Here is a 57,671-nt window from a genome sequence, read left to right as displayed (position 1 = left end):
CCTAAAACACCCCAATTTATGAAAATGTCCCAAAATTGCACAAATAAAAAATTTGTCCAAAGAAATTCTAAAAGCAAAGTTTTATAATAGTATTTAATAGAAGGTTTTTTAATTTGGAAGGGGGAGACAAAATGAGAGATAAAACTATTAAGGAAAACATGAAATCTTATGGTATAAAAATAGTATTGAACTATCTCGATAGTGATCCTGATAGTAATATTCCAAAGATAATAAATTGGGTTGAAAGATTTGATAAAGAAGGTAATATCAGTAGTCAATTCAATATTGTAAGAAAAGAACTGGACAATAAAGAAGGAAACTGGTATAAGCTAGCAGAGAGTCTTTGGACAGATATAGACGGAGAAGTGAGAAAAAAATTATTTGAAAATTTTATAATCAATACCAATATATTAGGAGCAAATAAAAAAGAAACCATTAGAAAAGAACATAATTGTAATGTACCATGGGCTATACTAATGGATCCTACCTCTGCTTGTAACTTACATTGTACTGGATGCTGGGCAGCAGAATATGGAAATAAGCTGAATATGAGTTATGAAACTTTGGATAATATTATCAATCAAGCTAAGGATATGGGAACATATATGTTCATATATTCTGGTGGAGAACCATTAGTCCGTAAAAAGGATATTATAAAGCTTTGTGAAAAACATGACGATTGTGTATTTCTTTCATTTACCAATGGGACACTAATAGATGAAGAATTTGCAGATGAAATGTTAAGAGTTAAGAATTTTGTTCCAGCCATAAGTATAGAAGGATTTGAAGAAGAAACAGATTATCGTAGAGGAAATGGAACTTATCAAAAAGTTGTTCAGGCAATGAAGATATTAAAAGATAAAAAACTTCCATTTGGAATATCATGTTGCTATACAAGGAAGAATGTAGATATCATAGGCAGTGAAGAATATTTTGATGCTATGATAGATAAGGGGGCAAAATTTGCTTGGTTCTTTACTTATATGCCAGTTGGAAAAGATGCAGTACCTGAATTAATGGCAACAGCTGAACAAAGGAAATATATGTACCACCAAATTAGAAACTTTAGAAATACAAAACCAATATTTACTATGGATTTTTGGAATGATGGAGAATATGTAGGAGGATGTATTGCTGGTGGAAGGAATTATCTGCATATAAATGCAAACGGAGATATTGAGCCATGTGCATTTATACATTATTCAGATTCTAGCATATATGAAAAAACATTGTTAGAAGCATATAAATCTCCTTTATTTATGCAATATCATGATAATCAGCCATTTAATAAAAATCACCTAAGACCATGTCCATTATTGGATAATCCAAATAAATTGTCTGAAATGGTAGACAGATCGGGAGCGATGTCAACAGACTTACAAAATCCAGAAAATGTTCATGATTTAAGTGCAAAATGTGAAGATGCAGCTAAAAATTGGGCATTAGTAGCAGATGAAATATGGAATAAATGAAAGGCGAGTTTTCTGTTCCAAATTTGGAACGGAAAACTCGTCCGTTTAAACTCTAAAAACTTGGGGGAGTCATTGCCCAAACAGATTCACATATTTCGTTACCAACATTGATATATCTATGAGGGATAGTGCTGTCGAAGTAAATACTATCACCCTCTTCTAATATATACTCTTCATTTTCCATTTTAACCATTAATTTACCCTTAATCACAAGGCCGCATTCCTCTCCTTCATGAGTAACAAAATTTTCAGAGGAATAATCTCCAACTTTAATAGTAATATATAAAAATTCAATTCTTCTATTAAGGTCAGCGGATAACAATTCATAAATGGCATTATTGTTGGAAGCTATTATACGTTTCCTATTATTTCTTTTTACAACAGGATTTGCATTCTTTTTAGCCTCTTCTTCAAAAAAATATCCTACAGAAACACCTAGAGATTGGGCAATTTTCCATATGGAAACTATAGAGGGAGTAACCATATTTCTCTCTATTTGACTAATTAGTCCAGGGCTTAATTCTGCATCATTAGCTAAATCGGATATATTCATTTTTCTTTTTTTTCTTAATTCCTTTATTTTTGTACCTATATCTATATTCAAAATCACGAACCTCCATTGTCAACATTATCTATATTTTAACATAAATACTGAATAAAAGACCATTAAAATAAATTCAATATATTAAATAAATATTTAATATATTGAATTTATTCAGAATATATTGTATTATATTTTTAAGGAAATAGTTCTAATATAAAATTAAAGGAGGAGTAATATGGGTACATTAATTAATGCAGACAACACTTGGGCTTTGTGGACAATATTAGTAAGTATAGCAGCAATTAGTATTTATCTTGAACAAACCTATAAGTGGGCATCAAAAGTAACAGGAGCAATTATTGGATTATTAATTGCAATGATATTAGCAAACTTCAAAGTAATTCCTACAGATGCACCAACCTATGATGCAGTATGGGGTTATGTAGTTCCCCTAGGAATACCTCTATTGTTATTTAATGCTAATATTAAAAAGATTTGGCGTGAAAGCGGAAGAATTATGATTATATATTTACTTAGTTCGGTTGGTACTCTTCTAGGAGCTTTTGTTTCTTTTATACTATTAAGAAATTATATACCAGATTTGTATAAGATGGCTGCCATGATGACAGGCTCTTATATTGGGGGTGGAGTAAATTTTGCTGCAATGGCTGAGTCCTTTGGAACGTCTGGAGATTGGATTTCTGCTTTGGTAGTAGCTGATAATTTATTAATGGCATTATATTTCTTTGTTTTATTAGCAATACCATCAATTAAATTTTTCCAGAAGAAATTCAAACATCCTCATATAGATGAGGTTGAAGGTAATGTAAATACTGGTGAAGGGGAAACATTGGCGGCTAAATATTGGGGAAGAAAAGAAATATCCTTAAAGGACATAGCTTTTGCTGTAGCTATTTCCTTTGCAATCGTATGGGTTTCTACTGAAATTGCAAATTTTTTAGGAAGTAAGATACCTACTGGTAACTTCTTCTATAATTTGCTTAATGGTTTATTAGGAAATAAATATCTGCTTATAACTACTATAACTATGTTCTTAGCTAGTTATTTCCCTAATTTCATGTCTAATATTCATGGAGCACAAGAAATAGGAACATTTTTAATATATATATTCTTAGTTGTTATAGGAGTGCCAGCATCATTACAGTTAATATTAACGAGATCACCCTTACTGCTTGTATTTACAGGAGTTATAGTTCTTGTAAATATGACAGTTACTTTATTGTTAGGGAAATTATTTAAATTCAATCTAGAAGAAATACTATTAGCATCTAATGCAAATATTGGTGGACCTACTACAGCAGTTGCTATGGCAATAGCTAAGGGTTGGAATAAATTAATAGGACCAATTATGCTAGTAGGAGTGTTTGGATATATTATTGGAAACTATTTAGGAATATTTATGGGCAATTTATTACAATATTTGTAAAGAAGTATAATAGATAGAGTTATACTAAATTAGGAGGTCGACTTATGCTATTTGACATACATGGAGATATATGGACAGATGTTACAGTAAAAAGGCAAATGGGTTTGAAAAATATTATTAGAGATTATCATTTAGAAAGATTTAAAAAGGGGAATATGGTTGGAGGTGTATTTGTCATATGGATTGATCCTCCCCATGATGAAAGACCAAAAGAAAGACTTATTGAAAGTATTAAGGCAATGAATACTGAAATATGGGAAAACCAGGATATATTGAAGATAATATATAATAGAAATGATTTTTATCAAGCTATTGAGGAGAATAAACTTGCTGTATTATTAGGCTTAGAAGGTTTAAGTGGTATTGGAGAAGATGTAGAAACGATTTACACCCTATATCAACTGGGATTTAGGCATGCAACTCTAACATGGAATGAACAAAATGCCTTAGCAACAGGAGTTAAAGGAGATGTAAATAGGGGATTAACAAACTTAGGCAGAGATGCAGTTAAGATTATGGAATCATTAGGAATGATTTTAGATGTATCACATGCCAATGATAAAACCTTTTGGGATATTTATAATATAGCTACAAAACCTTTTATTGCATCACATTCAAATTCAAGGGCATTATGTAATGTTCCTAGAAACCTTACTGATGAACAAATAAAAGCCATTGGTGAAAAAGGTGGGCTTGTAGGTATTAATGCATTTAATGAGTTTATAAATTTAGAACATGACAAAAGGACTATTGATTATTTAATAAATCATATAGAGCATATTGTAAATCTTATAGGAATAGACCACGTTGCCTTAGGTTTTGATTTCTTTGAATATATTGGAAATGATACGGCAGATACTTTCACTGAAGATCCTTATGTAGGTACTTTAGGAATAGAAGATATATCTAAAGGAAATAATCTAATACTAAAGCTTCAAGAGAAAGGTTTTTCAAAAGAAGATATAGAAAAGATAGGCTACAAAAATTTCTTAAATTTAATTTAGAGTGACAAGGGACATTCTCCTATGGAAAACTTTATTCTTTCTTGATAGTATTTTTTATAAATGATATAATTTGTTTAAGGATAAATGAAGAGGAGAATCCATATGGATGAAAAAGTTTTTGACTTATTAGAAAAGCTCTATGTGGAAGTGTTTAACTTAAAGACAGAACTAAAAGAAGAAATCCGAGGAGTAAGAACGGAACTTAAGGAAGAAATCCAAGGAGTAAGAATAGAACTTAAGGAAGAGATCCAAGGAGTAAGAACAGAACTTAAGGAAGAGATCCAAGAAGTAAGGGATACGATGGCAACAAAGTCAGATTTACAAGAAGTTAAAAATGACTTACAAGAAGTTAAAAATGATTTACAAGAAGTTAAAAATGACTTGCAAGAAGTTAAAGCCACTATGGCAACAAAAGAAGATCTTGAGTTATTGTCTGAAGAATTAAAAGTAGAAATACAGTCAGTATATGATGAAGTTAAGGAACTTCGTCAGGATTTGAATGCTATGGAAATAATTACAACTAAAAATGCACATGATATAGCTTTATTAAAAGCAGTAAGATAAAAATTCTAATCAAAGAATTAAAGCAATAGGTTTTCCCTTCTAACTAATGGAGTGGAGAGCCTATTACTATATTTAGGAGGCAGAAATGATTTCAATACTATTTATACTAAAAACTATACTATTTTTAAATATGACTGATGTCCAATTTAATAGGATTTTAATACTAATTATTACATCAATGATTACAATAGGCTTTATATCTTTGATTAAACAGACAAAATTAAAACATAAAAAGACAATATTGATGATATTCTATTCTATAATATCATTTACTATGTTTATAGATACGGTCTACTATTCTCAATTTCAAGCATTGCCTTCTGTTGCAATGCTGGGACAAGCCAAGCAGCTTACAGCCCTTGGAGATAATATAAAATCCTTAATAAATATGAAAAATATATTGTTAATATTAGATATACCGATATTAATTTTTTTATCATTAGATCTTTTCGATAGGTTTTTTACTCCCACCCCCTGTCGCAGCCATATTATACTTACAATAATGGCATTTGCAATAATTCATGTAAATACAATTGGACAGATACAGTCACTAACAGCACAGGAGCTATATTTTTATCATATATCAGATATAGCTAAAAATATAAATAAATCTAAAAAACAAAAAAACATTGATTTTACAATGGAAGACTTAGAAGATATAAAGAATAGAACAAATTTAAAAGATGGGAAATTAACAGGAATAGGGAAGGATAAAAACCTTATAGTATTGCAAGTAGAAGCATTACAAAGTTTTGTCATTAATTTAAACTATAATAATCAAGAAATCACACCAAACCTAAATAAACTCATAAAGGATAGTTCCTCTTTATACTACAATAGATACTATCAGTTAATAGGAAGAGGAAATACATCTGATGCAGAATTTGTAAGTCATAATTCTCTGCATCCATCCTTAGAAGAACCTACCTATAGTCAATATGAAGGTAATAGATTTTATGGTCTTCCTTGGATACTTAGGGATAAAGGATATACTGCTTGGGCGATGCATGGATATAAAAAGGAATTTTGGAATAGAGAAAAGGCATATGTAAACCAGGGTTTTCAAAGATTTATTTCTGAGGAAGACTATAATTTTGATGAAATAATTGGATTTGGAATAAGAGATGAGGACTTCCTAAAACAAAGCATAGGATATTTAAAGGAATTAGATAGTATAAATTCTAATCCATTTTATGCATTTATTGTAACTCTTACATCCCATTCGCCCTTTAACATTCCAGAAGAATATCGTATGCTGAAGATCAGACCAGAACACGAAGACACCATATTAGGCAATTATTTACAAGCAATACATTATGCAGATAAGGAAATAGGCAAGTTTATAGAAGACTTAAAAAGGGAGGGACTATATGATAATACTGTCATAGCATTATATGGGGATCATTTTGCAATACAGAATGGGGACGAAGAAATAGACAATATAATGACAGAACTTCTAGGGTGTAAATATGATTATGACTCCATGATGAATATACCCCTTATAATCCATGTGCCAGGAGAAGAAATTAATGAAACTATGTCTACCGTAGGGAGTCCAATAGACTTTTATCCTACTATATTAAATATAATGGGATATAAAAATGAAAAGGGATTAATGCTAGGCAGAGATTTAACAAATTATAAAGAAGAAAACTATGTATTTCCACAGACATATTTACTAAAAGGTTCATTCATAGGTAAAGATACCATGTTTGTAATGGCAAGGGATGGACTCTTTGACAATAGTAAAGCCTATGATTTAAACACAAGAGAAGAATTAGACAGGAATGAATTTCGTAAAATGTATGATGAAATAATTAAAGAAATCAATAAATCCGATTTTATTTTAAAAAAGGATTTACTAAAATATTATATAGATAATAATGGAGAAATAGATTTAAGCATTCTTACAGAACAAAATATATTAAAAAATAAAAAAATAGTCTCTTTTTATTATAATTCCCTAGAAGAGCTAAACAGTGCTTATGATAAAGGATATAGAGTATTGGCAGTAGATATAGAATTAACAGTAGATGATGGAATAATTCTTTTAAAGGATTGGTATTGGTATTATGACAATCTATTTGAAAACCCAAAAGATAGACGTTTAACCTTAGAAGAATTCAAAGAGTTGAAAATGAAAGAAAACAAAACTCAAATGACAATAGAAGACCTTATAGAATGGATGGATAAACATAAAGATGCATATATAATTCTTCGTCATGGAGAAGTAGATAATAAAGTTTTTGTAAATACATTTAAAAATTATCCAGTCTTAATAGACAGATGTATAGTGGAAATAAAAAACTTTCGTCAATATTTAACGGTAACTTATAGGGGATTTAACAAGGTAATTCTAAATCCAATACAAGAAAATTATACAGATGAAGAGATCTTAGACTTCGTCACAATGCACCCCCATGTAGGAGTAATACTAGACAAAGAAAGAGCAAAAACAGATTTATCCAAGAAACTAAAGAAAAAAGGATTATCCGTTTATGCAGATACAGGTAAAAATATATTTAAAAAGCAATAAGTACCAAAACGTTGTACTGTTTTGGTACTTATTGTATTATCCTAAAGATTTTGGATTAATTTGCCGATAAATATACTTAGAATTATATTTTGGGAGGGATTTTATTTCATGAAAAAAAAGATGTTTTATATGATTTTAGCAATAAATTTAATACTTATCATATTCCCTAAATGGTCTTTATATGCAGATGGAGAAGATGAGAAAATAATAAAAAAAGTATATACAGATAAACAAACTATATTGGAGGGAGATAAAAATATAGATTATAATATTTCTTATATATATATAGAACATGAGCCTAGCTATAAAGTAGACGGGGATAAATTTGATTTAAAAAATTTGCATAATGTAATTAAGATTATTGCCAATGGAAAAGAACAAAATCCTGTGGATTCAAATGGTAATTTTAAATATACAATAGAATATAATAATGACCTTAATAGGATAGAGATTAAGATAAAAGAGAATCCATTAAATCCTATTGATTTAAAGCCATTTATTCTTACAAAAAATACCTACTATAATATTTATATACCAAATGGATTTTTTTTCAATCAAAGTATAAGCAGCGATTCAATAAACTATACTTTTACTACAAATGGTGAAGGGACAAATATTACAGATAGAGGTATATATAAATTTGAAATAACAAATAAAAAAGAAATAGTAGGGGCATATGACAGACCATTTTTAATTACAGATTTTACACCTACAAATAAAAATATGGAATTTACTATAACAGGCTATAACTTTTCAGGTGACATTAAACAATTAAGATTTGTAAGAGAAAAGGATAATAAAACCATTACAATACCAAGAAAAACCGGCAATATAGAAAATCTAAAATTTCATGATATAACTAAGATAACTGGAACTATGGATGATGAAGCCAAAAAAGAATTTGCAAAAATAATCAATGATAAAGAATGTAAAAAAACTTATACCAGTGCAGGAGCCTATGACATATATATAGACTTTGAAATAGGGAACTCAGCCTCAATGCATAAGGTAGAGCAAAGAATTATAGTAAAAGATAGACCAAAGATAATAGATACAACCCCTAGAGATGAACATGATTATTTTGATCCGGAAATATTATATGAGAAATTCACCAATCCAGATGAAGAAGGTTATTATATAAAGGTAGTTTTTGAAGATATAGGAAGTACATTAAAGATGAAAGATAGTATAGGCCATGGTATTCAAGTAAATGTAATAGGAGATAAAACTAATTTAATAGATAAAAATAAACAAATAATATATAAGAGAGAGTTATCAGCAAATAAATACTCAGCAAATAGGTTTAACGTTTATATACCTTTAATAGATAAACTAGATGACAATCAAAAGTATGAAGTATATATACCCGAAGATTCCATAGTAGAATATTCAGACATAGAAACAGAGAAAAATAGATGCTATAAATGGACGTTTAGCACTAACTATTTTCCAAAGGCAGAAAAGCTATATGAAGGTTCTATACCAGAATACTATGATTGGAATTATCCAATAGTAATAGATGGGTCAATGTTTCATGAAGATACATTTGTAGAGTTTAGAAATATGAACGGTAAATACTATAGTCCTTCAAGTATAGATATTAGAAATAATAATAGTACAATGTATATATATTTACCTAGAAATAGAAGATTACCAGTAGGAGTCTATGATATAATAGTAAGTAATGGAAATTCCTATGAAACTCAAATGGTCTATGGAGTATTTTCTGTAGTAGAGGAAGGTGATTATATACCAAATGAAGAATATAGAGTAAAAGATGATAGCTCAATTGGCATGGTAAAGGGAAATATAGGTAAGAGCAATGATGTATTGGAACTAAGCTCTAGATATACAGATAATAGATATTTAGAAATAGATTTAGATGAATTAATGGGAAGCAATACTTGGGTAAGAAGTATAGAATATCCCATATCATATAGAGATAGTTTAGGAGAGCTTAGGCTTAAATCAAAATGGGCAAATGCCAGTATAAACTCTCTAAGACTTAGTAATAATTATGATGAAAGATATATAGAACTTCGTGTAGGTAAGGTAGAACCTAGTATAGCAGATATATTAAAGAAAAAATTAGTTGGAAAAAATATAAAATCAAACTTCATAGAAGTATCAGGAGCTAATTTTGATTTTACTAATCTAACAATAGAAATACCATATTTTGATTCTGACGGAAGTAGATTAAGGATTTTAAGATATGATGAATCAAATAGAAGATTTGAAGAAATTCCATATATAATAGATTTAATAAATGGAAGAGTAAAAGGAATGAGTAGCAAACCAGGTATTTTTGTAATAGTTCAATAAGGGGTGAATTAATTGAAGAAAAAGTTAAGCTTAATTTTAGCCATAATGATTATATTATCAAGCCTTCCTATGGGGGAATTAGTAGCTTGGGCAGCAGAGGGAGATCCAGCAGTAGTAAATGATGTAACTGTAACCAAAACATATAAAGACATAAATCAAGTTGAAGTTATGTATATCGAAGTAAAAGGTACTAACTTAGGGAAACTAGGTAAAAATCCCGTAATAGTAAGGGATGAGAAAGGTGATCCAAAGGCTCTCTCTGTTATAGTAGAAAGTGATAATAGACTATATTATAAAATAGAAAATCCTCAAGGAATAGCCAAGCTATCTGTAAGCGAGAATGATTATAATATTGGAGAAGTAGAGATGCCAATTATTAGTGATATTTTACCATTAAATAGAATGGTTAGCAACAAAGATACCCTTGTTATCAATGGCACTGGATTTACAAAAACAGGCATACAAGTTAGATTCTTTAATAAATCAGGAACATTAGATCCAGTTAATATGGATGTGAAAAATGATAAAATCACAAAGGGTTTTTTACCAAATACAGTAGGTGGTGCTTATAGACTAGAATTCAAATATACTGATAGTATTAAAAAGTTAACCATAGAGGATAACTATCCTAATTTATTTACAGTATATGGTGAACTAGGTATTAGTGATGATATTGCTATGGTTCCAAATCAAGGACCAGTTGGGACTGAAGTTAAAATAAAAGGGACAGAATTAACTAGGGAAATGAGTGCATTTTTCTTAAAGGAAATTGACGGAAGTGATTTGTATACAGTTGATAATAGGGGGGTTTTTATATCCTATGGTAAGGATGTAGAAAATGATGATAGTGGAAATAAAACTATAGATGTCTATACCCTAAGAATACCACCAAAACTAGAGCAAGGTAGATATTATGTGGTTCTAACCAATAATGTAAATGGTGAGAATAATTTAGAAGGAAAAATCACGAGTACCAAGCTTTTTAGTGACAATATATTTACTGTTATTGATAATAAGGATACTATTTCCATAACGGACGTAACTCCGCCAGTGGGGCCAGAAACAGGAATAGATGCTACAATACAGGGAAGATATATAGGGACTTTAAGCTCGAATGTTTTTACCCCAAATGATAATAGTAAATTTGAAACGGAAAAAATAGACCCCGCATCAAATACCTTAAAAGTTTATTATAATCCAGAAGATGGAAGCGGATCCATAGGTAAATATAAGCTCATAGGAGGAGAAGAAGGGGTAGATGTTACTAATATAGAAAGAGAAATAACTGTTTTTATAGGAAACAAGGCAACATTTAGGGAAGGCTCAGTTTTTACTAAGGATATGGACAAATTAAACATTAAAGTATCCTCAATAAATTTACAAGATGGAGAAGACCCTGCTAAACCTGTAAAAGTTGAGGTAAAAACAACAATTCATTATAAGGATAAAAATGAAAAAAAGACTTTAGTAATAAGAGAAGAGGGAACATGGAATAATAAATTCATATTTCAACCAATAAATTATAAACCTAAAATAACTAGCATTACTCCAGATAAAATACCAGTAGATGCAAACAATAAAATAGCAGATAGTTTCAAGATATCCATAGTTGGTGAGAATTTTTTGAAATATAGATATAAAAACAAAGATGGAGATGTAAAGGTAAAACAGCCAGTTATTAATTTAGGAAATCAGATAATACTAGATCCTAATATCACTGAGGATAAAGTTGGTAATCCTAAAAGAATTCCAGTAACGGATATGAAGATCTTTAATAAAAATGGAGTTGAAATAGATGGCACAATAGGAAATGATTTAGGAAATAAAATACTTGTAACAGTGCCTAAAGGTGCAAATATAGATCCTAATATTATTGATATAATTAGTAGATTGACAGTTACCAATCCTATAAAAAATAATGAGGATATAACAAATGATGAGCCAGAGAAGCATTTAGGGCTTAGTGGAGATGGAGAAATTAAATTTGTTAAAGTTACTTCTGACAAAACTCCATTCATTACCAGCGTAACTCCAGATACTATAACCACTTCAGGTGAAAAAGGTATAATCATCTCAGGTCAAAACTTTGCTGAGAAATTCAATTTATATATGGATGGAGAAAAAATAACATCAGCCAAAAGAAATGGTACAGGTACTCAAATAACCTTTGATGCACCACCTAAACCTGAAGGATATGTACAGTTAGTAGTACAGAATGATGATGGAGCATTAGCAACCTATGACAAATTTTTATATGTAAAAACCTATACAGATCCTAAGATAACAGACTTCAACCCTAAGAAAGGCACAGCAAATACATTAGTCGATTTAAAAGGGCAAAACTTAGTCCCGCCAAATCCATTAGTAAAGGACTTAAGTGGTGTAGGATTTATGAAGCTTATAGGCACTAGAATTTTTATAGGCGGAAAAGATATCAATACCTATACAACAGATCATAAGCTAAAAGAATATACAACACCATCTGACGAACCAATAATATCGGCAGAAAATAATTCCATAATACCATCAGACTATTACCATAGTATCATTCTAGAAGATGAAAATAATGAATATTACAAGATATATTTTGATATCATCTCAGGAAAATACTATTTGACAAATGGAGATAAGGATATATACGAAATAATAGCAAAAGGAGATAAATTATTTGGTAAAAAAGGTGGAGATCCAGAGAAGGAAATAAAGGTAACAGATAAAGAGATAGAAATTGACGGAAAAACCTTAGCCATAAAAACCCCTTATTCAGTTGAAGGTGGAAAGATAGTAGGAAATAGAGTAAAAGTAACAAACAGCAACGAACTGTATTTTGAAGTACCACCTCAACCTAGAGAAGGATACTATGATATAGCTATAGTAAACCCAGATACAAAAAAGGATGAAAGGAAAGGAAATGCTGGATTTTACTATTTCTTCCAGCCCAATGAAAAGCCGCCAAAAATAAAAGAGATAACTCCATCAGAAGGCTCTACAGAGGGACAATATAATATCATTATATCTGGTGAAAGCTTTGTAGATAGAGGGCCTAATGAGAAAACTTCTGTAATTATAGGTGGAGTAACTGTTCCACCACAGGATGTAGTAGTTTCCCCTAATGGAAATGCCATGACAGTAAAAGTTCCAAAATATCCTGGAGATTTATCCAAAGAAACTGATATGGATAGAAAACATGTAAATGTCATAGTAATAAATCCTGACGGAGGTTCCGATAGAAGAATAAATGGCTTTGCCTATATAATTCCAATATCACATCCAAAGATAACTAAGTTAATCCTCAACAAAGGGTCAGCAGCAGGAGGAGATATAGTTACCATAGAAGGTTCTGACTTTAGATACTTTGAGCCATTTAGAGATGCCAACAATAATGGTACTTGGGATGAAGGTGAAACCTATACTGACAAAAATGACAATGGCAAATGGGATGATTTAAGGGATAAGAAAGTATTCGATGAACTGAAATCTGATTGGGACAAAAACATACTCCCAATCTTACCAACAGTATATTTTGGCGGGAAAGTAGCAAAAATAAAAAGCTTTACAGCTTCAACCATAGATATAGAAGTACCAAAGGGAGCAAAAGGACCAGCAGAAGTTTATCTAGTAAATAATGATTATGGAGTATCTAATAAATTGATTTTTACCTACGAGTCCTCTAATCCCAAGATTAACTCTATTACACCTAATACAGGTAGAAAACAAGGTGGAGATAAGCTGGAAATATTAGGAGAAGGGTTTATAAAAGGAGATATATTAGTATACGATGATTTGAAGTCATTGCCAAAATCAAAAGAAATAGTACAAATTCAATTTACAAAGCCAAATGACGAAAACATGACTAATATAAATTTGCCTTTAGACAATCCAAACTCAGGTAGGGTAAGAGATAAAATTGCCCAAGCTAAAGCAGGACAATTAGAGTTAAAATATAATGCTGCAGAAAAAGATGTAAAATTCAGTATCACTCTAACAGATAACAATATAAAATACACAGCAGAAAACATCCCATATAATAATGAAGAAGTATTCTTCCCTTTGAACTTACTAAAAAATGACAAAGGAGAGAACTATAAAGGAAATGAATTAGTTCGCATTAGATTAGAAAAAATTGAGGGAGCAAGTAATACCTTTAGGGTAAGATTAGACAGGGGTTTCTCACCAGAAGCTACTGTGTTAAATCCAGGACATATAAATGTAATTACTCCATCCTATTATACTGTAGGAGAAGTTCAAGTGAATTTAATAAACCCAGATAATGGAGTTGCTACAGGAAAGTTTAACTACAAGAACCCAGATAGCAAACCCAAAATAACAAATATATTAAGAGATGGACAAGAAGGATATAAAGTAGAAGATGGAAGAACAATAGTAGAAGTAAATTATCTAGGTGGAAATACTATAGAAATAATAGGTCAGGATTTTAGAAAACCAGTTAAAATTCAAATAGGAGATATAACTATAAATGCTAAAATAGAATATCAGCCAGAAGAAGACTCAATATCAAATAGGCTAATATTTAAAATGCCAGCAGTAGAGAATAGATATATAGGCACATACAATAGGGTAGTAGTAGAAAATGAGGATGGTGGAGTTGCTAATTCAGAGCCTATTTTTATCAAATTTACAACTCCAGAAAGTACAGGGCTTACTATAACAAAAGTAACGCCAAACTTTGGACCTACATCAGGAGGAACTGTTATAACCATAGAAGGTAAAGATTTTAGAGAGAAAATGGATGGAATACCTAATGGCAAACTAAAAGTATATTTTGGAGAAGGCTCAAAACAAAAACAAGTGCCTCAGGAAAATATAATATCCATTGCATATGATAAAATCATACTAAAAACACCACCATATACAGCAGGATCTGCAACTATAAAGGTTGAAAATCCAGATGGTAATATAGCAGAACTGATAAATGGATTTACCTATGTAAGTGACCCTAAGATAACATCAGTTGTAAACCCTGATAATAACAAAATCTTAATAGAAACCCTATCCATAGAAGGTGGAGAAAAAATAAAAATAATCGGCAGTGATTTTATGGAAGGAGCAAAGGTAGTATTTAGCCCAGTATTAAAATTAGTAGATGATAAGACACCGGCTACAGGAGAAGTAATTACCATAGGAACAAAAAAATATATACTGGAATCTGGAACAGAGGGTACAGAAGTAGAAGTAATCAATGGACAATCTATTACTGTAATTACCCCAGAAGGTAAATTAGAAGACAAAGGTATAATAGTCATCAATCCAGATAAAGGAGCAACAAATGTATATAATATAGGATATGGAGTACCAGATATGGATGCACCATTTAATGTAGAAGCAGAAGTAGTATTTGACCAGTTCATCAAAGTCCATTGGTCAGGCGTTAAAGATGCCTTTGAATATGAAATATACATGAGTGAAGATGGAGATAAGTTTGAATTCATAGGTACAACAGAGTTAACATCCTATGTAGTACAAAATATAAAATCACGAACAGAATATCAGTTTTTAGTGCGAGCAATAGGCAAATATGGAACATCAAAGCCAATAGATGAATCCAAGAGTAACTATGTTACTACAGGTAGGGGAGTAGGAGCTGAAGATGAAGACGGAAGTCTTGGAGAAAATACAGTGATAAATAGAAATGGAATAGCAGCAGATATTTCCATAGGTACAGAGGATTTTGACAGTAAAGGGATGACAATAGACTTAACAAGGGGAGAATTAGCAGGAGTAAAGGATATAACCATTAGGATTCCTGCAGAGATTGTAGTAAATTCCTTTGGAGATATAAAAATCCTTGGAAAAGATTATACAATGGAATTTAGTCCAAATATATTCAAAAATTCCACTATGGAAGATAATAGGAAGAATTCCAATGCCGGAGTAGTATTTAAAATATCTACCTATAAAGGAAATGTAAATATGAAACCAGGAGAAGCAATAGTAGGAGAAACATATATATTAGAAGGAATTACCTATGTAGGTAAAGATACCGGAAAAATAGATTATCTAAGAGGGAATATAAAGTTTACCCTTGATACTGATACACAAAAAGTACAAAATAGAAGATTAAATAGGGTACAAATGGTTAGATATGATGAAAATACAAAGACATGGGTTCCTGTTAATTACCCTAATAGACTTGGATTATATACTGTAATAGGAAGTAGGCGATAATATGAGAAAAACAATATCCATTATATTATTAATATTAATAATTGGGAGTTTTGCTGCTGCCAATGGAGTTAGTGTAATAAATATTTTTCAGCAAGGGATTGTAGAAGGATATTTTATAGAATATAATAAAAATAACATAGTCGTAGAAGAATATGGAGGAGATATCTATAAACTACCTCTGGTTAAAGATGTAATGCTAGAGATAGATGGACGTGCTGTAAATATAACGGATTTTAAAAAAGGAATGGAAGTATATATAGAATTGCGGGGTAGAAGTGTAAAATATATGGATGCCTATTCAGGTGATATGCCTGGATATATACAGCCAGGAGAGAAAACTCGAGTAGGAGTCGTTAAAGAAATTGACAGAGATCAAATTCAAATAAAGCTGCCAACTGGCGAGGAGGAAGTATATTTTACTTCCCCTGCCACAGTAATTACTAAAAATAAGCAAAATACAAATGCTAACTCCTTATATATAGGAGATAGAGTTAAGCTTTATTTTGATGAAATGGACTCATCCTATATTAGCAGATTAGAAATAGAAGGAAATTCCATACTAATTAAAGAGTTATATAGAGGAAAGCTCACAGTAGTTGATGAATTAGAAGATATAATAGCATTGGAAAATCCAGAAGTATTTAGAAATGGGGATTGGAGAAGTTTAGATACAAACTTAAGGCTTCCATATAATTCAGATCTTCCACTATATGTAGGAGGACAAAAGATCAATTATAAAAATCTAAAGCATTATAAAGGCAAAACAGTTTATATGGCAATGAAGGACTTTTTTGGTAAAGAAAAGATAGAAAAAATGGTAGTAAAATCCCAATATGAAACTGTTTTCTCCGATAAAATAAAAGAAGTCAGCCAATATGCTTCACAATTAGAGCTTGGTAATAATAAAAATATTAAATTTCATGATGGGACAATGGTTATAAAATCTGGCAGATTAGTAGACACCTATAGTCTAAATTCGGGATCCGATGGGTTGATTATAGCAGATGGAAGAGGCAGTGAACTTTCAGCTGATATTATATATATATATAATGAAGATATAAACAACTCCAATATTGGACAAGATTATATATATGCTGGAAGACTAAATACCATATTGCAAAACAAACTATATCTAAGAAATTTCTTTTTACTAGACAAAAATGAATGGGAATCCTTTAGGGAAGAAAAGGAACTATTCTATGATAACGATACCTTTATATATGATATGGAAAACAAAAAGGCAGTATCTCCTAAGGAATTCTTCTCATCTAATTATTCAGTAGATGAGGATAATACAAGAAAGAGAAAACCAAGGGATTGGTATGGTTATCTATATACAGATGGAGACAGGGTTTCCGTAGCCTTTGTAAAAGAAACTCTAGATTCCCTATATGGACAAAGGACAACCATAGGTACAGTGGAGAGCAGCCCAGTACTAGATAAATCCATGGGATGGACAATTAGATTAAGGGATGTTAAAAACTGGAGTTCAAGGAATGAAGAATGGATGGCAGCTAACGCCTCATTAAATCTATATCTAAAGGAAGCAATGCTCATTAAAGATGGAGTAAAGGTTAATATTGAGGATATTAAAGTCGGAGATAAATTATATCTTGTAAGAGATAGCAATATGGCGAAAGTAATTATCATAAAATGAGGTGTATGATGAAAAATAAAATTATTTTACTATTAATAATAGCAATATTAATACCAAACCAATCTTTTGCTACACCTCTGGAATATGCAGGTGGTGTACAAAATGAACATCAATATGAAGAAATAGTTTTTATAACTGGGAAACCCATAAAATTTATAGGGACATATAGTGTATCAGAAAAGATAAAAGACAAAGAGGAATCTATAACCTATAAATTTACATTGAAAAGTGAAGATACAAGTTTAGATGGGAAACTAGATAGAACCATAACTTATACAACTAATTTGTCTAAACATACAAATGTAAATCAAACAATAGGAGAAACCACAGTAGATAAATATAAAGAAAATATAAAATTCGGCAAGGATACCTATAGCCTTGAGGACTATCAATTTTCAAAATCTGATATAATTGATGAAAGACCAGCTGCCGATTTTTACTCAGGTAATATAAAGGGAAGAAAATACTATGAATATAATAAAAATAAAGGAAATGTTACAATAGATATTACAGGTGGAAACGTAGGATATGAAAATTTTTGGGGTAGTACAGAAACCCAGATAATAAGCCATATTGTAACAGCCAATATATTGGGTGATGGAGATAAAAAAGGGAAATCATGGCAAGGCTCCTATACTCACCAAGTATCTGACAGTATGACTAAATCCCTTAGATACTCTGAAAATGATGCAAATTTTTCAAGTTTTCATGGAGGACATATTAGAATAACCAATCAATCTGTAGTATCAAAATATGACTATAAACTACCTGATGCAAGAGGAAGCGTATCTTTAAATCAAGATATGGTACCAAGACTTGAAAGACTAATTGTACCTAAATTTAGAGATGTAAATGGGCATTGGGCTGAAGAAAATATAAAAAAATTATATTCCCTAGATGTATTTGATGACAATAGTGATATATTTGGTCCAAATCTGCCAATGAGCAGATTACAATTTACTAAGGCCATAATGAGGGCATCTGATATTAGAGTTACCATGGAAGAAACAAGAAAGAGTCGAAGAAAGAAAAATGTACCCGAAGAAAGATCCTATTTTGCTGATTTTGATATTAAGGATACAAATTATCAATATATAAAATCAGCAGTAGATAAAAAAATAATTACGGGAACATCCCCAAATTTATTTGAACCGAATAAATCTCTTACAAGAGCTGAGGGAATAACTATTTTAGTTCGTGCATTAGGATTTGAAAACAGAGCACCTAATCCAGGTTATATAACTTCATTTTCTGACGATAGAAACATCCCGTCTTGGGCTAGAGATAGTATATATATGGCAAGAGAGATGAATATAGTAGAAGGTGATGCTATGAATAGGGTAAACCCAAATCAAGTGCTGACAAAAGCAGAAGCATCTACTTTAATAGTAAAATTTTTACAATTCTTAGAAAAAGATTTACAAAGAGATTATAGAGAGAATATAATTAATTTCTAATACTAAAAGGAGGTTTTACTATAATGAAAAAAATATTATCATTATTACTTATATTCACATTACTCTTTCCAACTATAGCCATGGCAGAAGCACAACAGTTAGACAAAGAAGATTATGTGGATATACAATTGTTTTTAGAAGTATATAGCTATATAAAAAAGGAATATCCTCTAGAATATGAAGATAGCAAAATTCTAGAAGGAGCATTAAAAGGAATGTTAGAATCCCTAGATCCATATAGCTCATATTATAATGTAGAAGAAGCAGAGGATTTATACAAGCAATTAACAGGTAGCTTTAGTGGAATCGGTATTTATATAGAACCAAAAGAAGGATATATAAATGTTAGAGATACCATAAAAGGTCAACCAGCAGAAACAGCAGGTGTAAAAAAAGGTGATTTAATCATCAAAGTAGACAACAAGGATATAGCCAATATGCCATTACAACAAGTATCTAAACTAATACAAGGACCAAAAGATACAACAGTTAAACTAAGTATCAAAAGAGGAGAAAAATTGCTAGATATAAATGTTAAAAGAGCAGTTGTAAGTATATCCCCAGTAGATTACAAAATAATAGATGATAAAATAGGATATATAGAAATCGCAGAATTTACAAAAAATGTTTCTAAGGAAATAGAAAAGATTCTAAGAGAATTGGACAAAAAGAATCTAAAGAAAATAATATTAGATGTAAGAGATAATCCAGGAGGATTATTAACTGAGGTAGTATCTATATCAGATTTATTTATAGAAAAAGGACCAATAGTTCATATAAAACAAAACAAAAAACCATTGATAACTCATGTTTCCACATTAGAAAAACCAAAATATGAAATAGTAGTTCTAATAAATGGAAACTCCGCTTCCGCTTCAGAAATATTGGCAGGAGCAGTTAAAGAAAGAAAGACTGGAAAAGTAATAGGCACAACTACCTATGGAAAAGGTACAGTTCAAACAGTTATAAGTATGGATGATGGCAGTGTGCTCAAAATGACAACGGCAGAATACTTATTGCCAAATAAAACTTCAATCAATGGAAAAGGTGTTGAACCAGATATTAAAGTAGAAAATACAGAAAAAGAAGATTTACAACTTAAAAAAGCAATAGAAATATTAAAATAAGTAACTTATGTTACACATAATACCCCCTCTAATTTATTATAATGAACATAATAAATTAGAGGGGGTATTATTATGGAAAAAAATCTTAGCATTAGGAAATATAAAAATATAATAGTGTTTCTAGCAATTCTATTCTTAGGCACTATTATATATAAAAAACAAATTCTAAAGTCTTTCATAGAACCTAAGGAAAATATAAAAAAAACAAATATAATAATTGAGGAAGACTTAGGCATACCAATAGAAACAGATAAAATCATAAAAGAAGTTATAGTAGAAAAGTTAAACTATATAGGAACTATTTACCCTAAAGATACGGTTGAGCTTTCCTTTAAAATGCCAGCAGAAATAATTCAATTAAACATAAAGGAAGGAGAACATATAAAAGCTGGGGATATAATAGGAAGATTAGATGACTCAAATATCCATGCAAAATTAGATACAATACAAGCAAAACTAAAAACCATTGAACTTAATATAAACTACCTAAGTCAAGAGGAGAGTAAGTATAGAGAGTTATTGGATAATGGAGCTATACCTCAAAATGCCTACGATAAAATTAAACATGAAAAGGATATAGCTGAAATGCAATTAAAGGAGTTAGAATCCACAAAAATAGAACTAGAATTAAGTTTAAGGGATTTTGTCCTAATTTCCCCTATAGATGGAATAGTAAAAAATCTCAACGCTTCCATAGGGGAGATAGCGTTGACTGGAAAGCCAGTAGCCCTAATAGATACTGAGGAATCCATTGTAAAAGTCAATATTGGAGAAATGGATTTAGATAAAGTAAAAAAAGATATGGAAGTAAACCTAGCTCTAATTGGAATAGAAAATAAGATAAATGCCAAGGTTACTAAAATAATGCCAAGTATAAACCCTGCAACTAGGATTGGTGAAGTGGAGATAGCTAATATAAATGGTCAATTTATATCTGGTACAAGTGTAGAAGTAGAATTTATCATAAGTAAAGTAGATGAGGGGCTTACAATGCCACTAAATGCAATAAAAGAATTAAAAGATACTTCAGTAGTATATAAAATAGTAGATAATCATGTGGAAGAGATACCAATAAAGACGGGAATAAAAGTGAATAATCGACTACAGATAATAGAAGGATTAGAAGAAGGGGATATAATAGCCATAAAAAATCTAAATAAATTATATGATGATGCCAAAGTAACTATATTTAAAGGAGAAATAAAGTAATGAATATAGGTAAATTTTCCATTAAAAACAAATATTTAATACTTACTATATTATTAGCTATTGTAATAGTAGGAGTCTATTCAAAAAAAACTTTGCAAATACAATTATCCCCAGATACAACTCCCCCAATGGCTACAGTGATGACAAGATATTTTGGTGCATCCTCACAAGATGTTTCAAAGGATATTATAGAACCAATGGAAGAAGAATTAGGAAAATTAGAAGGCATAGTAGATATAAGTTCCATAGCTCAAGATAATATTGCCATTCTCCAGCTAAAATTTAACTACGGCATAAATATTGATGAAGCAGCAATAGATATACAAAATTCCATAAGCAGAATAAAAGACAAGCTGCCAAGTAGAATAGATGAGCCAAGGGTTTTAAAGTTTAGCACCTCTGATAAACCTATTATGACAATTAGTCTAAGCAGTACCTCCCTTAGTATGGAGAAACTCAGACAAATTGCAGAGGATAAAATAAGCTTCGACATACAATTAGTTGAAGGAGTTGCAGGAACTAATATTTATGGTGGATATAAATCGGAAATACAAGTAGAATTAGATAGCTCTAAAATGGATGCCTATAATATATCTTTAGAGGATATATCTAAGCTTCTTGCTCAAAATAATATAAAATCACCGGGAGGAAAATTAAAAGAGGACAATAAAGAATTCCTCATAAGAATTGAAGAAGGTTTCACTGCTCTAGAGGATATAGAGAAATTACAGATTCCAACAATAGATGGAAAATTTATTTATTTAAAAGATATAGGAAAGGTAAAGCTATCCTTTGAAGAATTAGAAAGTGCCTATAAATTAAATGGAAAAGATTCCATAGCTATTTTAATAAATAAAAGAGCAGATGCCAATACAATAGAAGTAGTCAACAATCTTAAGGAAAGATTAGGAACTTTAAAGGAAGAATATCCTTTTATTGAATTTGAAATAGCAGGAGATGACTCTATATTCACATTACAAATGGTTGATAATATGACAAGCAGTGTATTTCAATCTATTTTGTTAACAGTATTTTTAATAATCCTGTTTATAGCTGCTATTAATCAATCAATAGTAGTATCCATATCCATGCCCCTTGTATTTTTAATGACCTTAGGGCTTATGAAAATATAGTCACTCACAATACCAAATATAATAAAGATATAATCACTGCCACAATAGATGCTGCAGAAGAAATTGCATTACCAAGTATAGCAGGAGCGCTGACAACATTAGTAGTATTATTCCCCCTTATATTCATTAAGGGATTTGTAGGCTCTATGTTTAAACCATTATCCTTAACTCTTATATATGCAATACTATCTTCAATATTTATAGCATTAACTATAATACCATTGTTAACTGTACTTATGTATAAAATAAAGCTAAAGAAAATAGAGGGAATAATAAAATTTTTAAGCAGACCTTTTAATAAATTCATGAATATAGTATTAAATATATATATTGGTATTTTAAAGTTTGCCTTGAATAATAAATCTATAATTTATATAATATTAGCTATACTGATGATTTTAAGTGGAAAATTTCTAGCTTCAAATGGAGTAGAGATGTTACCTAAATTCGACAGTGGAGTCACATATATAAGTATTGAGATGGAGCCTAATGCCAAGATACAAGATACAAAGGAAGCAGTAAATAAGATAGAAAAATATCTAGATAAAGAGGAAAATATAATCAATTATGATGCACAAATAGGATTTGAAAAGGATAACACCATGTTAGGGGATTTTGGATTAATGGGAACAAACCAAGGCTTTATGACTATTAATCTAAATACAAGAAAAAAAATGGAAGAAACAATATGGCAATTTCAAGATAGATTGAGAAAATATATATCTTCTATACCTGGTATAATGGAATTTTTTGTCAAAGAGCAAGGTGGGACTGCAGCAACAGGATCTGCTGCCCCTTTAGATATAAGTATAAGGGGTGATGACCAAGAACTTTTATATGAATTAGCAACTCAATTCCAAGAAAAATTAAATCAAATAGAAGGAACTACCAATGTCTATAAAAAATTTCATAGCCATGGAAGGTATAAAAAATTCCACCATGGACATAGATGAATTTCAAAATCTAGGGATTCATCTTAAATATAAAACTGAATCAGTAAGCTCCATAGAGGATTTGATGAATATAAAAATTCGTACACCCCAAGGTGTTACAGTACCTCTCAGAGAAATTGGGCAAATTGAAATTAATAAAAAAGGCAATATGGTTACTAGACAAAATTACAAATATACTATTGAAATCTTGAGTTACACTGATGGTAGAGCATTTAGCCATATAGTATCAGACGTTCAAAGGCAAATAAATGAATTACCATTACCAAAGGACTATAGTATTAGCATGACAGGAGATCAGGAAGAACTTAGTAAATCTATGAAGGATATGATTTTTTCATTAATATTATCTGTAATATTTGTATATCTGGTATTGGTGCCGCAATTTAAATCCTTTATCCATCCAATTACGATTATGTCAGCTATTCCTCTGGTTATAATAGGAGTCGCACCTGCCTTAGGATTAAGTGGAAAATATATATCCATGCCCGTATTATTGGGGTTCATTCTATTAGCAGGAACCGTAGTAAATAATGCTATTTTACTAGTTGAACATACCAACAATCTTAGAAAAGAAGGAATGGCATTAGAAGAAAGCCTGGTAGAAGCTGTGAAGGCAAGATATAGACCTATTATGATGACTGCATTATCGGATATAACAGGTATGCTCCCCTTAGCATTGGAATTAGCATTAGGTGCTGAAAGATTTTCACCTTTAGCAATAGCAGTAATAGGCGGGATGTTAGCATCCACATTATTAACCATGATTATAATTCCAGTTATATATGCTAGTTTTGAAAAGCTCATATCTATATTTACGAAAAACAAAAAGGAAGAAGGGATATAATTGAAAAAAAGAATAATAAGTCTAATATTGGCATCTATAATATGTATCACACCTATGATTTCCTTTGGAGAAGAAACAACAAAGAATAGTATAAAAACCACAATTTCCATGGAAGAGGCTATAGAAATAGGAATAAAGAATTCTCCGGAAATTAAACTCAATGAAGTAGAAATTGAAATAAAAAAAGTAGAAGCAAGTGAAGCTAATTATGAAGAGAGAAAACATAAGAAAAGTGATATATCTATGGGAACTGTTGAAGAGTTCCTATTAGATGAAAATATGCTGTCTAAAAAAGCAGATTATGCCTTAGAAGAGGAAAAACTAAAGAAGAATTATATAGTAGAAGATATAAAATATAATGTTGTAAATGCTTACTATGGAGTCCTAAAGTCAAAAGAACATATAAATGCAGTAAATAGTAATCTAGATAATATCAACAGACATAGGGATATAATAAAGAAAAAATTTGACTTAGGTCTTGTATCTAAATCTGAACTTTTAATAACAGAGATTGCCTTAAATGAAGCCAATATAAACTTAGAAAAGGCTAAGGAAGATGGAGAAATGGCATTAAGGGCATTGAATATGGTTTTAAACTACCCGCTAAATACAAAATTAAATCTAACCTCTAGCTTTAAAGAAGAGAATTTTTCTGCAGATTTAGACAAAGATATTGAAAATTCATACAAAAAAAGATTTGAAATGATTCAAATGAGAAATAATTATGAAATTGTAAAGTTGGATTTTGAAACCAATGCCATAGTATATCCTTCAAATACCTTTAAATATAAATATAAAGAAGGCAGTGTACTAAGGATGGAAAATTTGCTGAACAATGCTAAGCAAAATGCAGAGTTTGATATTAGAGGGAAATATGATGCAATAAAATCTGCAGAAAAGCAAATAAAACTGGCTAAGGCAAATGTAGAAAAGGCAGAAGAAGGACTAAGATTAAAGGAAATTTCCTATAATGTAGGAAAAGGAACTATATTAGAAGTAAAGGAAGCTATGACTCAGTTATATAATGCTAAATTAGCAGTATCAGATGCTATAGCAAATTATAATCTAAATATAATCCAATACAATAAGGCAATAAATATAGGATCAGTTAGATAAAGATAACCACCTTTTAGTTATGAAGTGCACCACAAAAGTTAGATAATAAATTTAACTTTTGGAGGTGCATTTTTATAATGTTTTTGCATAATATGTTTAATATGTGAAACATTTCTTGTTTAACTATTTACATATTGATATAAATGAGTTATACTAAAATCGTTATAAAAAATATATGGGTGGTGAAGAAGTGGAAAGGTTAGAAAAGTTGTCTGAAAACTATAAATGGATAGAAAGAATAGCCAGCAGAACTAATATAGAACTTTTAAAGACTAAGGATATGTTAGAGGAAGTACATGATAGATTTTTTCAAGCATATGATTTGTCCAATACAAAATTTAACGTTCTAGTCATTCTATATAAGGGATGCACTGAAGAAATGTATATGTCAAAAATAGGAGAGAGGATGCTTCTGTCCAATGCTAATATTACAGGTCTAATAGACAGATTGGAGGAGCAGTCTTTAGTAAAAAGAGTTAGAAGCAAAGAAGATAGAAGGAAAATAGTTATAAAGATAACAGAAAAGGGTATAAACTCCGTTGAAAAGGTCATGGAAGATTATATTAAATGGTCCAAGAAATTGATGGAAGTATTAACTGTTGAAGAAAATAATCAACTAATAAAACTATTAAAAACATTGCAACAAGGAATTATTGAAATAGAAAAGGATAATGTTTTAAATATAATAGAGGGGAGATAGAAAATGAAAGGAATAAAGAAAAAAATAATTTCTGCCATTATATGTACTATGATTTTAGGCTCCACTATGGAAACCTTTGCAGCAGAGGATAAGGTATTAAAACTAACAATGGAAGAAGCAGTTCTTATGGGAATAGAAAATAGTTTAGCCTTAGATCAAGTAGAAGCAGAGATTAAATTAGCAGATATAACAAAGGATAGATCCCACTATTCTACTAAGAAATTAAGACGTGGTGATGATGATTTAAGAGATGCACAGAAACAAATAAACCAAGCAGAGGGACTTTTAAATCAAGGGGTAGTTCCAAGTGATATATCCTTAGGTGATGGAAAAGTAATTAAAGCTGGAACCAAAATAGATAGCTTACCTACTGAAATGCAAGACAGTATAAAATCAGGAATCAAAAAATCCATTGAGGATTCTAAGGGACAGTTAAGTAGTGGAAATTTAAAAATAATAAATTCTCTTCAAGAAGCAGGAGGAAATATTTCGACTGCCCTTGATTTTGCAAGTTTAGATGCATTAAATGTAGATTCTACTTCTGATGTATTAAATACCATGGCAGATATTAGTTTTGAAGTTACTCAAGCATCCTTTGATATTTATAAAAACAGTATTGCATTATTGATACAAAAAAATTATTATGATGTACTTCAGGCTAAACAAATGGTAGAGGCAAAGGGAAAGGCAATGGAAAGAGGTAAAAAACAATATGAATTTGCAACTGCCAGCTATAATGAAGGACTAAAGGCTAAGGATGATATGCTTGTAGCAAGCACATATTATAAATCCACTAAAATACAATATGAAAAGGCAAAAGGGGATTTAGAAAATGCCCTAGTTGAATTAAAGAAAAATTTAAATGTAGGGTTTGATAAGGAATTAGTTCTAACAGATGTACTTGTGGAGAAACCAGAAAACTTCAATCTAGATAATGGACTAATCAATGGTATGAAAGAGAGATTAGAGATAAAAAAGACTTTAGGAGAAGTAGTAGTATATAATACAAACTTCAACGAAACTAAGAAAAAGTATACATCTAATACTTTTCAATATAAAGAGGCAGAGGCATTAAAGGAAAAATCTTTAATAAACTTTGATCAGGCTAAACTAGAAGTTGAAAGCTCAATACGTCAATCCTATAACACTGTTAATACAGTAGCCTCCATGCTAGAATCTACAAAGGAAATGATTAAAGAAGCAGAGGGGAACCTAGAGATTGCAACATTAAAATATAAAGAAGGGTTTGGAGTACAGACTAGTTTGCTAAAGAACTTAAACCTAGAGGACTCAGCTGGTACTATAATAGAAGTTTTAGCAGCAGAAGAAAAGCTAGCAGAAATCGAAGAAAATGTTGTAAAGATAACATATGCATATAATTTAGCGCGTATGCAGTATCTAAACAATACGGGGAACTTTATTTACTAAAATATCTAATATAATTCATATAACTGGAGGGGGAAAACATGAAATCACGTAAAACAAAAGTATTAATACTATTAGTGATTTTAACAACTATGCTTTATGGTTGTAAAGAGAAAGATGTAGAGGTAGTGGCGGAGCCATTGAAACCTGTTAAAATAATGGAAGTAAAGACACAAGATTATTCTGATGATATTGAAATCAGTGGTAATGTGAAGCCTGCTCAATTAGTAAAACAGGGTTTTAAGGTTGCAGGGGTTGTAGGAAATATTTATGTAAAAGAAGGTGACCGTATATCAGAAGGTCAAGCACTTATGAGTTTAAATCCCCATGATTATGAACTAGGGGTAATAGCAGCTCAAGCACAATATGATTCCTTAAATATGCAGCTTAGCTCTAAAATAGATTCCTCTATAAATCAAGCTAAGGCTAATTTGGACTTTATCAAAACCCAATTAGATAGAGTAAGGAGATTACATGAAAAAGGTGCTGTAGCTACTAAAACAGTAGAAGAATTAGAAGTATCATTGGTAGTTGCAGAAAATAAATATAAAGAAGCATTAGATGCAAAAGAAACATCAGAAGCACAACTTAGGCAAGCAGGCGCAGCACTAGAATTAGCACAGTCACAATTAAGTGATACTGTAATTCATAGTCCAATAGATGGTACAGTAGTAAAACAAATCTTTGAAGTAGGGGAAACCATAGCACCGGGCTATCCAGCCTTTGTATTAGGAAGACTAGACACACTGGAAGTAGAAGTAGGAGTTCCAGATAATTTAATAGATAATATAAAGGTAGGAGAAAAAGTAAAATTATTTATCTACGGTATAGATAAGGAATTAGAAGGGGCTATATCCAATATAGATGCTACAGCTGATTTAGAAACTAGAACCTTTGGAGTAAAAATAGATATAGATAATAAAGATGGAGATATAAAACCTGGAATGATAGCCAATGTAGTTATAAATATGGATAAAGTAACTACAATAATTGTACCTATAGATTCAGTAGTAGATGATGCTAATAAATCTACAATCTTTGTATATGACGAAAATGCAAAAACAGTAAGTAAAAGAGAAGTAAAAGTAGGAGCAGTATTTGGGGATCATATACAAATTGTCGAAGGACTGAAGGATGGTGAATTGGTAGTTATACATGGGCAATTCGGTCTTTTAGAAGGAGAAGAAGTAAACGCTAGGAGAGTTGAAGAAAATGACTAAATGGTGTATAGAACATAGAAGTATAGTTGCAGTATTATCCCTATTTATAATTTTATCAGGAATATATGTATATGTAGAAATGGAAAGACAGGAAAATCCAGACGTTGTATCTCCAGGTGCAACAGTAAAAACCATTTATCCAGGGGCTACTCCAGAAGACGTAGAGAGATTAATCGTAAAACCATTGGAAGATAAAATAAATGAAATTCCAAATATAAAGCTTATGACCAGTTATTCCTTAGACAATGTAGGGGTTATAATAGTTAGGCTAAAGGATTTAACAGATGAGCAGATAACAGAAACATGGAATAAGTTAAAGGATAAGGTAGATGAAGTAGAGTTACCAGATGGTGCCTATGATCCAGAAGTAGATACGGAGTTAGTAGATACCTATGGTATGCTATTTACCATAAGCGGTGACGATTATAAATATAAGGATTTAAAATTGGTAGCAGATGAATTACAAGAGAGAATAGAGAAAATAGATGGAGTAGCCAGGGTAGAAATAGACGGACATATAAAAGATGAGATACACATTGACTTGGATTTACTTAGAATGAGAAACTTTAAAATACCTATGAATACCATAGGTATGGCTTTAAAGGCTAGGAATATTAATATTCCAGGAGGAAGTTTAAAACTTCAGCAATCTAATATACCTATTACAACTACAGGTGAATATAATGATATAAATGATATTAAAAATACAATAGTTGGAATGTCGGAAGCAGGTAATATCATATACTTAAAGGATATTGCAAATATAACGGAACAAGAAGGAGAAAGGGATATCTATGTTAGTGGAAACGGTGAAAAAGCCCTTCTTTTAACATTAAAATATTCTGAAGGAGAAAATATAGTTAAAATAGGGGAGAAAATAAGAAAATCCCTAAAGGAATATGAAAAGACTCTTCCAAGTGGAATGAATCTAAATATAATAACTGACCAATCAGAATATGTAAACGATGCTATAAAGGATTTTGAAGGAAACTTAATAGCAGCTATATTATTGGTAGTTGTTGTAGTGTTTTTAACTATGGGACCAAGATCAGCTATAGTAGTATCTTCTGCTATTCCAATAACAGTTATGGCAACCTTTGTATTTATGAAGTTCTTTGGTATCATACTTCATCAAGTATCCATTGCTTCATTAATAGTTTGTCTTGGATTATTAGTATCCAATGCAATAGTTGCCAATGATAATATGGATTTACATCTATCTCAAGGCAAGGAAAGAAAACTTGCTATTACAGATGGGATAAAGGAAGTAAGAATAGCAATACTGACATCTACATTAACAACAGTTGCTTCATTCTTGCCACTTGCTATGATGAAAGGAGTTGCAGGAAAATTTGTTAAGGATTTACCTGTAATGGTTACAATAGCCTTGATGAGTTCCTATTTAATATCCTTAACAGTGGTTCCGGCCATGGGATATACTTTCCTAAAGGAAAAGAAAAAGGAAGAGGTGCCAACTAAGAAAAGAAAAATATTGGCTAATAAGCTTGGTGAAGCTTTTCTGAAATTCTATGAGCTTTTCTTAGATCAAGCATTGGAAAAGCCAAGAACTGCCATATTAATAGCAGTTGGTGTATTAGCTTTAACGAGTTTACTTATACCAACTCTTGGACTTCAACTATTCCCATTTGTAGAAAGGGATCAGTATATAATTGATGTTACCCTTGCAGAAGGAACTACTGTGGAGAAAACTCATGAAATAATAGAAGACATAGAAGCATTGCTTTTAGAAGACACTTCTGTTACTAACTTTCTATCCAAAGTAGGAGATGGTATCCCTAAATTCTATCCTTCATTCTTTGGAAATCAAATAGCTAGTAACAAAGGACAATTTGTAGTAAATGGAGAAATAGCACAGATAGAAAATATTCAACGTAAATTAAATGAGAATATACCAGGAGCAAGAATTGAGGTAAAACAACTGGAAAATGCTATCCCAGTAGAATTACCTGTACAGGTGAGGGTAACAGGTAAAGATGTAGATGTATTAAAGGAAATATCCAATCAAATAAAAGAAATTTTATATACAATAGAAGAAGGGCAACACGTTCAAGATGACTATGGTTCAAAGACACTTAAGATGACCATAGATGTAAATCAGGATAAAGCCAGTATGGTAGGATTGACTAACTATGATATATCCTCTACAGTAAGAATGGCAGTAAACGGATTAGAGATGACAAAGCTAAGACCAGATAATTCTGATGATGACGTGCCGGTTGTTTTGAGAATACCTTCTGAGCAAAGAAAAAATGTAGATATGTTAAACAATATATTTATAACATCACAAATAACAGGTAAAAACGTACCTATTAATCAGATAGCAGAAATAAAATCAGAATTCAATTTAAACAGAATAATAAGAAGAAACAGAGATCGTACTATAACTGTAGGATTTCATCCAAAGTCAGGTCATAGTGCAGCAGAAGTTTTAAAGATAGTAGAAGAAAGAATGAAAGACTTTGAAGTACCAGAAGGCTATAGCTATGAATTTGGTGGAGAGAACGAAGATAGGGTAGAAGCCTTTGAATCCCTTGTAGCACCTTCTATATTGGCAATAGTATTGGTTTATTTAATACTAATGTTCCAATTCTTTGATTTAAGACAGCCGCTTATAATCATGGGAACTATACCACTATCCTTTATAGGGGTTATACTAGGGTTAAAGATAACCGGATTCCCATTAGGATTTATGGCATTAAACGGAGTAGTCAGTTTAATGGGAGTTGTAGTTAACAACGGAATAGTTCTCCTAGACTATATCAATATTCTAAAGAGAACAGGCATGGAAACCTTAGATGCAGTAAAGACTGCTTCCATGGCTAGACTAAGACCTATTACCATAGGTATGGTTACAACAGTTATAGGATTAGTTCCTATGGGAATAAGAGGAGGAAGCCTTTGGGCACCATTAGCATATACTATAATATTTGGACTAATGGTATCCTCTGTGCTGACAGTACTTGTAATACCAGCATCCTTTATTGTGTTTGAAAATAAGAAGGCAAAGAGGAAGACAATAGAAGCACAATAAAGAAATATAAATGTAACATAACTGTAATGGTATTTTGGAGAAAGACCATATATAATGTAAATATAAAGAAGTTACGGCATTAAATTATTACAATATTACAGTTATGTTACAACTTCTTATAATCATTGACCTTCATAAAGGTTGATGCTATAATAATTAATATGATGTGGGGTTTAGGGAAAACTTTGCAGTTAAACCAAACTCTTACAAGTTTGATGGATTTATTGAAGGGTTTGCCATCAAACTAAGATCAAAACTACTTCAAAAAAAAGTAAATAAAAAAAAGGAGGAAATACAGCATGAATAAGATGAAAAGAATATTTTCATTTCTTCTAGTATTATCCATGATACTAGGAAGTTTTGCAGCTTCATTCACAGTTGCTCACGCAGCAGAAGTTGAAAAAGCAGACAAAGAATTAACAAAAGTTCCAAAGGATGTAATTGGAACAGATTATGAAAAAGCAGTATCAAGATTAGTTGCATTTGGTATCGTAGGTGGATACCCAGATGGTTCATTCAAACCAGAAAAAGAAGTTACAAGAGCAGAATTTGCTAAAATATTAATAGAAGCATTAGGAATAGGTAATGCTACTAAAGCAGCAACAGGAAATACTAAGTTCTCAGACGTTCCAGCAAGTCACTGGGCATCAGGATATATCAATGTTGCATCAGGACAAGGACTTATAAAAGGATATAACAATGGAACATTCCAACCAGAAAAACAAGTTTCCTATGCAGAAGCATTAACTATGTTAGTTAGAGCATTAGGATACCAAGATAACTTCTTAAAAGGAACTTGGCCAGGAAACTATGTTGCAAAAGCAGCAGAAGCAGGAATCACTGCTGGAGTTAAATTTGACAGCGCTGTTAGTTCAGCTAATAGAGGAGATGTAGCTGTATTAGTTAACAACACATTAGACGGAGACGTTGTAAAAGTAGAAACATATAAAGATGGTACAGTAGAATATAAAGAAACAGAAAAGACTTTATTAAAAGACAAATTAGATATTAGTAAATATGAAGATACAAGAGTTATAGCTGATAAAATAGTTAATGATGGATTAGATGCAGATGAAATAACTGTTAAATTCTTAAAAGACATCGATAAGAAAGAAACTAATTCCGTTAGAAAAGACTATAAAGAAGGCGATGAAAAAGATTTCAGAATCGCAAAAGCTGTAAACCCAAGAAAATTCGTAGGTGAAGAAGTATCCGTATATATGGATAACAAAGACAAAGTAGTTTATATCGAAGTAGAAAATGATGACAAAGCATACTTTGACTATGTAAGTGAAATACCAACAGGTAAAGATGGAGCAATTGAAGAAATTTCTCTTGTAAAATTTGACAAAGATTATAAATTCGATAAAGAAGCAACAGTATATGTATTTGATTCAAAAGATGATAAATACGTTGAATTAAGCGTTGAAAAAGATGGAATCGATGCAAAAATAAATGATGTTGTAGGTCATGTAGGTAAATTCGTTGTTAAAAACAACAGAATCGTATACGCTGAAATCATGGACAGTTCAGAAGCGCTTCCATGGATGTTAGTTAGAGAAAACAAAAAAGGTCTATTAGAAGGTATTAGCCAAACTACTGAAGACTTTGACTTAGATTTAAGTAAAGATGGAAACTATGATGGAGTATTAGTATTTGATACATTAGGAAATAATCTTGATGTAGAAGATATTAAAGAAGGAAACATAGTTTATGCACAAAAACAAGAATATGATGGAGATGACTATGCAGTAGTTGTAGTAGTTCAAGACAATGCTGTAGAAGGAAAACTATCAAAAGTTAAGAATGACAGAGTAACATTAGGAGATAAACAAACTAAAGTAGTTCAATATGTTTCAGAAGGAACAAAACAATATCAAGCTTACTACAGTGTTGAAGGATTTGAAGAAGTAAAAGAGTGGACTGGAAAAGATAATGACGAATGGGCAACAGATATGGAAGACGCAGACGAAGAAACTATGACAGCATATCTTGATGCAGCAGGCAGAATCGCTTTCCTAACTACTAAAACAAAAGCTACATCAGGATATAAATATGGTGTTGTTGTAAAAGCATATAGCGACAATGACAGAGTTAAAATTTACACTTATGTTGATGGGAAAGATGGAGAAGAAATCACATATAGAGTAGAAAAAGAAAAGAGTTTAAGTAGACCAGTATTACTTGACAAATATGGTGTTGAAATGAAAGATAGCGATAAGAAACTTATCACTAGAGATACAGAAATTAAAGACGGTGACGTTGTTAAGTTCAAACTTAACAAAGCAGGAGAAATTGCTGAAGATGAACTTTATGTAATGGATCCTACAAACACTTGGGTAATGAAAGAAAACAAAGACTTTGGTAAAGACAGTGTTCCTTCCGCATTACATGACAAGAAGGATGAAACTAAATCATTTGCAATAGATGATAAAGCAGTTATTATCGATGCTGAGGGATTAAAACTTAACAGCGGTAGAACAGGATTCTTAAAAGACTTTGATGTTGATGACTTCTCAATTTCAAAATGGAAAGATATGTCAGAAAACAAATATGACTCAGAATTAGAATACTATGTATTCACTAAGAGAAACAACAACGTAGACGTTGATGCAGTAATATTTATTGGTAAAGGTGCATCTACATCATCAGATGAAGAAGCAGTTTACATCATCGATAAATGGACTAAGGGTGGAGATGTATTGGTAAAATACGCTTCATACGAAACTGGTAAAGTAGAAGAAAGACAAGTAGATAAGTTAGATAAGAACAGTAATGTTAAATTAAGTAGCTTCTATAAGGAAAGAGCATTCATTGCTAAGACTAAGAGTAGCGGTAAGATAGAATTATTTAACACAGCTCAAGGTGACTTATCTTATGTAGCAGGTGTTGTTACAGAGAAAGATGGTAACATCATTAAGATAGGTACTGATAAGACAGAATATAAACTATCAAGCAATGCAGTTGTTTACGAAGAAGATGCTAAGAAGACAACTTCTAATATCAGAAAAGGTGATTCAGTATACTTTGTAGTAGAAAACAAAGTAAACATCAGAGTAATCGAAAGATTAATTGATGATGAAGCAACAGATATTAAAGATGGTGTGAATATCTACAAAGAAACTGGTATTACTGTTGGTAAAGGTTCTGGAACAGGAACAACACCAGGTAAGCCAGAAGAAAAGAATCTAGTAACTTATGTTAACCCAGCTAAAGATCAAATGATCGTAGGCGGAGTAATCTACAGAGCGAACAAAGATACTGTTGTTAAAGCTGATGGTAAAGTTCTTGCATTAGGTAGCTTTGACGGAGTAACAATTGGTGATGAAGTAACCATAGATAAAGATGTAGTTACTATAAAAGTTTCTGCAGCATCAAAAGATGCAGCTAACTTAAAAGCAGCTCAAGAAGCAGTAACAGCATTAGAAACAGCAGCAGGAAAAGTGTTAACAGACGAAGCGAATCTAAAAGCAGCAGAAGCAGCATTAGAAACAGCTCAAAAAGCAGTTGATAAATTACCAGCTGACGTTGCGCCAGCTACAACAAAAGCTGATTTACAAGGCAGAATAAATGCTGCTAAAACTACTGTAACAAATGCTAGAAAAGCTTTTGATGCAGCGAATAAAGTAGCAGCAGTAGATGCTAAATTAGCAAAATTACCAGCAAAAACTGATGTTACATTAGAACACAAGGCACAAGTTAAAGAAGCAAGAGACGCATATAATACTTTAACTTCAGCTGAAGTAGCTCTATTAACACCTGGTAACGTTACTAAGTTAACTGATGCTGAAAGTAAAATAACAGCATTAGAAACAGCAGTAGCAAATGTGGCAAAAGCAAAAGCAGATTTAACAACACTTGCAGTTACTAATACTGATGAAACTAAAGGTTCTATAGCTGAACCAAGTGCTCATACTAATGGTGCAAAATATGAGTTAAGTTACAAGGCAGTAACAGGAGTAACTGGAACTGCTCCAGTAGAAATAACAAAACAAGCAGAAACATTCACATTTGAAATTACTGTAACTATAACCGATGGAACAGAGTCAACAATTAAAGATACTAAAGTATTTACAGTAACAGTTCCACACACTGTTGCTCCAATAGAAGTAAAATAATAAAGTAACTTAATTGAGAAGCTATTTCTTAATTAAAGAAGAACCCCAATGGAGAAATCCAAAGGGGTTCTTTTATACCTATTTATTGTTTGTAAGTCTTTGTTATTTAAGGGTTAGAATATACTTTACCACATGCTAAAAAATTCTTTACTTCATATTATAACATTTTTTTATTGTGCCTTTACACTCATATAATCATATGCTTTTTAATAGTATTATCATATTGATTTATCAATCATCTAATTCTTATTATATTTTTATTTGTGAATTACTACTTTCTCTGGGAGTCTAGACTTTTTCATGGACAGTTTTAGTAATTCAATAATTTGCATGATTTTAATCTTAATTGAATCAATATGCATAATTCCATATATAATTGATTCAAGCAAACCAAGAAGAATCAAAACCTTACTTTCACAAAATGATTTGGTGTCATCCGACTTGAAAGTTCTCCTCTTACAGGTAGAAATACTTGTGGGATGTTTATTACCTTGTAAAGTATTCCATAAAATGTTAATATGTAATTATATGAAATTATCAGAATTAATAAAAAATGGAGGGAGATCTTATGAAAAAAGTAAAATTAAAAGCTTTAATGTTTGTGATGATATTAACACTATTAATTACAGGCATACCATTAAATGGATTTGCAGAAGAAGATAGTTTAGACAAGAATATTCAAAAGGTAAAAGCCCTATTTAAAATAGGAGATGAGTACGATTATTTTGATAAGCATCAGTATGATAGGTCAAGTGATAAGAAAATTACAAGTCTATCTTGGAGGAATAAAGATAAACATATTGGTGTAGATATTGATGAAGATGGGAATATAATAGGTTATTGGAAAAATGAACGTAGTATTAATAGAAATACAAAGCCTTACAAATTCCCTAAAACAACTAAAAAGCAAGGAGAAAAAGTTGCTAGAGATTTTATAAAAAAATTATATCCCGATATATTAGATAAAATTATATACCAAGATGAAGATAATGCTGCATATCTTAGAAATGATTTAAGAGAATATAATTACAGTTTTGCAAGGAGAGAAGATGATATACCATTCTATGGAAATAATGTATATATCAGCGTAGATACTCAAACGGGAGAAGTAAATAGTTTCAATATAAATTGGGAAAAAGATTTAAAATTTGAAGATGCAAAAAATATTATATCAAAAGATGAGGCAAAAAATATATATAAGGATAATATGGATTTAGAACTATTATATAAAGTAAAAGAAACAGATAAAAATATGGAATCATATTTAGCATATAGTGTAAAAGAAACAGATAAAACAGTGGATGCTAAGACCAAAGATATCATAAGCACTTCATATATACCTAGATATTCCATATATGGAGGCATATCCCGTAGGAATATGGAAAAGATATCAATTGAAGAAGAAAATAAATTGATAAATTCCAAGAAGATAATAGGTAGGAAAGAATCAAGTGAAAAGATAATAAATACTTTTAAATTAGGAAAAGAGTATGAAATAGAAGGTCATAAATTATTGGGCAATAAGGAAAAAGATATTTATATATGGGAAGTAATGATTATGAAGCGTGTTGGAAATCATGGAAGTGGCACAAGTATGAGTGTCAATGCTAAAACAGGAGAGATTATAGATTTTTCTGATCCTGGGTCCTGGGATGATGCAGATGATAAAGAACCAAAATATAGTAAAGAAGAATTGCTTGAAAAAGCAAAGGAATTAATAAAAAACAATAGTCCTGAGAAGTATAAAAAAGTGGAGTATATAGAGAATGAAGATAAAATTTCATTTTATAATGAAAAGAATATATCCGGTTTTCTGTTTGTAAGAAAAGAAAATGATCTTAAAGTTGAAAATGATGGTTATAGAATAGTTTTGAGTAATGTTACAGGTAATGTACAATCATATAATTTTAATTGGAGTGATTTAGAATTTGAATCTCCAAATAATATAATAGAAAAAGATGAGGCAAAAGAAATACTATTAGGAGATAAAGAATTAGTTCTAGAATATCAACTAGAAAACAGTGAAAAAGAAAAAAAGAATGTTAAATTAGTATATGATTTTAAAGATAAGTATTTAGCAGTAGATGCTAAAAATTCAGAGATAGTAGATAATATAAGAGGGTTAATGGAGAAAGCAGCTATAAAAGGATATAAGGATACAGAAAATAGTTTTGCTAAAAATCAGATAAATAAATTACAAGAGTATATTGTTTTATTTGAGGGAGAAGAGTTTAAACCAAAACAAGAAATAACCCAGAAGGAATTTTTACAATTACTTGCCCAAACCAAATATAGATATTATTTCTATGAAGATTCAGATTATATATATGAAAGATTTGTTGATGAGGGTATTCTAAAGGAAGAAGAAAAAAATATGGGAGCAAAAGTAACTAGGGAAGAAGCTATAAAGTATATAGTTAGAGCTTTTGGACAAGAACCATTAGAAGATTTAAAAGGCATATATAAACTAGAGTATGATGACGCAGATAAAATCTCAACTAATTTAAAGGGACATATAGCAATTGCTGAAGGACTGGGACTTATAAGTGGAAAAGGAAACTTTAGACCAAAGGATAATTTAACAAGAGAAGAGGCAGTTTTGCTAATATATAATATCTTAAATAGGGATATTTAATGATACTGTATTCCATAGAATTATGTTGAACATTAAAAAACATCTCACAGGTAGAAATCCTTGTGAGATGTTTTTTAGTTGGCAATTTGTTTTGGTAATGTTAATAAAATTTATTGACTATTTAGTGGTATGGTGGTATACTACAATAGACAACAAGAAATTAACATATTAACCAAAATATAATAAGTAAACAAAAATCAAGTAAAATAGAGATAGGTATGTTGTTGGGCAGGGATTAAATATGAAAAATAAGTGCGTGGTATAGTGGAGCAATACAATAGGAGGGCGGTCAGATGAATTTCCAAATTGATAAAAATAGTAATTTACAAATAAATGAACAGATTGCATTACAATTAAGATACCAGATTATTAATGGAGAGTTAGAAAAAGGTAGCAAGCTGCCAAGTGTGAGAGAAATGGCTTCAATGCTAAATATAAATAGGCATACCATCTCTAGAGCTTATAAAGATTTGGAAGATGAAGGTCTTATCGTTACTAAGCAATCCTTAGGTACATTTGTAACAGAAGATTTAGAATTACCTCAAAAAAAGGATGTAGCTAAATTTATAAGTACAATTAAAGAAGCAATGAATATATCAAATTCTTTAGGATTTACAACAAAGGAATTTTTAGAAACTGCTCAATCCATATATTTAAAAGAGAAAAATGGCAGGGCAATTAGAGGACTTTTCGTTGAATGTAACCATGCTGCTTTAAAACAATATATAAATGATATCAAAAATGAATTGGAAATTGATATTGAAGGTTGTCTATTATCTGATATAGAGGATGGAAAGATATCTAGTAGCAAGATTAGTGAATATGATTTAGTTATGACAACTGTAGGTCACTATGCCTATTTGAAAAGGTTAATAAAAAACAATGAAAATATTTATGCTATAAACTTTGGACCTTATTTAAAGGTGCTAAATAAACTTAAGGATTTACCAAAGGAATCAAGTGTCGGGATAATATGTATTAGTGATACAGGGGCTATAGGTTTAAAACAAGTTTTAATAGATTTAGGTATAGTACAAGGTGTAATTATAGAAGAAAGCACAAAGAATTTAGATAAAGTGAAGGAAATTGCTAGTAATGTAGATATATTAATAGTTTCAAAATATGCATTAGAAGAAAACAGTGAATTTTTTGCAACTATACCAAATAAGATAGTTGAGTATTCAAACGTTCTACAGGATACATCTATTAAAATGCTTGAGGAAGTTGTAAATAATATAAAGCAATCTAAAAATTAAATGGAAGGAGGATATAAACCTATTTAATGTGAAGCTTTTAGATGAATAACTAATTATAAGGGGGAAAATGTTATGTTAAACAAAAAGTCAAGAAGCATTATCACGATGTTTGTTTGTTTGGTTCTAATATTAAGTGGATGTAATAGTGGTAAAAAACCTGCAAGTTCAAATGGAAAAGTGGTTTTAAAAGTTGGACATATTAACGCTCCAGATCATCCTTGGAATATTGCCCTAGAAGGTTTTGCAAAAGATGTATCTGAGGCTACAAATGGAAATTTAGAAATTCAAGTATTTCCATCCTCTCAATTAGGTGGAGAAAGAGATATGGCTGAAGGTCTTAAATTAGGAACATTAGATATGGGTTTATTTGGTACAGGTGCTTTACAATCATTAGATAAGAGATTAATTATTGAAGAGTTACCATATGCATGGTCTGATAGAAACAATGCATATGCAGCCCTTGATGGAGAATTAGGAGAAGAGTTAAACAAGATACTTAAAGGTCATAGCATAGTTGGGTTATCCTATTGGGAAAGTGGATACCGTCATATAACAAATAGCGTTAGACCAATAAATAGTTTAGAAGATTTAAAAGGTTTAAAATTAAGGGTACCTGAAGCTGAAATGAGAATAGATACTTTTAAGGATTTAGGAGTGTTACCTACACCACTTGCATTTTCAGAAGTATTTACTGCATTGCAGCAAGGTACAGTAGATGGGCAAGAAAATCCATTACCAACTATTTCATCATCAAAATTTAATGAGGTACAAAAGCATTTAATGATTTCTGGGCATATTTGGGGTTCGGCATTACTAGGAATTAGTGATAAGTCATGGAACAGTTTATCTGACGACTATAAGAAAGTCATAGCAGAAAAGGCAGATGTTTGGAAGATAAAAGAAAGAGAAATGATACAAAATTCAGAGAAAGAACTTTTAGAAAGTTTGAAAGCATCTGGTATGGAAGTTACAGAGCCAGAGGTACAACCTTTTAAGGATGCAGTACAAGGAGTTTGGACTAAGTACGAAAGTCAATTTGGAAAAGATCTTGTTGATGTTGTAAGGAAATATTCAAAATAGTTTCTAGAACCAAATTAACGGGGGTGGATTTATGTACTCAAAGTTTAAAAAACATCTTCTAAATATACTTAGTAAGTTCCTAATAGTTCTATTCTGGGGGATGTGTATTGTTGTTTTTATGGGTGTAATATTTAGATTTATTAAAAAGCCATTAGTTTGGGCTGAGGAATATGCATTAATTTCTATGGTATGGCTTACCTTTATAGGTGCAGGTATAGTCTATGAATATAATAGTCATTTGGCTGTAGATTTATTATTAGTAGTTTTACCTAAAAAGAGTTCTAAAGTAGTAGAATTAATAACTGACATTATTGTTTTACCATTCTTTGTAGCGTTAATTGTTGGTGGGGCTATTATGGTAAATATCACTAAAGCCTCAATTACACCTGCACTTAACATATCCGTAGCATTTCAATACTTGCCGGCTTTAGTTGGTGGCTTAATAATGCTAATGTTTAATATTGAAAAAATAATTACAAAGATAAAAGGTTTGAGAAGTGAAAACTGTATAGAAGGGAGAATTAATTAATGGTTATCTTACTTCTAATTATTTTATTTGTATGTATAGGTTTAAGTTTACCAATAGCATTTTCTATCGGAATTTCATCTTTAGTGTATTTGCTTTTAGCTGATTTGCCCATAGTACTTGTGGCTCAGAGATCTATATTAGGTTCATATACATATCCATTTCTGGCACTTCCTTTCTTCGTATTTGGAGGAATGCTTATGGAATATGGAGGAATCACAAAAAGATTGATGAGACTAGCCACAGCATTTGTTGGACATTTAAAAGGTGGACTAGCTGTTGTAACTGTAATTGCCAGCACATTGTTTGGTGCTCTTTGCGGTTCTGGAGTTGGTGCTACAGCGGCTGTTGGGTCTATAATGATACCAGCTATGAAAGAGAAAGGGTATGCTGCTGAATTTGCAGCAGCTTTACAAGGATGTTGCGGAACATTAGCTTCTCTAATTCCGCCTAGTTTAACCGTAGTGGTAATAGGGGCAACCGGCGGATTATCCATAGGTGCATTATTTCTTGCAGGTGTAATGCCGGGAATTTTAGTAGGATTAGGACTAATATCAATTTCAATTGCAATATCCATAAAGGGAGGATATGGAAGTGAGAAAAAGGCATCGTCAAGAGAGATTTTTGAGGCCTTTAAAGACTCATTATTAGCTCTTATTGCACCTATAATTATTTTAGGTGGGTTATGGGGAGGTATATTTACGGTTACTGAGTCTGCAGCAGTTGTAGTTGTATATTCATTTATTATTGCAGTATTTGTTTATAAAGAAGTTTCTTTTAAGCAACTGCCGGAAATTACATTACAAACAATAAAGACATCAGTATCGGTTTTGTTAATTGTAGGTGTGGCGGCTTTATTTGGATGGATTGTAACAGCTGAACGTATACCTCAAATGTTAACAGAGTTTTTCTTAAGCATTTCATCAAATAAATGGGTATTTATGATACTTATCAATCTGTTGTTGTTAATTTTAGGTACATTTATGGAAAGTACTGCATTAGCAATTATTTTAATACCTGTTTTACTACCAGTTGTATACCAATATGGTATTGATCCAATTCACTTTTGTACAGTATTTTTATTGAACTTGTGTATTGGTGCTAATACACCACCTTTAGGTGTAACCCTCATGACTGGTGCAAGAATAGCTGATGTGTCATTTACTAAAGCTTCTAAAGCTGTTTTGCCTTTTATAGTTTCAATGATAGCGGTTCTTGTTATTACTATATTTGTTCCTCAATTTTCAACTATTTTACCTTCTTTGGTTTTAAGTGGAAAATAATTTAAAAGGAGGTTAGGAATATGAAGTTTAGCTATATGGTTGTTGCTAATGATATTAAAGGAAAAAATGTAACAGGATTAATTGGTAATTACGATGATCTATTTAAAAAGATTAGTGATTATGGATATGATGGAGTCGAGTTGTTAATAAAAAATCCATTCCTAATGGATTTTAAAGAAATCAACAGATGCCTTAAAAAATATAACTTAGAAATACCAGTAATATGTACTGGAGAAATGTATGGTGAGGATAATTTATCCTTTGGAGATCCTGATTATGATATTAGAAGAGAAGCTATAAGAAGAACTAAGGAAGCAATGAAAATAGCTGAAGAGTTTAATGCTCATGTTAATGTAGGTAGACTTAGAGGTAGATTCATTGATGGAGTAAAGAGAGAGGATACAATTAATTGGTCTAAAGAAGGATTTATAGAATGTGCAGAATTTAATAAAAATGTAAATCTATTATTAGAGCCTATAAATCATAAGGTTTCAAACTTTATTCTGACTACTGAGGAAGGTTTAAACTTTATAAAGGACTTAGGAAAATCAAATGTAAGACTTATGTTAGATTACATTCATATGATGATTGAAAATGAAAACCTTGAATATAGCGTGCATATATCAAAAGAATACTTTGACCATATCCATGTTTGTGATTCTGACAGAAAGCCCTTAGGTATGGGGAACTATAAAATTGATAATTTTGCTGATTTGTTAATGGAAGTAGGATATGATGGCTATGTTTCCATTGAAGCATTTGATACGGAGGATTATATAGCTAATATTGAGAGTAGCATATCAGAACTTAAGAGAGTGTTTAATAAATAAATTTAAGGAATAAAAAGGAGAAGTTAATGGAAAAACATTATATTCTTGTTATAAATCCCGGATCTACATCTACTCAAGTGGCTTTGTTTAGTAACAAAGATTGTCTATTTGAAGAATCCATTTCTCATACAATGTATGAACTTAGTTTAGATGTTGAAGAACAGATAAGTTTTAGGAAAGCATCTGTGTTAAATTTTATTAAGAAAACTGGTATTGACTTCAGTAATCTTAGTGCCATTGCAGCAAGGGGTGGGAGATTGAAGCCCATCCCATCTGGGACTTACCTAGTTAATGATTTAATGTTAAAGGATTCATTTGATAAAGAAAATGGGAATCATGCTTCTAGACTGGCTGTCATAATTGGTAATGAACTAGCACAAGATGTAGGTTGTAATGTATATTCTGTAGATCCAGTTTCTGTAGATGAAATGATTGAAGTATCAAAGATTTCTGGCATGCCTGAAATAGAAAGAAAAAGTTTAAGTCATGCTCTAAATATGAAGGCGGTTGGTAGAAAAACTGCTGAAGATTTAAATGAAAGTTATGAAAATCTTAATTTAGTAGTAGCACATCTAGGTGGAGGTACAACCATAAGCAGCCATAGAAAAGGTCAAATGATCGACTTAGTTAATGATTTTGAGGGAGGATTTACTCCTGAAAGGTCTGGGGGATTGCCTAATCTTCAACTTGTTAAATTATGCTTTTCTGGTAAATATAATGAGAAAGAAATTATTAGAAAAATGGAAGGCCTTGGTGGGTTTTATGCTTATTTAGGTACTAAAGACTTTCTTGAAATAGAAAATAAAGTTAGCAATGGAGATAAGCAAGCTAAATTGATAATGGATGCTTATATATATCAAATTATCAAGGTTATAGGCAGCATGGCAGCAGTATTACAATATAAAGTAGATGCAATTAGTTTAACAGGCAGTATTTCCAAATCTAAAAATGTAGTTAATAGTATAAAAACAGTTTTTTCAGACATATCACCTGTTATGGTGTACCCTGGCAGTTTTGAAATTGAAGCTCTAGCTCATGGAGTATTGAGAGTGCTTCAAGGGGAGGAAAGACTTAGACAATATCCAGATGGAGAGGTTTTATCATGAGGAATTTTGAAGAAGCAAGACTTAAAGCATTGAATTTTACTATCAAACCCACCGTTGTAGTTCCATGCCCCTATGATAAGAATATACTTCAAGCATTGATTATGGTTCAAGAAAATGGCTTTGCTAATATAGTCCTAATTGGAAACAAAAATAGGGTAGATTCAATAATAGATGAGTATGATTTAGATTTTAGACATGAAACTTTTATTGAGATTGATGAAGATTTACTAGCAATAGAAGAGGCACACTCGCTATTAATAAATCATAAGGCTGATATTATTATGAAAGGTTTGGTTCAAACAAAGGATTTCATGAGAATATTGTTATCAAATAAGGATTTCATGGAGAGCAAATTATTAACCCATGTTGCAATCTATGAAGTACCATCTTTAAATAGATTATTATTTGTATCTGATCCAAGTATAGTTGTTGAGCCAACAATTCATCAAAAGAAGGTTATTATTGATAATGCCCTAGAATTAATGGATTCCTTAAATATGGAAAGTCCAAAGGTAGCCATAATATCTAGTACTGAGGTGCTGAATGAGAAAGTTAAGTCCTCAGTTGATGCAGTAGAACTTACGAAGATGTATACTGAAAATAATAAGGCTGCTATTTATGGACCATTAGCTATAGATAATGCTATATCAAGAGAGGCATCAAAGTTAAAGAAGATTGAAAATTTGGTTGCAGGAAATGCAGATCTGCTGATTATGCCAAACTTAGATGCCGGAAATATATTTTGCAAGGGATTGACCTATATAGGGAATATAGCATCTGCGGGAATAGTTCTGGGAGCTAAAAAACCAATTGTACTGACATCTCGTTCAGCTAGCCCTAAAGAAAAGTTTAACTCAATTATAATTTCTTGCTTAATGGTAAACAAAAAATATAAAAAATTATAGGAGTGATTTTGTGAAGATAATAGAAAATATGCCGATGGAAGGGACGCCTTATTTTAATGAAAAGAAATGGGTATCTCCAATGAACTTTTTAAGTGAAGTTATGACTAATACTACATCAAAAAAGGTATATATTCATGATGTTACACTGAGAGATGGTGAACAAACATGTGGATTAAACTGGACAGAACAAGAGAGAGTTGACATTGCTGTAGCACTGGATAAATTAGGAGTAAAAAGCATTGAGGTAGGTATGCCAATTATTTCAGAGGATATAGTAAGCGCTATTAGAAAATTAGTGGATATGAACTTAGATGCTGAAATAATTGCATTCTGCAGAGCTAGAAAAGATGATATTGATTATGCAATAAAAGCTGGCGTTTCAAAGGTAATAGTAGAACACGCTGTTAATCCATACACTAATTACTTTGCATATAAAGTAGAAACTGATGAGCTGTTAGAAAGAGTTATTGATTCTATTGAATATGCGCAATCTAAAGGATTAAAGGTAACCTTTATGGGATGGGATGTATCTAGGGGTACTTTGGACTATGCTAAGAAGGTATACACAGAAGTTGTTAAAAGAACAAATCCAGAGTCAGTAGTATTTACGGACAGTTTTGGTGTGGCTACTCCACATGCTGTATTTCATGTAATTCGAGAATTAAAAGAAGCTTTAGGAGATACTCCAGTTGAATTCCATGTTCATAATGAATTTGGAATGGCTATGGGAGCTGTTATGGCTGCTGTATATGCAGGTGTTGATGGTATCCATACTTCAATAAATGGATTAGGTGAGAGAACAGGTAATGTTGCCACTGAGGAAGTTGCCGCTGCATTGGAAATATTATTAAATGTGGATACTGGTATTAATCTAGAGGAAATAGATAAAATCACTAAAATGGTAGAGGAGATAACCAATATTCCTATTCATAATAATAAACCGGTTACAGGTAAAAGATTATTTTGGTTAGAATCAGGAGTACCAGTACAAGCAAAAACTAGACTTGAAGAAGGCGGTATATCTGCTGCGATGACGCCTTACTTGGCAGAAATTGTTGGTAGAGAAAATACGAAAATTGTTCTTGGAGGTTCAAGCGGTAAAGAAAATATTCAAATTTATTTAGAAGGCTTGAATTTACCATATAAAGATGAAGATATTGATAAATTAGTTGAAAAGGTAAAGTTAGAAGGAAGAAAACATAGAAGAGTTCTTACTGAAGAAGAGTTTTTAGATATATATAATTCTACAGTTAAATAAATTTTTAATATAAATGCGGGGAATTCCCTGCATTTATACTAAGTAAACTGAGGTGATTATTTGAAAGAGTTAGATTTTTTAATTAGAGAGTTTATAAAAGCAAATAATGATGAAGTAATTAATTTGAGAAGAAATTTTCATAAGATTCCTGAACGAGGCTTTGAAGAGTTTAAAACCTCAGAAATAATATTAAATTACTTAGAATCCTTAGGCTTAGAGACTAGGAGAATAGCTAATACAGGGATTGTTGCTGATATTAATGCAGAGATAACAGATTACTGTGTTGCATTAAGATTTGATATTGATGCGTTACCCATTACTGAAGATACAGGACTAAGCTTCCAATCAATGCACAATGGAATGATGCATGCCTGTGGACATGATGGACATATATCAATTGGTTTAGGAATAGCTAAACTGCTTTTAGAATTAAAAGAATTTATACCTGCAAGGATCAGAATTATTTTTCAACCTGCTGAAGAAGGATTGGGTGGGGCAAAGAAGATGATTGAAGAAGGTGCTCTTGCCCAACCCATGCCCAATTTAATTATTGGTTTACATATTTGGCCATACTTACAAAGTGGTAAGATAGGAATTAAATCTGGAGCGGTTATGGCAGCAGGAGATAAATTTCATATAAAACTTATTGGGAAAGGTGGACATGGTTCAAGTCCGCATCTTACTATTGATCCAACAGTAATGGTTTCAGAAGTGATTCAAGGCTTTCAAAAAATACCAAGCAGATATATTAATCCAATAGAACCTGTTGTTATTTCTATAGGAAGTATTGTTGGAGGGAACTCCTTTAACACCATACCAAACAATGTAGAAATAACAGGAACTACAAGATTTACAAATATAGAATTAAGAGACGAGATAAAAAATAGAATGGAAGACATTTTAGAATCAATAATCACTGCAAATGGCGGAATGTATGAATTTATATATGAAGATTGCTTTGATGTAACGGTAAGTGATGATGAATTAGTCAATATAGTTCAATCAACAGCAAAAACTGTAATTGGAGAAGATAATGTGGTAAGAATAACTAATCCTAGTATGGCAAGTGAAGATTTTTCAGAATATGAGAAATCTATACCGGGGTTATATTTCTTTCTAGGAACAATGAATAGTGAAGAAGATTGTATTTATCCATTACATCATCCTAAGTTCAATCTAGATGAAGACATATTATCTATAGGAGTTATGCTATTAGGTAAGTTTGTTTATGATATTAGTAAATTAAGGGTGAAGGAGGGATTTAGATAGTATGAGTAAATATAATAGTATTCTTATAGATTTGAGTGATAATGTAGTTACCACTTTACATAATATTGAAGAAGGACAGGTACTAAGTGCTATAGGATTAGATACAAAGATAGTGGTAAGACAAAACATTATAAAAGGACATAAGGTGGCTATTAACAATATTGCTAAAGGTGAAACCATAATTAAATATGGTAAAAATATTGGTTCATCTGTTTGTGATATATTAGCTGGAGAACATGTTCATATTCATAATATTAAAAGCAATAGAGGTAAGGAACTAAAGGAGGAGTAATCGGTGTATAAATTTAATGGTTATTTGAGAGACGATGGTTCCATTGGAATTCGCAATCATATACTAGTGTTACCTATGGTAATTTGTGCAAATTCAGTTGTAGAAACAATTGGACGTGAGTATCCAGAGGTTGTAACGATACCTCATGTTTACGGTTGTACTTTTGATCCTGTCAGTAATGAAGAGATAACAAAGACTTTTATTGGACTGGGAAATAATCCCAATGTAGCTTCAGTACTATTGGTAAGTTTGGGATGTGAAACTATCAATCTGGATGAGGTTTATGAGGGTATAAAAAAGACTGGAAAAGTTGTAGAAAAAGTTATCATACAAGATATTGGTGGCACAGTAAAAGCAATTGAAAAATCACGGGAAATAATAGAAAAATTTAAGATATTAGCAGATAATGTAAAAAGGGTAGAGGCTGATTTATCAGATTTAATATTTGGAACTGAATGTGGTGCATCTGATAGTTACTCTGGTTTATCAGCTAATCCTGTAGTTGGATATGTAAGTGATAAATTAGTTGGGTTAGGTAGTACAGTAATTTTGACTGAATTAACTGAATGTGTTGGTGCAGAAGATTTGCTTGCCAATCAATGTGCCGATGAAGAAGTTGCCCATAAATTACTTGAAATGATAAAGGAAACAGAAGGTAATTTAGCCAGAGTAGGAACTAGCAATATAGTAGATATTTCTCCTGGTAATCTTGCTGGAGGATTAACAACAATTGAAGAAAAATCATTAGGTTGTATTAAAAAGGGTGGAGGAACTATAATCCAACAGGTTTTAGAACATGGTGAAAAACCCATGAAAAAAGGATTAGTAGTGATGGATGCACCAGGTCATGATGTTGAGTCTATGACGGCTATGGCTGCTGGAGGAGCTTCGTTGATTTATTTTACAACTGGAAGAGGTTCTCCAACAGGGTTTCCAATAGTGCCAGTAATTAAGGTAATAAGCAATACTGATACATTTAACAGGTTAAATGATAATCTAGATATAAACACTGGAGAAGTTATAGAAGGCACAAAGAGCATTCAAGAAGTGGGAGAGGAGTTATTTGACTTCACAATGAAAATTGTTAATGGAGAGGAAACAAAATCAGAAAGGCTAAAGTGTAGAGAATTTGCAATAAGAAGAAGAGGGGTTAATGTTTGTATACTTTAGATCAATGGTGAGATAATATTTTTAGACTCTAAGGATAATCCAAAGAGTCTTTTTTATTGGCAAAATACTTGGAAATCTATGGTATAATAACTATATATCTTTTAATTATAATTTGAGGAGGGGTTTTATGTTTAAAAGAGAAAGAAAAATTATCAGCTTGGCATTGTTATTATTTATCTTAGTTGGTATTGTTTTTCCAAGTATATCCTTTGGAGAGAGGGAAGAACTAAATATCACTATTTTAGGAACTACAGATATGCATGCCAATATTTTCAACTGGTCCTATGAAGATGGTACGGAAAAAGATGATTTAGGTATTGCAAAGGTTTATTCTGTAGTAGAAGAAATCAGGAAAGAAAATCCTAATACATTACTTATAGATAATGGAGATACCATTCAAGGGACTATACTTTCTGATGATTTGTATAATACTAAAAAAGAACTTCCACATCCAGTAATAGACGTGATGAATTTTATGAAATATGATGCTATGACTTTGGGAAATCATGAGTTTAATTTTGGAATAGACATGGTAAAGAAAATCGAAAAAGAAGCAGAGTTTCCAATACTTGCTGCAAATGTAAAATATAATAAGGACGATTCTTATTTTGTAAAGCCTTATGCAATTGCAGAAGTTGCAGGTATTAAAGTAGGTATATTGGGACTAACAAATCCTAATATTCCTAGATGGGATGGTCCAAAGGTTACAGAATTAAAATTTGAAAATATGGCAGATGCAGCTGAAAAACACATAAAAGAGCTAAAAGAAAAATCAGATATAATTATAGCTACAGCTCATGCTGGCTTTGAAGAGGAATATGGCAAGGATGGTGCAAAGGAAATTATTGAAAGATGTCCTGAGATAGCAGCATTATTAGTAGGTCATAGTCATGCTACAGTAAAAGAAAAATTTAAAGATACTGTAGTAGGTGGTGCTAGAGATGCAGGCAGGCAAGTAGTGAGATTTGACTTGTCTTTGAAAAAAGATAAGGATAATTGGGTATTAGCTGATAATAAGGTTGGGATTATAGATGTAAAGGATTATAAGGCTTCAGAAGAGCTTAAAGAATATGCTAAGGAATATCATAAGAAAACCTTAGATTTTTTAGTAGATATAATAGGAGTTGCTGCTGCAGATTTTATTCCAACGTCTGAAATCAAAGGCATTCCAGAGGCGCAAATTAGAGATACCGCAGTTATAGATTTAATCAATGAAGTACAACTTAAAGCCACTGGTGCGGATATTGCAGCAGCAGCTTTGTTCCAGCCTAATTCTAATATAAAGGCTGGGGATATAACTTATGCAAGTATATTTGATATTTACAAATATCCTAATACCTTAATAGGTATAGAGATAAATGGTAAGGAATTAAAGGATTATATGGAATGGTCAGCTAAATATTATAATACTTTTAAACCAGGAGATATAAATATTAGCTTTAATCCAGATATTAGAGGATATAACTATGATATGTTCCAAGGTGTAGAATATAAGGTAGATATATCTAAACCAGAAGGACAAAGAATTGTAGATTTAAAATTCAAGGATAAGCCAGTTAAAGATACGGATAAATTTAAATTGGCTATAAATAATTATAGATATGGTGGATTGAAGAATATGGGAATTATCAGTGGAGAGCCATATTTTGAATCTGACCCAAAATCTCTAAGATCATATATAGCAGATTATATTAGAGAAAAGGGAGAAATTGCTCCTGAAACCGATAATAATTGGGAGATAATAGGTGCAGACTTTAATGATCCATATAATGAATATACTATTGGAGAACCTAAATTAAGAGAGTATATAATAAATGAGATAAATAAAGGAAATATAGTTATTCCATCATCTGAAGACGGAAGAACTTATAATGTAAAATCCATAAACACTCAAGATTTAATAAAAGAAGGTTTAATTCCGAAGGAATTTATCGCTAATAAACCAGCGGCAGAAGTAAAACCAGAACAAAAGATAGAGGAAAAACCAAAGACGATTCAAGAATCAGTAAAAGAAACAAAACCAGAAGTAAAACTTGTTTCTACTGAAAAGCAAAATAAATATGTAGTTAAACCAGGAGATGTCTTGTGGAAAATAGGCAGAGCATTTGGCAAGACATGGAAAGAATTAGCAGAATTTAATAATTTAAAAAATCCACATCTAATTTATCCAGGACAAATAATATATATTCCTCAATAATAAGAGAAACCACTTCACAGTTATGAAGTGGTTTCCGTATAATTAGTTGTTTATAAAAGATAAAAGTTTAAAATTCTAGGAATATGTATATAAATAGAAATAGATATATTATAAATAGAAAGGAAGAATTCTATGAGTCAAGTTTATGAGATTATTTCAAATCATGTATCTATTAGAAAATATAAAAATGAAGATATAAAAGAAGATGACTTAAATAAGATTCTTAAAAGCACACAATTTGCACCATCTTCTATAAATGGGCAGCAATGGAGTGTTATAGTTATAAAAAATCAGGAAACTAAGAAAAAAATTGCTGATTTAGCTGGAGGGCAAAGATGGATTGCAGAAGCACCTGTATTTCTTGTTTTTGCAGCAGATTACTATAGAACAGCCATGGCATTAAAAAAACAGAACAAAGAGTTTAAAAATATTGAATCCATAGAGGCTACAATGGTAGCAAGTGTCGATGTAGGCATTGCTTTTTCAAATGCAATGAATGTTGCGGAATCAATGGGATATGGAATTGTACCTATTGGTGCAGTTAGGAGAGAACCAATGGAAATCATTGAATTATTAGAACTACCCAAATATGTATATCCTATATTAGGAATGTGTATAGGTGTTCCAGATGAAAGTCCAATGAAAAAACCGAGATTTCCAGAAGAAGCAGTAATTCATAGAGAAAAATATAATAAGAATTTAGAAGGGTTAATAAATCAATATGATGACATTATCAAAGAGTATATGAATGCAAGAACAGAAGGGGAAGAGACAAGAACATGGAGTCAAGGGATTAGCTCAGTATATGATAAAGTATATTTTCCAAAGGTGTATCCAACGCTTAAACAGCAGGGTTTTAAAAATGACAAATAATATAGAAACACCTATAAGTATAAATACTTATAGGTGTTTCTATATTGTAATCATTGTGATAAAATGGTAATATCTAGTTATATTAATTTGTCATAAATTATCATAATAAGTAATATATTGGAGAGCAATTTCAAAATTAATTAATATGAAAGTATAGCTAAAACTTTAAAGCTTTCTGATGATTTACGGATTTATGAATGGGGGAGAATTTATTGGCTGTAAAAATAATTACAGATAGTACTAGCTATATTACTGAACACCTTAGGGCAGAGTTAGATATTAGAGTTTTACCTTTATATGTTTCTTTTCCAGATGAAAGTATAAAAGAAACAGAAATAAGAAACGAATTATTTTATGAAAAGATGGAGGAAAAAGGAATTCCTGTTTCATCACAGCCTTCAGTAGGTGAATTATATAAAGAGATGAAGGATATTGTTGCTAATGGACATGAGCTTTTATGTATTTTCTTATCATCAGAAATGAGTGGTACTTATGCTAGTGCTTGTGGGATTAAAGAAAAGATTTTAGAGGAATACCAAGATGCAAAAATTCAAATTGTAGATTCTCGTTCAAATTCTATGCAATTGGGATTTGCAGCAATTGTAGCTGCTAGAGCAGCTAAAGAGGGAAAGACTTTAGATGAAGTCAAGGAAATAGCAGAGAAAAATATAAAGCGAAGTAGGTTTCTGTTTATTCCAGATAATTTAGTCTATCTTAAAAAAGGTGGTAGAATAGGTGGGGCAAGTGCATTAATTGGAAATGTACTTAAAATCATACCTATTTTAACAGTGCAAGATGGAAAGACTACTATATTAAAAACTATTAGGACAAAGAATAAAGCAATTAAATCCATGATTGACATAATGTTGAAAGATCATTTAGATTATAAGATACAAGAAATTATTATTCACCATATTAACTGCTATGAACAAGCAAAGGAATTAGCAGATAATCTAAAAAAGGTTTTAAATAAGGATATAGATATAGTGGATATTGGCCCTGTAATTGGACTTCATGTGGGCCCTGGAGCAATAGGAATCGTTTACTATACGGAAAAAGGAAGAACCTAGGATGATTTTATCCTAGGTTCTTAAAAGTTGCACAGGTAAGTGCTATTTACCCTGTGATATATTTCTTTAGATTTTCCAATGCCTTAGTTTTAGTATTTACAACAGTTCTATAGCTTATGCTAAGTCTTTGGCTGATTTCTTTTATACTTATATTTCTTACATAATAAAGAATAACTATTTCCCTTTGCCTTTCTGTTAATCTTTCCAATGCTTTTTTAAGTTCAGCATTTATTTCATCTTCCAATATTATATCTATGGCTTCCTTATTATCTGATATTAGAAACTCCATTATTTCTTGCCCCTCATCTCCTATGGGTTCGTTTAATGACAGATGAATTTTTCTCTTATGTTTATTTAAATATAAATATTTAAGATTTAATTTTATATATCCTAAGAAATGAACACCTTTGCTGGGATCATAGGTTTTTAAACTTTCCAAAATCATTAAATTACCTTCTTGTATTAGATCTTCATATTCTTTTCCAATATTATAGTATTTTCTAATTGAACTTATAATTAGTGGCTGCAATTTATTTATAATTTCTTCTACAGCATCTTTATTTCCTACTATAGCCAAATTAATTAGTTCATCTAACATATATTTTCCTCCTTTATACCAATTATTTAAGTTCAATATACATTTTTATCATTAAAATATTAAAAAGGGACTTAAATGAAGTCATATATGTAATTAATGAAAGTTATAAGGACTAATTACAAGTCCTTATTTAATTAAAAGGACTTGCAATTAAACATATGTTCTGTTATTATAAGTCTAAGAGTTATATGGAGGAGGGGTATTGTGGAGAATATACTTAATAAAGATATTATGGCAATTGTGCCAGAATATGTAGAAGGCAGGGGGAACTGTACTAAAATATATGCTATGGATATGGAGCCGGTAATACTAGATAAAAGTATAAAAACTATTATACGTCTTATAGGGAAACATTATATGATTGACTTAGGAGAATTAAAGAAAAGATATAGGAACTTAATATCATCACCAAATTTAGTGCCTATTCCACTGAGCAAAAGAGATATCTTTATACCTTTTAAAACTAGAGTACCTATGTATAAAAACGATGGAGCCTTTGGATATATAAATATGAAATATATTGAAAAGATTAAAGAAGAAAAAGGATCTACAGTTGTATATTTATCCAATGGGACAAAAATTCCTTGTCTATGTAGTTTGTCAACCATAGATAAACATATGAAAAATGGCAATATAGTAAGCAGATGCTATGAAGATAGAGCAAAAAGACTAAATGAAGAAGAAACTGTTTACACTGCAAAGGTAATTATTACCAGATGAAATAACAGATTTTTCGTTCTAATCCTATTATTCTTGACAAAGGTTGACGATACAAGTACAATAGTTGTAACTATAGTAATGATGGTCGAATTTTGTAACATTAGGAGGTAGTTTTGTGAAGTTTTTAGTTGTTGATGATTCTAAATTTTCTCAAATAGTTACATCAAATTTATTAAAAAAATTTTTCTCAGATGCAGAAATTATTTTAGCTAATGACGGTAAAGAAGGACTAGAGAAATATAAAGAATATAGACCAGAATATTCTATTCTTGATTTATTGATGCCCAATGTAAATGGAAAGGAATTAATAAGACTAATCAAGGAATATGACAAAGATGCTAAATTATTTGTAGTTTCAGCTGATGTACAGAAGAATGTAAAGGAAGAAGTATTATCATATGGAGTAATGGAATTTTTAAACAAACCATTTAATGAGGAAAAGGCTCAAATTATATATGATACTATTAAAGGTGATAGAGATGAAATATGATGACTTAATATATGATATATTAAGAGAAATTTTCAATATTGGGGTTGGAAAGGCGGCAGATATGCTTTCTGAAATAATAGATAAAAAGATATTATTAGATGTCCCTAGTATTAAGATTATTGAGCCGGACAATAAGGATATAGAATTTGATGAATTTTTTTACAAAGGGATAAAAGGAACATGGATGGTATCTTCCATTTGTTTTGAAGAAAAGATAAATGGAGAGGCGAATCTAATATTTCCTGCAGATAAAACTAGAAGTATTATAAATTTTTGTACAAAGCAGGAAGATGAAGATGTTGGAAATTATTTAGACTTTACAGATATAGATTATGATATTGTTAGAGAGTTAGGAAATATAATTTTAAATTCAATTATTGGGGAGATGGGAAACTTTTTAGATATTAACTTAGAATATACTTTACCTAATGTTAGACTTTTTAATAGGATGGATTTTGAAAATGATATTAAGGATAGGAGAGATTTAAGTTTATTAATGCTAAGTATATCATTTATTTTAGATGATACTGAAATAGAAGGTGCTATAATAATAAGTCTTACAATTAATTCTTTAAATGAGGTAATAAATATTATTAAGAGAATGGAAGTTGAACTTAATGAATGAAAATTTATTTAATATTTTAGATTATATAAATGAAGGAATTGTAATACTTAATGATGGATTAGATATTTTGTTTTGGAATAAGAGTATGGAAGAATTAGTTGGTATTAAAAAAAGTATGGCTTGTAATTCTAAGTTATTTGAGATTCTTCCCCAATTAAATAAAAATTATTTCAAAGAAGCTATAGATGGTGTTTTAGGAAAAGGGTATAAGTATTTCTTTTCATCTAAGATGCATGAATCTATAATTTCTGATGATTTTGAGATTAATTTAAAGTTAAATAAAATTGAAAGCCAAGGTTCTAGTTATTTGATGATAGAATTTATTGATATTACTAGTCAATGTATAAGAATTGAGCAGTTAAAAGAATATGCTAATGAGCTTTATTTTTTAAATACAGAATTAAAAAATAGGGAAAAGGAAATTGAAAGATTAGCTTATTATGATAAACTTACAAATGTTGGAAATAGAACTCTTTTTTATACTTTAGCAGAAAAACTTTTAGCTAGTGCCAAAAGAAATAACACTATACTAGGATTGATGTTTATTGATATTGATAGATTTAAAAGTATAAATGACAAATATGGACATATGGCAGGAGATAAAGTTTTAGTCAAGATAGCTAATACATTGACAAAATGCGTAAGAGAAACGGATACGGTAGTTAGACATGGTGGGGATGAATTTTTAATATTATTACCTGATTTAAAAGAATATTATAATTATAAATTAATAGCAAATAGAATATTAGGTGCAGATAAAAAGGTGAAAGTTACTGAGGATGCAGAAATTGATATCTCTTTAAGTATAGGAATTAGTTTTTATCCTAAAGATGGAGATACTGTTGACGAGTTAATATTAAATGCAGATGAGGCAATGTATAATGTAAAAAGAATGGGTGGAGATAAGTGCATAAAATATAATTAGGGCAGCCTTAAAGGTTGCTCTAAATTGTGATATAATATATTAAAAAGACATCTATAAGGAGCAGTTATGACAGGAAAAACACATATAGCAATAGGAATAACAGCTGCATTAGCAGTATCTTCTAATCAGCCAGTGGAAAATCGTTTAGTATTAGTATTGGTTTCAGCAATATCTTCTTTGATTCCTGATTTAGATCATCCTAAGGGTAAATTAAATCAAAAGATATTATTAATTAATAATAATTTCTACAGGATTTTATTTTATTTATCTTTGGGTTTTGTGTCTACATATCTTTATTATTCAATGGAAATAAAAGTTTTTTTGTATTTAGGAATTATATCTTTTTTAATAGGTATATCTAGCCATAGGGGATTTACCCATAGTATAATAGGCTTTCTTATATCCCTGACTATAATTAAATTGTGTATGGGCAATTTTGGAGTAGAATATATATATACTGGTTTTACTATAGGCTAT

The 57,671-nt window shown here is 30.9% G+C and carries 40 protein-coding genes and 1 pseudogene; 39 read left to right on the top strand and 2 right to left on the bottom strand.

What is annotated here, in order from left to right; genetic code table 11:
- Positions 1 to 131 precede the first annotated feature (131 nt).
- Positions 132 to 1,472, top strand: coding sequence for a radical SAM protein (locus tag RT714_RS00320; RefSeq protein ID WP_313755632.1), 1,341 nt, complete (start codon positions 132 to 134; stop codon positions 1,470 to 1,472).
- A 52-nt stretch (positions 1,473 to 1,524) separates the two neighbouring features.
- Here the strand turns inward: RT714_RS00320 and RT714_RS00315 are convergent, their stop codons facing one another.
- Positions 1,525 to 2,076: a cupin domain-containing protein gene (locus RT714_RS00315; RefSeq protein WP_313755631.1), complete on the bottom strand. Its 552-nt coding sequence runs from the start codon at positions 2,074 to 2,076 to the stop codon at positions 1,525 to 1,527.
- A 175-nt stretch (positions 2,077 to 2,251) separates the two neighbouring features.
- On the opposite strand from RT714_RS00315, the gene RT714_RS00310 reads away from it, so the two are divergent.
- From RT714_RS00310 to RT714_RS00150, 33 genes and pseudogenes are all read left to right on the top strand, one after another.
- Positions 2,252 to 3,463 carry a DUF819 family protein gene (locus tag RT714_RS00310; protein ID WP_313755630.1) on the top strand — a complete coding sequence of 404 codons (1,212 nt, stop codon included), beginning with the start codon at positions 2,252 to 2,254 and terminating at the stop codon, positions 3,461 to 3,463.
- A 44-nt stretch (positions 3,464 to 3,507) separates the two neighbouring features.
- Positions 3,508 to 4,467: a dipeptidase gene (locus tag RT714_RS00305; protein WP_313755629.1), complete on the top strand. Its 960-nt coding sequence runs from the start codon at positions 3,508 to 3,510 to the stop codon at positions 4,465 to 4,467.
- 102 nt (positions 4,468 to 4,569) lie between these two features.
- Positions 4,570 to 5,031, top strand: coding sequence for a hypothetical protein (locus tag RT714_RS00300; RefSeq protein WP_313755628.1), 462 nt, complete (start codon positions 4,570 to 4,572; stop codon positions 5,029 to 5,031).
- Positions 5,032 to 5,116: 85 nt separating this feature from the next.
- Positions 5,117 to 7,567: a sulfatase-like hydrolase/transferase gene (locus RT714_RS00295; RefSeq protein WP_313755627.1), complete on the top strand. Its 2,451-nt coding sequence runs from the start codon at positions 5,117 to 5,119 to the stop codon at positions 7,565 to 7,567.
- A 108-nt stretch (positions 7,568 to 7,675) separates the two neighbouring features.
- The gene (locus tag RT714_RS00290; protein WP_313755626.1) at positions 7,676 to 9,889 is read left to right on the top strand and encodes a hypothetical protein; all 2,214 of its coding nucleotides are present in this window, start codon (positions 7,676 to 7,678) and stop codon (positions 9,887 to 9,889) included.
- A gap of 12 nt (positions 9,890 to 9,901) precedes the next feature.
- Positions 9,902 to 16,075 carry an IPT/TIG domain-containing protein gene (locus tag RT714_RS00285; protein WP_313755625.1) on the top strand — a complete coding sequence of 2,058 codons (6,174 nt, stop codon included), beginning with the start codon at positions 9,902 to 9,904 and terminating at the stop codon, positions 16,073 to 16,075.
- Between the two features lies 1 nt (position 16,076).
- Positions 16,077 to 17,732: a hypothetical protein gene (locus RT714_RS00280; RefSeq protein WP_313755624.1), complete on the top strand. Its 1,656-nt coding sequence runs from the start codon at positions 16,077 to 16,079 to the stop codon at positions 17,730 to 17,732.
- Between the two features lie 8 nt (positions 17,733 to 17,740).
- A complete protein-coding gene (locus RT714_RS00275) occupies positions 17,741 to 19,189 on the top strand; it encodes an S-layer homology domain-containing protein (protein ID WP_313755623.1) in 1,449 nt (482 codons plus the stop codon).
- Between the two features lie 23 nt (positions 19,190 to 19,212).
- Entirely contained in the window at positions 19,213 to 20,316 is a 1,104-nt protein-coding gene (locus RT714_RS00270) for a S41 family peptidase (RefSeq protein WP_313755622.1), read from the top strand.
- A gap of 72 nt (positions 20,317 to 20,388) precedes the next feature.
- On the top strand, positions 20,389 to 21,525 hold the full coding sequence (locus tag RT714_RS00265) for an efflux RND transporter periplasmic adaptor subunit (protein WP_313755621.1): 1,137 nt from the start codon (positions 20,389 to 20,391) through the stop codon (positions 21,523 to 21,525).
- Positions 21,525 to 23,611 (top strand): annotated as a pseudogene (locus RT714_RS00260) (efflux RND transporter permease subunit). The gene RT714_RS00265 and the pseudogene RT714_RS00260 overlap by 1 nt, the downstream one beginning before the upstream one ends.
- Positions 23,550 to 24,455 carry an efflux RND transporter permease subunit gene (locus tag RT714_RS00255; protein WP_313755620.1) on the top strand — a complete coding sequence of 302 codons (906 nt, stop codon included), beginning with the start codon at positions 23,550 to 23,552 and terminating at the stop codon, positions 24,453 to 24,455. The pseudogene RT714_RS00260 and the gene RT714_RS00255 overlap by 62 nt, the downstream one beginning before the upstream one ends.
- A complete protein-coding gene (locus RT714_RS00250; RefSeq protein WP_313755619.1) occupies positions 24,456 to 25,571 on the top strand; it encodes a TolC family protein in 1,116 nt (371 codons plus the stop codon). It begins immediately after the preceding gene.
- A gap of 190 nt (positions 25,572 to 25,761) precedes the next feature.
- On the top strand, positions 25,762 to 26,271 hold the full coding sequence (locus RT714_RS00245) for a transcriptional regulator, SarA/Rot family (RefSeq protein WP_216542354.1): 510 nt from the start codon (positions 25,762 to 25,764) through the stop codon (positions 26,269 to 26,271).
- A 3-nt stretch (positions 26,272 to 26,274) separates the two neighbouring features.
- Positions 26,275 to 27,699 (top strand): TolC family protein, encoded by a 1,425-nt coding sequence (locus RT714_RS00240; RefSeq protein WP_216542356.1) that lies wholly within the window; start codon positions 26,275 to 26,277, stop codon positions 27,697 to 27,699.
- A gap of 38 nt (positions 27,700 to 27,737) precedes the next feature.
- Entirely contained in the window at positions 27,738 to 28,916 is a 1,179-nt protein-coding gene (locus RT714_RS00235; RefSeq protein ID WP_216542358.1) for an efflux RND transporter periplasmic adaptor subunit, read from the top strand.
- Positions 28,909 to 31,968, top strand: a complete 3,060-nt coding sequence (locus tag RT714_RS00230) for an efflux RND transporter permease subunit (RefSeq protein ID WP_313755618.1) — start codon at positions 28,909 to 28,911, stop codon at positions 31,966 to 31,968. The genes RT714_RS00235 and RT714_RS00230 overlap by 8 nt, the downstream gene beginning before the upstream one ends.
- 299 nt (positions 31,969 to 32,267) lie before the next feature.
- Entirely contained in the window at positions 32,268 to 36,086 is a 3,819-nt protein-coding gene (locus tag RT714_RS00225; RefSeq protein WP_313755617.1) for an S-layer homology domain-containing protein, read from the top strand.
- A 568-nt stretch (positions 36,087 to 36,654) separates the two neighbouring features.
- Positions 36,655 to 38,721: an S-layer homology domain-containing protein gene (locus tag RT714_RS00220; RefSeq protein WP_313755616.1), complete on the top strand. Its 2,067-nt coding sequence runs from the start codon at positions 36,655 to 36,657 to the stop codon at positions 38,719 to 38,721.
- Between the two features lie 293 nt (positions 38,722 to 39,014).
- Positions 39,015 to 39,977, top strand: a complete 963-nt coding sequence (locus RT714_RS00215; protein ID WP_313755615.1) for a GntR family transcriptional regulator — start codon at positions 39,015 to 39,017, stop codon at positions 39,975 to 39,977.
- Positions 39,978 to 40,049: 72 nt separating this feature from the next.
- Entirely contained in the window at positions 40,050 to 41,057 is a 1,008-nt protein-coding gene (locus tag RT714_RS00210; RefSeq protein WP_313755614.1) for a DctP family TRAP transporter solute-binding subunit, read from the top strand.
- 31 nt (positions 41,058 to 41,088) lie between these two features.
- Entirely contained in the window at positions 41,089 to 41,586 is a 498-nt protein-coding gene (locus RT714_RS00205) for a TRAP transporter small permease (RefSeq protein ID WP_313755613.1), read from the top strand.
- A complete protein-coding gene (locus RT714_RS00200) occupies positions 41,586 to 42,866 on the top strand; it encodes a TRAP transporter large permease (RefSeq protein WP_313755612.1) in 1,281 nt (426 codons plus the stop codon). The genes RT714_RS00205 and RT714_RS00200 overlap by 1 nt, the downstream gene beginning before the upstream one ends.
- Before the next feature lie 20 nt (positions 42,867 to 42,886).
- The gene (locus tag RT714_RS00195; protein ID WP_313755611.1) at positions 42,887 to 43,696 is read left to right on the top strand and encodes a sugar phosphate isomerase/epimerase family protein; all 810 of its coding nucleotides are present in this window, start codon (positions 42,887 to 42,889) and stop codon (positions 43,694 to 43,696) included.
- A 26-nt stretch (positions 43,697 to 43,722) separates the two neighbouring features.
- A complete protein-coding gene (gene buk / locus RT714_RS00190; RefSeq protein WP_313755610.1) occupies positions 43,723 to 44,802 on the top strand; it encodes a butyrate kinase in 1,080 nt (359 codons plus the stop codon).
- Positions 44,799 to 45,707: a phosphate acyltransferase gene (locus RT714_RS00185; protein WP_313755609.1), complete on the top strand. Its 909-nt coding sequence runs from the start codon at positions 44,799 to 44,801 to the stop codon at positions 45,705 to 45,707. The genes buk and RT714_RS00185 overlap by 4 nt, the downstream gene beginning before the upstream one ends.
- Before the next feature lie 10 nt (positions 45,708 to 45,717).
- A complete protein-coding gene (locus RT714_RS00180; protein WP_313755608.1) occupies positions 45,718 to 46,965 on the top strand; it encodes a hypothetical protein in 1,248 nt (415 codons plus the stop codon).
- A gap of 60 nt (positions 46,966 to 47,025) precedes the next feature.
- Entirely contained in the window at positions 47,026 to 48,234 is a 1,209-nt protein-coding gene (locus tag RT714_RS00175) for a M20 family metallopeptidase (protein WP_313755607.1), read from the top strand.
- Position 48,235: 1 nt separating this feature from the next.
- Positions 48,236 to 48,526 carry a UxaA family hydrolase gene (locus tag RT714_RS00170; RefSeq protein ID WP_313755606.1) on the top strand — a complete coding sequence of 97 codons (291 nt, stop codon included), beginning with the start codon at positions 48,236 to 48,238 and terminating at the stop codon, positions 48,524 to 48,526.
- A gap of 3 nt (positions 48,527 to 48,529) precedes the next feature.
- On the top strand, positions 48,530 to 49,696 hold the full coding sequence (locus RT714_RS00165; RefSeq protein ID WP_313755605.1) for a UxaA family hydrolase: 1,167 nt from the start codon (positions 48,530 to 48,532) through the stop codon (positions 49,694 to 49,696).
- A gap of 127 nt (positions 49,697 to 49,823) precedes the next feature.
- Positions 49,824 to 51,893 (top strand): 5'-nucleotidase C-terminal domain-containing protein, encoded by a 2,070-nt coding sequence (locus tag RT714_RS00160; RefSeq protein ID WP_313755604.1) that lies wholly within the window; start codon positions 49,824 to 49,826, stop codon positions 51,891 to 51,893.
- A 132-nt stretch (positions 51,894 to 52,025) separates the two neighbouring features.
- On the top strand, positions 52,026 to 52,766 hold the full coding sequence (locus RT714_RS00155) for an NADPH-dependent oxidoreductase (protein ID WP_313755603.1): 741 nt from the start codon (positions 52,026 to 52,028) through the stop codon (positions 52,764 to 52,766).
- A 212-nt stretch (positions 52,767 to 52,978) separates the two neighbouring features.
- Positions 52,979 to 53,836 (top strand): DegV family protein, encoded by an 858-nt coding sequence (locus tag RT714_RS00150; RefSeq protein ID WP_313755602.1) that lies wholly within the window; start codon positions 52,979 to 52,981, stop codon positions 53,834 to 53,836.
- Positions 53,837 to 53,882: 46 nt separating this feature from the next.
- Here the strand turns inward: RT714_RS00150 and RT714_RS00145 are convergent, their stop codons facing one another.
- Complete coding sequence (locus RT714_RS00145; RefSeq protein ID WP_313755601.1) at positions 53,883 to 54,434, bottom strand: sigma-70 family RNA polymerase sigma factor; 552 nt, start codon at positions 54,432 to 54,434, stop codon at positions 53,883 to 53,885.
- A 204-nt stretch (positions 54,435 to 54,638) separates the two neighbouring features.
- On the opposite strand from RT714_RS00145, the gene RT714_RS00140 reads away from it, so the two are divergent.
- The 5 genes from RT714_RS00140 to RT714_RS00120 all read left to right on the top strand — a co-directional run.
- Entirely contained in the window at positions 54,639 to 55,154 is a 516-nt protein-coding gene (locus RT714_RS00140) for a competence protein ComK (protein ID WP_313755600.1), read from the top strand.
- A gap of 115 nt (positions 55,155 to 55,269) precedes the next feature.
- Entirely contained in the window at positions 55,270 to 55,644 is a 375-nt protein-coding gene (locus tag RT714_RS00135) for a response regulator (RefSeq protein ID WP_313755599.1), read from the top strand.
- Complete coding sequence (locus tag RT714_RS00130; protein WP_313755598.1) at positions 55,634 to 56,269, top strand: chemotaxis protein CheC; 636 nt, start codon at positions 55,634 to 55,636, stop codon at positions 56,267 to 56,269. Before RT714_RS00135 ends, RT714_RS00130 begins: the two co-directional genes overlap by 11 nt.
- Complete coding sequence (locus RT714_RS00125; protein ID WP_313755597.1) at positions 56,262 to 57,194, top strand: sensor domain-containing diguanylate cyclase; 933 nt, start codon at positions 56,262 to 56,264, stop codon at positions 57,192 to 57,194. The genes RT714_RS00130 and RT714_RS00125 overlap by 8 nt, the downstream gene beginning before the upstream one ends.
- Before the next feature lie 66 nt (positions 57,195 to 57,260).
- The coding region (locus RT714_RS00120) for a metal-dependent hydrolase (protein WP_313755596.1) at positions 57,261 to 57,671 on the top strand (411 nt) is incomplete at its 3' end.

This window comes from Tissierella sp. (assembly GCF_032104385.1).
Classification (GTDB): Bacteria; Bacillota; Clostridia; order Tissierellales; family Tissierellaceae; genus Tissierella.
Note: the sequence above shows the minus strand (reverse complement) of the source record. Positions and strands in the feature narration are given on the sequence as shown.

Excerpts from the sequence above, each read along its gene's own strand:
- RT714_RS00320 (WP_313755632.1), top strand. The coding sequence starts at position 132 with ATGAGAGATAAAACTATTAAGGAAAACATGAAATCTTATGGTATAAAA.
- RT714_RS00310 (WP_313755630.1), top strand. The coding sequence starts at position 2,252 with ATGGGTACATTAATTAATGCAGACAACACTTGGGCTTTGTGGACAATA.
- RT714_RS00305 (WP_313755629.1), top strand. The coding sequence starts at position 3,508 with ATGCTATTTGACATACATGGAGATATATGGACAGATGTTACAGTAAAA.
- RT714_RS00300 (WP_313755628.1), top strand. The coding sequence starts at position 4,570 with ATGGATGAAAAAGTTTTTGACTTATTAGAAAAGCTCTATGTGGAAGTG.
- RT714_RS00295 (WP_313755627.1), top strand. The coding sequence starts at position 5,117 with ATGATTTCAATACTATTTATACTAAAAACTATACTATTTTTAAATATG.
- RT714_RS00290 (WP_313755626.1), top strand. The coding sequence starts at position 7,676 with ATGAAAAAAAAGATGTTTTATATGATTTTAGCAATAAATTTAATACTT.
- RT714_RS00280 (WP_313755624.1), top strand. The coding sequence starts at position 16,077 with ATGAGAAAAACAATATCCATTATATTATTAATATTAATAATTGGGAGT.
- RT714_RS00275 (WP_313755623.1), top strand. The coding sequence starts at position 17,741 with ATGAAAAATAAAATTATTTTACTATTAATAATAGCAATATTAATACCA.
- RT714_RS00270 (WP_313755622.1), top strand. The coding sequence starts at position 19,213 with ATGAAAAAAATATTATCATTATTACTTATATTCACATTACTCTTTCCA.
- RT714_RS00265 (WP_313755621.1), top strand. The coding sequence starts at position 20,389 with ATGGAAAAAAATCTTAGCATTAGGAAATATAAAAATATAATAGTGTTT.
- RT714_RS00255 (WP_313755620.1), top strand. The coding sequence starts at position 23,550 with ATGTCTATAAAAAATTTCATAGCCATGGAAGGTATAAAAAATTCCACC.
- RT714_RS00240 (WP_216542356.1), top strand. The coding sequence starts at position 26,275 with ATGAAAGGAATAAAGAAAAAAATAATTTCTGCCATTATATGTACTATG.
- RT714_RS00235 (WP_216542358.1), top strand. The coding sequence starts at position 27,738 with ATGAAATCACGTAAAACAAAAGTATTAATACTATTAGTGATTTTAACA.
- RT714_RS00230 (WP_313755618.1), top strand. The coding sequence starts at position 28,909 with ATGACTAAATGGTGTATAGAACATAGAAGTATAGTTGCAGTATTATCC.
- RT714_RS00225 (WP_313755617.1), top strand. The coding sequence starts at position 32,268 with ATGAATAAGATGAAAAGAATATTTTCATTTCTTCTAGTATTATCCATG.
- RT714_RS00220 (WP_313755616.1), top strand. The coding sequence starts at position 36,655 with ATGAAAAAAGTAAAATTAAAAGCTTTAATGTTTGTGATGATATTAACA.
- RT714_RS00215 (WP_313755615.1), top strand. The coding sequence starts at position 39,015 with ATGAATTTCCAAATTGATAAAAATAGTAATTTACAAATAAATGAACAG.
- RT714_RS00210 (WP_313755614.1), top strand. The coding sequence starts at position 40,050 with ATGTTAAACAAAAAGTCAAGAAGCATTATCACGATGTTTGTTTGTTTG.
- RT714_RS00205 (WP_313755613.1), top strand. The coding sequence starts at position 41,089 with ATGTACTCAAAGTTTAAAAAACATCTTCTAAATATACTTAGTAAGTTC.
- RT714_RS00200 (WP_313755612.1), top strand. The coding sequence starts at position 41,586 with ATGGTTATCTTACTTCTAATTATTTTATTTGTATGTATAGGTTTAAGT.
- RT714_RS00195 (WP_313755611.1), top strand. The coding sequence starts at position 42,887 with ATGAAGTTTAGCTATATGGTTGTTGCTAATGATATTAAAGGAAAAAAT.
- buk (WP_313755610.1), top strand. The coding sequence starts at position 43,723 with ATGGAAAAACATTATATTCTTGTTATAAATCCCGGATCTACATCTACT.
- RT714_RS00185 (WP_313755609.1), top strand. The coding sequence starts at position 44,799 with ATGAGGAATTTTGAAGAAGCAAGACTTAAAGCATTGAATTTTACTATC.
- RT714_RS00170 (WP_313755606.1), top strand. The coding sequence starts at position 48,236 with ATGAGTAAATATAATAGTATTCTTATAGATTTGAGTGATAATGTAGTT.
- RT714_RS00160 (WP_313755604.1), top strand. The coding sequence starts at position 49,824 with ATGTTTAAAAGAGAAAGAAAAATTATCAGCTTGGCATTGTTATTATTT.
- RT714_RS00155 (WP_313755603.1), top strand. The coding sequence starts at position 52,026 with ATGAGTCAAGTTTATGAGATTATTTCAAATCATGTATCTATTAGAAAA.
- RT714_RS00145 (WP_313755601.1), bottom strand. The coding sequence starts at position 54,434 with ATGTTAGATGAACTAATTAATTTGGCTATAGTAGGAAATAAAGATGCT.
- RT714_RS00130 (WP_313755598.1), top strand. The coding sequence starts at position 55,634 with ATGAAATATGATGACTTAATATATGATATATTAAGAGAAATTTTCAAT.
- RT714_RS00125 (WP_313755597.1), top strand. The coding sequence starts at position 56,262 with ATGAATGAAAATTTATTTAATATTTTAGATTATATAAATGAAGGAATT.